63 protein-coding genes and 1 pseudogene (1 of these 64 running past the window's edge) are annotated in these 55,528 nt (G+C 69.5%); 50 read left to right on the top strand and 14 right to left on the bottom strand.

What is annotated here, in order from left to right:
• From M8C13_RS32700 to M8C13_RS32675, 6 genes are all read left to right on the top strand, one after another.
• Positions 1-53 carry the final stretch of a recombinase RecT gene (locus M8C13_RS32700; protein WP_252484627.1) on the top strand. It extends 802 nt beyond the left edge of the window, so the window shows 53 of its 855 coding nt (coding positions 803-855); the start codon falls outside the window, past its left edge; its stop codon occupies positions 51-53.
• 72 nt (positions 54-125) lie between these two features.
• Complete coding sequence (ssb, locus tag M8C13_RS32695) at positions 126-530, top strand: single-stranded DNA-binding protein (protein WP_252484626.1); 405 nt, start codon at positions 126-128, stop codon at positions 528-530.
• Positions 527-1,123: a hypothetical protein gene (locus M8C13_RS32690; RefSeq protein ID WP_252484625.1), complete on the top strand. Its 597-nt coding sequence runs from the start codon at positions 527-529 to the stop codon at positions 1,121-1,123. Before ssb ends, M8C13_RS32690 begins: the two co-directional genes overlap by 4 nt.
• Complete coding sequence (locus M8C13_RS32685; protein ID WP_252484624.1) at positions 1,120-1,404, top strand: hypothetical protein; 285 nt, start codon at positions 1,120-1,122, stop codon at positions 1,402-1,404. Before M8C13_RS32690 ends, M8C13_RS32685 begins: the two co-directional genes overlap by 4 nt.
• 95 nt (positions 1,405-1,499) lie before the next feature.
• On the top strand, positions 1,500-2,879 hold the full coding sequence (locus tag M8C13_RS32680; RefSeq protein WP_252484623.1) for a ParB N-terminal domain-containing protein: 1,380 nt from the start codon (positions 1,500-1,502) through the stop codon (positions 2,877-2,879).
• A 190-nt stretch (positions 2,880-3,069) separates the two neighbouring features.
• Positions 3,070-3,420 carry a hypothetical protein gene (locus M8C13_RS32675; RefSeq protein WP_252484622.1) on the top strand — a complete coding sequence of 117 codons (351 nt, stop codon included), beginning with the start codon at positions 3,070-3,072 and terminating at the stop codon, positions 3,418-3,420.
• Positions 3,421-4,103: 683 nt separating this feature from the next.
• Here M8C13_RS32675 and M8C13_RS32670 read toward each other — a convergent pair.
• Positions 4,104-4,877: an FAD-dependent monooxygenase gene (locus M8C13_RS32670; protein ID WP_252484621.1), complete on the bottom strand. Its 774-nt coding sequence runs from the start codon at positions 4,875-4,877 to the stop codon at positions 4,104-4,106.
• Positions 4,878-5,014: 137 nt separating this feature from the next.
• Positions 5,015-5,293, bottom strand: a pseudogene (locus M8C13_RS45870) (FAD-dependent oxidoreductase); the annotation flags it as partial.
• 240 nt (positions 5,294-5,533) lie between these two features.
• Between M8C13_RS45870 and M8C13_RS32665 the strand changes: the two are divergent.
• From M8C13_RS32665 to M8C13_RS32655, 3 genes are read left to right on the top strand one after another with little or no spacing between them, the layout of a single operon-like run.
• Entirely contained in the window at positions 5,534-6,067 is a 534-nt protein-coding gene (locus M8C13_RS32665; protein ID WP_252484620.1) for a TetR/AcrR family transcriptional regulator, read from the top strand.
• Between the two features lie 7 nt (positions 6,068-6,074).
• The gene (locus tag M8C13_RS32660; RefSeq protein WP_252484619.1) at positions 6,075-7,589 is read left to right on the top strand and encodes an MFS transporter; all 1,515 of its coding nucleotides are present in this window, start codon (positions 6,075-6,077) and stop codon (positions 7,587-7,589) included.
• A 50-nt stretch (positions 7,590-7,639) separates the two neighbouring features.
• A complete protein-coding gene (locus M8C13_RS32655; protein ID WP_252484618.1) occupies positions 7,640-8,824 on the top strand; it encodes an NAD(P)/FAD-dependent oxidoreductase in 1,185 nt (394 codons plus the stop codon).
• A gap of 29 nt (positions 8,825-8,853) precedes the next feature.
• On the opposite strand, the gene M8C13_RS45865 is transcribed toward M8C13_RS32655, so the two are convergent.
• On the bottom strand, positions 8,854-9,435 hold the full coding sequence (locus tag M8C13_RS45865) for a dienelactone hydrolase family protein (RefSeq protein WP_256510091.1): 582 nt from the start codon (positions 9,433-9,435) through the stop codon (positions 8,854-8,856).
• Here M8C13_RS45865 and M8C13_RS32645 point away from each other — a divergent pair.
• On the top strand, positions 9,409-9,654 hold the full coding sequence (locus tag M8C13_RS32645) for an MEDS domain-containing protein (protein WP_256510110.1): 246 nt from the start codon (positions 9,409-9,411) through the stop codon (positions 9,652-9,654). The genes M8C13_RS45865 and M8C13_RS32645 overlap by 27 nt on opposite strands.
• A gap of 7 nt (positions 9,655-9,661) precedes the next feature.
• Here the strand turns inward: M8C13_RS32645 and M8C13_RS32640 are convergent, their stop codons facing one another.
• Entirely contained in the window at positions 9,662-9,946 is a 285-nt protein-coding gene (locus M8C13_RS32640) for a hypothetical protein (RefSeq protein WP_252484615.1), read from the bottom strand.
• A 486-nt stretch (positions 9,947-10,432) separates the two neighbouring features.
• Between M8C13_RS32640 and M8C13_RS32635 the strand changes: the two genes are divergently transcribed.
• The 16 genes from M8C13_RS32635 (at position 10,433) to M8C13_RS32560 (ending at position 23,924) form a co-directional block, all read left to right on the top strand.
• The gene (locus M8C13_RS32635) at positions 10,433-11,143 is read left to right on the top strand and encodes a hypothetical protein (RefSeq protein ID WP_252484614.1); all 711 of its coding nucleotides are present in this window, start codon (positions 10,433-10,435) and stop codon (positions 11,141-11,143) included.
• 20 nt (positions 11,144-11,163) lie between these two features.
• Positions 11,164-11,535, top strand: coding sequence for a helix-turn-helix transcriptional regulator (locus M8C13_RS32630; protein WP_252484613.1), 372 nt, complete (start codon positions 11,164-11,166; stop codon positions 11,533-11,535).
• A complete protein-coding gene (locus M8C13_RS32625; protein WP_252484612.1) occupies positions 11,525-12,772 on the top strand; it encodes a pitrilysin family protein in 1,248 nt (415 codons plus the stop codon). The genes M8C13_RS32630 and M8C13_RS32625 overlap by 11 nt, the downstream gene beginning before the upstream one ends.
• 35 nt (positions 12,773-12,807) lie before the next feature.
• Entirely contained in the window at positions 12,808-14,004 is a 1,197-nt protein-coding gene (locus M8C13_RS32620) for an insulinase family protein (RefSeq protein WP_252484611.1), read from the top strand.
• A gap of 48 nt (positions 14,005-14,052) precedes the next feature.
• Entirely contained in the window at positions 14,053-15,177 is a 1,125-nt protein-coding gene (gene lxmK, locus M8C13_RS32615; RefSeq protein ID WP_252484610.1) for a class V lanthionine synthetase subunit LxmK, read from the top strand.
• Positions 15,174-16,115: a T3SS effector HopA1 family protein gene (locus M8C13_RS32610; RefSeq protein ID WP_252484609.1), complete on the top strand. Its 942-nt coding sequence runs from the start codon at positions 15,174-15,176 to the stop codon at positions 16,113-16,115. Before lxmK ends, M8C13_RS32610 begins: the two co-directional genes overlap by 4 nt.
• Positions 16,116-16,207: 92 nt before the next feature.
• Positions 16,208-16,432 carry an LxmA leader domain family RiPP gene (locus M8C13_RS32605; RefSeq protein WP_252484608.1) on the top strand — a complete coding sequence of 75 codons (225 nt, stop codon included), beginning with the start codon at positions 16,208-16,210 and terminating at the stop codon, positions 16,430-16,432.
• A 26-nt stretch (positions 16,433-16,458) separates the two neighbouring features.
• On the top strand, positions 16,459-16,614 hold the full coding sequence (locus tag M8C13_RS32600) for an LxmA leader domain family RiPP (protein WP_252484607.1): 156 nt from the start codon (positions 16,459-16,461) through the stop codon (positions 16,612-16,614).
• 56 nt (positions 16,615-16,670) lie between these two features.
• Positions 16,671-18,410 carry an ABC transporter ATP-binding protein gene (locus M8C13_RS32595; RefSeq protein WP_252484606.1) on the top strand — a complete coding sequence of 580 codons (1,740 nt, stop codon included), beginning with the start codon at positions 16,671-16,673 and terminating at the stop codon, positions 18,408-18,410.
• Complete coding sequence (locus tag M8C13_RS32590; RefSeq protein WP_252484605.1) at positions 18,407-19,369, top strand: LLM class flavin-dependent oxidoreductase; 963 nt, start codon at positions 18,407-18,409, stop codon at positions 19,367-19,369. The genes M8C13_RS32595 and M8C13_RS32590 overlap by 4 nt, the downstream gene beginning before the upstream one ends.
• On the top strand, positions 19,366-19,938 hold the full coding sequence (locus M8C13_RS32585; RefSeq protein ID WP_252484604.1) for a flavoprotein: 573 nt from the start codon (positions 19,366-19,368) through the stop codon (positions 19,936-19,938). The genes M8C13_RS32590 and M8C13_RS32585 overlap by 4 nt, the downstream gene beginning before the upstream one ends.
• Positions 19,935-20,813, top strand: a complete 879-nt coding sequence (locus tag M8C13_RS32580) for a hypothetical protein (RefSeq protein WP_252484603.1) — start codon at positions 19,935-19,937, stop codon at positions 20,811-20,813. Before M8C13_RS32585 ends, M8C13_RS32580 begins: the two co-directional genes overlap by 4 nt.
• The gene (locus tag M8C13_RS32575; RefSeq protein WP_252484602.1) at positions 20,800-21,651 is read left to right on the top strand and encodes an ABC transporter ATP-binding protein; all 852 of its coding nucleotides are present in this window, start codon (positions 20,800-20,802) and stop codon (positions 21,649-21,651) included. The genes M8C13_RS32580 and M8C13_RS32575 overlap by 14 nt, the downstream gene beginning before the upstream one ends.
• 5 nt (positions 21,652-21,656) lie before the next feature.
• The gene (locus M8C13_RS32570; RefSeq protein WP_252484601.1) at positions 21,657-22,484 is read left to right on the top strand and encodes an ABC transporter permease; all 828 of its coding nucleotides are present in this window, start codon (positions 21,657-21,659) and stop codon (positions 22,482-22,484) included.
• Positions 22,485-22,524: 40 nt separating this feature from the next.
• Positions 22,525-23,250 (top strand): ABC transporter ATP-binding protein, encoded by a 726-nt coding sequence (locus tag M8C13_RS32565; protein ID WP_252484600.1) that lies wholly within the window; start codon positions 22,525-22,527, stop codon positions 23,248-23,250.
• Entirely contained in the window at positions 23,247-23,924 is a 678-nt protein-coding gene (locus tag M8C13_RS32560; protein WP_252484599.1) for a hypothetical protein, read from the top strand. The genes M8C13_RS32565 and M8C13_RS32560 overlap by 4 nt, the downstream gene beginning before the upstream one ends.
• Positions 23,925-23,932: 8 nt before the next feature.
• On the opposite strand, the gene M8C13_RS32555 is transcribed toward M8C13_RS32560, so the two are convergent.
• Together M8C13_RS32555 and M8C13_RS32550 are read right to left on the bottom strand one after the other, a co-directional pair.
• Complete coding sequence (locus tag M8C13_RS32555; protein ID WP_252484598.1) at positions 23,933-24,124, bottom strand: hypothetical protein; 192 nt, start codon at positions 24,122-24,124, stop codon at positions 23,933-23,935.
• A gap of 331 nt (positions 24,125-24,455) precedes the next feature.
• Positions 24,456-25,649 carry a hypothetical protein gene (locus M8C13_RS32550; RefSeq protein ID WP_252484597.1) on the bottom strand — a complete coding sequence of 398 codons (1,194 nt, stop codon included), beginning with the start codon at positions 25,647-25,649 and terminating at the stop codon, positions 24,456-24,458.
• A 79-nt stretch (positions 25,650-25,728) separates the two neighbouring features.
• Here M8C13_RS32550 and M8C13_RS32545 point away from each other — a divergent pair, with 79 nt between their 5' ends.
• The 13 genes from M8C13_RS32545 to M8C13_RS32485 all read left to right on the top strand — a co-directional run bounded on the left by M8C13_RS32545 (position 25,729) and on the right by M8C13_RS32485 (position 37,159).
• Positions 25,729-26,490 carry a ParA family protein gene (locus tag M8C13_RS32545; protein ID WP_252484596.1) on the top strand — a complete coding sequence of 254 codons (762 nt, stop codon included), beginning with the start codon at positions 25,729-25,731 and terminating at the stop codon, positions 26,488-26,490.
• The gene (locus M8C13_RS32540; protein ID WP_252484595.1) at positions 26,487-27,482 is read left to right on the top strand and encodes a ParB N-terminal domain-containing protein; all 996 of its coding nucleotides are present in this window, start codon (positions 26,487-26,489) and stop codon (positions 27,480-27,482) included. Before M8C13_RS32545 ends, M8C13_RS32540 begins: the two co-directional genes overlap by 4 nt.
• Positions 27,479-27,715, top strand: a complete 237-nt coding sequence (locus M8C13_RS32535; RefSeq protein ID WP_252484594.1) for a hypothetical protein — start codon at positions 27,479-27,481, stop codon at positions 27,713-27,715. The genes M8C13_RS32540 and M8C13_RS32535 overlap by 4 nt, the downstream gene beginning before the upstream one ends.
• A 161-nt stretch (positions 27,716-27,876) precedes the next feature.
• On the top strand, positions 27,877-28,212 hold the full coding sequence (locus tag M8C13_RS32530; RefSeq protein WP_252484593.1) for a hypothetical protein: 336 nt from the start codon (positions 27,877-27,879) through the stop codon (positions 28,210-28,212).
• Positions 28,213-28,358: 146 nt separating this feature from the next.
• Positions 28,359-29,057, top strand: a complete 699-nt coding sequence (locus M8C13_RS32525; RefSeq protein ID WP_252484592.1) for a Crp/Fnr family transcriptional regulator — start codon at positions 28,359-28,361, stop codon at positions 29,055-29,057.
• Between the two features lie 100 nt (positions 29,058-29,157).
• Complete coding sequence (locus M8C13_RS32520; RefSeq protein ID WP_252484591.1) at positions 29,158-29,508, top strand: hypothetical protein; 351 nt, start codon at positions 29,158-29,160, stop codon at positions 29,506-29,508.
• Positions 29,509-29,646: 138 nt separating this feature from the next.
• Entirely contained in the window at positions 29,647-30,273 is a 627-nt protein-coding gene (locus M8C13_RS32515; protein ID WP_252484590.1) for a hypothetical protein, read from the top strand.
• Positions 30,274-30,392: 119 nt separating this feature from the next.
• Entirely contained in the window at positions 30,393-31,643 is a 1,251-nt protein-coding gene (locus M8C13_RS32510) for a hypothetical protein (RefSeq protein ID WP_252484589.1), read from the top strand.
• Positions 31,644-31,674: 31 nt separating this feature from the next.
• Positions 31,675-31,851 carry a hypothetical protein gene (locus M8C13_RS32505; protein WP_252484588.1) on the top strand — a complete coding sequence of 59 codons (177 nt, stop codon included), beginning with the start codon at positions 31,675-31,677 and terminating at the stop codon, positions 31,849-31,851.
• 3 nt (positions 31,852-31,854) lie between these two features.
• Positions 31,855-32,352, top strand: coding sequence for a hypothetical protein (locus M8C13_RS32500; protein ID WP_252484587.1), 498 nt, complete (start codon positions 31,855-31,857; stop codon positions 32,350-32,352).
• Positions 32,349-36,152, top strand: coding sequence for a serine-rich protein (locus M8C13_RS32495; RefSeq protein WP_252484586.1), 3,804 nt, complete (start codon positions 32,349-32,351; stop codon positions 36,150-36,152). Before M8C13_RS32500 ends, M8C13_RS32495 begins: the two co-directional genes overlap by 4 nt.
• 125 nt (positions 36,153-36,277) lie before the next feature.
• On the top strand, positions 36,278-36,631 hold the full coding sequence (locus M8C13_RS32490; RefSeq protein ID WP_252484585.1) for a hypothetical protein: 354 nt from the start codon (positions 36,278-36,280) through the stop codon (positions 36,629-36,631).
• A 9-nt stretch (positions 36,632-36,640) separates the two neighbouring features.
• Positions 36,641-37,159, top strand: a complete 519-nt coding sequence (locus tag M8C13_RS32485) for a hypothetical protein (RefSeq protein ID WP_252484584.1) — start codon at positions 36,641-36,643, stop codon at positions 37,157-37,159.
• 4 nt (positions 37,160-37,163) lie between these two features.
• Here the strand turns inward: M8C13_RS32485 and M8C13_RS32480 are convergent, their stop codons facing one another.
• Both M8C13_RS32480 and M8C13_RS32475 read right to left on the bottom strand, forming a co-directional pair.
• The gene (locus M8C13_RS32480) at positions 37,164-37,706 is read right to left on the bottom strand and encodes a flavoprotein (RefSeq protein WP_252484583.1); all 543 of its coding nucleotides are present in this window, start codon (positions 37,704-37,706) and stop codon (positions 37,164-37,166) included.
• Positions 37,703-38,920, bottom strand: a complete 1,218-nt coding sequence (locus M8C13_RS32475; protein ID WP_252484582.1) for a helix-turn-helix transcriptional regulator — start codon at positions 38,918-38,920, stop codon at positions 37,703-37,705. Before M8C13_RS32475 ends, M8C13_RS32480 begins: the two co-directional genes overlap by 4 nt.
• Before the next feature lie 183 nt (positions 38,921-39,103).
• On the opposite strand from M8C13_RS32475, the gene M8C13_RS32470 reads away from it, so the two are divergent.
• Positions 39,104-41,104 (top strand): NB-ARC domain-containing protein, encoded by a 2,001-nt coding sequence (locus M8C13_RS32470; protein ID WP_252484581.1) that lies wholly within the window; start codon positions 39,104-39,106, stop codon positions 41,102-41,104.
• Between the two features lie 7 nt (positions 41,105-41,111).
• Here M8C13_RS32470 and M8C13_RS32465 read toward each other — a convergent pair whose 3' ends face one another.
• Complete coding sequence (locus tag M8C13_RS32465) at positions 41,112-42,773, bottom strand: hypothetical protein (RefSeq protein WP_252484580.1); 1,662 nt, start codon at positions 42,771-42,773, stop codon at positions 41,112-41,114.
• A 1,066-nt stretch (positions 42,774-43,839) separates the two neighbouring features.
• Here M8C13_RS32465 and M8C13_RS45860 point away from each other — a divergent pair.
• The 6 genes from M8C13_RS45860 (at position 43,840) to M8C13_RS32440 (ending at position 49,109) form a co-directional block, all read left to right on the top strand.
• Positions 43,840-44,142 (top strand): winged helix-turn-helix transcriptional regulator, encoded by a 303-nt coding sequence (locus tag M8C13_RS45860; RefSeq protein ID WP_374213229.1) that lies wholly within the window; start codon positions 43,840-43,842, stop codon positions 44,140-44,142.
• A gap of 90 nt (positions 44,143-44,232) precedes the next feature.
• Complete coding sequence (locus M8C13_RS32460) at positions 44,233-44,976, top strand: GGDEF domain-containing protein (protein WP_252484579.1); 744 nt, start codon at positions 44,233-44,235, stop codon at positions 44,974-44,976.
• Positions 44,977-44,979: 3 nt separating this feature from the next.
• Positions 44,980-45,681, top strand: a complete 702-nt coding sequence (locus M8C13_RS32455; RefSeq protein ID WP_252484578.1) for a hypothetical protein — start codon at positions 44,980-44,982, stop codon at positions 45,679-45,681.
• A 5-nt stretch (positions 45,682-45,686) separates the two neighbouring features.
• Positions 45,687-47,135, top strand: coding sequence for a hypothetical protein (locus tag M8C13_RS32450; RefSeq protein WP_252484577.1), 1,449 nt, complete (start codon positions 45,687-45,689; stop codon positions 47,133-47,135).
• A 170-nt stretch (positions 47,136-47,305) separates the two neighbouring features.
• Complete coding sequence (locus tag M8C13_RS32445) at positions 47,306-48,535, top strand: helix-turn-helix domain-containing protein (RefSeq protein ID WP_252484576.1); 1,230 nt, start codon at positions 47,306-47,308, stop codon at positions 48,533-48,535.
• A gap of 94 nt (positions 48,536-48,629) precedes the next feature.
• A complete protein-coding gene (locus tag M8C13_RS32440) occupies positions 48,630-49,109 on the top strand; it encodes a hypothetical protein (RefSeq protein ID WP_252484575.1) in 480 nt (159 codons plus the stop codon).
• A 57-nt stretch (positions 49,110-49,166) separates the two neighbouring features.
• Here M8C13_RS32440 and M8C13_RS32435 read toward each other — a convergent pair whose 3' ends face one another.
• A complete protein-coding gene (locus tag M8C13_RS32435) occupies positions 49,167-50,111 on the bottom strand; it encodes a hypothetical protein (protein WP_252484574.1) in 945 nt (314 codons plus the stop codon).
• Between M8C13_RS32435 and M8C13_RS32430 the strand changes: the two genes are divergently transcribed.
• The 4 genes from M8C13_RS32430 (at position 50,082) to M8C13_RS32415 (ending at position 52,441) form a co-directional block, all read left to right on the top strand.
• Positions 50,082-50,579 (top strand): hypothetical protein, encoded by a 498-nt coding sequence (locus M8C13_RS32430; RefSeq protein ID WP_252484573.1) that lies wholly within the window; start codon positions 50,082-50,084, stop codon positions 50,577-50,579. The two genes, M8C13_RS32435 and M8C13_RS32430, sit on opposite strands and share 30 nt — an antisense overlap.
• Positions 50,580-50,799: 220 nt before the next feature.
• On the top strand, positions 50,800-51,153 hold the full coding sequence (locus M8C13_RS32425; protein ID WP_252484572.1) for a hypothetical protein: 354 nt from the start codon (positions 50,800-50,802) through the stop codon (positions 51,151-51,153).
• Between the two features lie 99 nt (positions 51,154-51,252).
• A complete protein-coding gene (locus M8C13_RS32420; RefSeq protein ID WP_252484571.1) occupies positions 51,253-51,657 on the top strand; it encodes a hypothetical protein in 405 nt (134 codons plus the stop codon).
• A 205-nt stretch (positions 51,658-51,862) separates the two neighbouring features.
• Positions 51,863-52,441, top strand: coding sequence for a Uma2 family endonuclease (locus M8C13_RS32415; RefSeq protein WP_252484570.1), 579 nt, complete (start codon positions 51,863-51,865; stop codon positions 52,439-52,441).
• Positions 52,442-52,658: 217 nt separating this feature from the next.
• On the opposite strand, the gene M8C13_RS32410 is transcribed toward M8C13_RS32415, so the two are convergent.
• From M8C13_RS32410 to M8C13_RS32395, 4 genes are read right to left on the bottom strand one after another with little or no spacing between them, the layout of a single operon-like run.
• Complete coding sequence (locus tag M8C13_RS32410) at positions 52,659-53,120, bottom strand: nitroreductase/quinone reductase family protein (RefSeq protein ID WP_252484569.1); 462 nt, start codon at positions 53,118-53,120, stop codon at positions 52,659-52,661.
• Positions 53,121-53,136: 16 nt separating this feature from the next.
• A complete protein-coding gene (locus M8C13_RS32405; protein WP_252484568.1) occupies positions 53,137-54,279 on the bottom strand; it encodes an MAB_1171c family putative transporter in 1,143 nt (380 codons plus the stop codon).
• Complete coding sequence (locus tag M8C13_RS32400) at positions 54,279-54,791, bottom strand: CUE domain-containing protein (protein ID WP_252484567.1); 513 nt, start codon at positions 54,789-54,791, stop codon at positions 54,279-54,281. Before M8C13_RS32400 ends, M8C13_RS32405 begins: the two co-directional genes overlap by 1 nt.
• The gene (locus M8C13_RS32395) at positions 54,788-55,255 is read right to left on the bottom strand and encodes a helix-turn-helix domain-containing protein (RefSeq protein WP_252484566.1); all 468 of its coding nucleotides are present in this window, start codon (positions 55,253-55,255) and stop codon (positions 54,788-54,790) included. The genes M8C13_RS32400 and M8C13_RS32395 overlap by 4 nt, the downstream gene beginning before the upstream one ends.
• Between the last annotated feature and the right edge of the window lie 273 nt (positions 55,256-55,528).

Raw genomic sequence — 55,528 nt, 5'->3', positions numbered from 1 at the left:
ACCAGGTCGACCGCGCCGTGACCGGGTCCACGCCGGAGGAGAAGGCCGTGTGACCGCGGTGCCAACCACGCAGAGCCCGTCGCGTTACCTACCGCTGCCCATCCCGGGACACGTGGAGGTCCAGCATGCTCGGCGACACCATGATCACCGTGACCGGCGAGCTCACCGCCGATCCGGAACTCCGGAGCACCCACGGCGGCACCACGGTCTGCAACTTCACCGTCACCTCGCCACGCCGCCGCTACGACCGCGAGAGCGGAGACTGGCAACCGGGCGTCCCACTCATCCTGCGCTGCACCGTCTGGCGCGCCCAGGCGGGCAACCTCGTCGCCTCCCTGCGTGCGGGCGACCGGCTGCTGGTGCACGGCCGCCTCCGCCCGCGGACCCTCACCACCAGCGACGGCAGCACCCGCACCGCACTGGAAGTCGAGGTCATCGAGTGCGGGCCCTCGCTGCTGCAGGCCACCGCCGTCCCGGCACCCAGCCAGGAGCCGGACGAACCGGACCTCGACGCGACCGAGGAGGCATGACCGCCGTGCGACACCGCGCCGACGACCCTCCATCGCTACGGCCTGGGGGCGGGACTTCACCGTCCACAGGGGACCAACTCGCCTTCTCCCGGCTACCGGCTGAGTGGCGGCGCGCGCTTGCCGAGTCCGAGCTCGACGAGGACCAGGCACGACACGTCATGCTCGCCCTCGCCGACCGGTTCGGGATCGCCCTGGTGCACTGGACTCGAGTCGACATCCAGGCCCGTCTCGTCACCGATCCCGGTGGTCCCGAACGCGAGCTGACCCCGCGCGAGTGGGAGCGGGTGACCCGCACCGAGGCCTGGGGCATGCTGCCGGTGCTGGCCGAGGACGCCGTCGCCGACAGCGGCCAACTGTTGCTGGCCATCCGGCAGGCCGGGCTGGAGTGCTACGGCTGCGGCCGCGCACTGCCCGCCGACCGGTCCCTGCCCCTCACCTGGGGCCTGTGCGACCACTGCCGGGCCCAGACCAGTGTGGGCGAGATCCTGCGCGCCGGCTGCGTTGCCCAGCTCGACGGCGACCACGAGCGCCTTGGCGACCACTGCCGCCGCTGCGGCGTTCCCATGCCCGCCAACGAGAAGAGGGCCCGATGAGCTTCCGGCCGCTGACGGTCTGGACGGTCCAGTGCGGCGGGCTTCAGCAGCACGGCCCGTGTGTTGAGCGGCTGTACTGGCTGGACACCGAGGACAAGCTGGTACGCGCCCAGTTGGACGAACCGAAGTTGTCCGCGTCCCAGGTCCGCTGGCTCAACACGGCCGGCTGGATGGTCCTGCCCGACGGCCGCCACCGGTGCCCGGGCCACGTGGCCATGGCCGAGCACTTGGTGCAGGCGGCATTCGAGGGGCCATCTTTCAACGAGCGGCGGTTGCGCTGACCGCCGGGTAGGGGAGCGGCCGCGAACCGAAAATCTCGCAAGGTCTTTGTCGGACAACGGATTCAGTCCGTCCGAAGTGGACCTCAGGAGTCGAGATGACCGAACAGACCCGTCCCATGACCATCATCGACCTGGACCCCGGTGCCCTGCTGCGGCATCCGGCCAACCGGGTCGTCACCGACGAACGACTCACCGAACTGCAGGCCAGCATGAGCACCGAGCTCAAGCTGCTCCAGCCACCCGTGGTCGTGCCCGCCGAGGACGGCGGACACCGCATCATCGTTGGGCAGAACCGGGTACAAGCCGCGGAAACCCTCGGCTGGCCCACCGTGCCGTGCATCCTCCGCGAAGACCTCACCGATGCCTTGGCCCTGCTCGCCGTGCGCGAGGACAACGAGACCCACGAGCACTTCAGCACCGCCGAGCGCGCCGCCATCGACGCCGAACTCGCTCTGTTCCCCGAGTTCGACACCCCGGCCAAGCTCGCCAATGCGACCCGGCGCAAGCCCAAGCAGGTCGAAGGATCCCTGGCGGTACACCAACTAGGCCCGAAGGCCGCCCGCGCGGTGGACGACCAGCAACTCAGCCTCGACGACGTCCTGGAACTCAGCGCGCTCAACGAGATCGAACCGGGCCTCGCGCAGAAGCTCCTCGACGCCTACCGCCAGAGCCATCAGATCCGCTTCGCGATGGCCGACGCCCGGCGGAAGCACCAGCGCGCCCGGTTGTACGCCGAAGCAGAACAGCGGCTCACCGCCGAAGGAGTAGCCGTTGTGCGAGAACCGCCGGGATTCCCGTACTCCAGCGCGGTCGCACCACTGAGAGACCTGCGGACCGCCGACGGCGCGGAGATCGACGCCGAAGCGGTCCGGACGAAGGACGGCTTCGCCGCCATCATCGACTTCGTGCACCCGGTCGACAGCGCCCGCATCACCTACGTCTGCCTGGATCCGGAAGCCAAGGGATATCAGCGGATCGCCGGCTCGTACCGCACCCGGGATCAACTGGAGGAGTTCGAACAGCGGCGCGCCCGTAGAGACGAGCGGCGCGAGCAACTGGCCACCGCCGCCGAGGTCCGCGCCAAGTGGCTGACCCGCAACCTGGCCACCCAGGCCAAGGCCGCGGCCTGGCTCGACGACATCCTGCGCGTCATCGCGCTGCACCAGGTCGACCTGCACGACTCCGAAATGGCCGACCGCCTCTGCAGCCCGCCGTCCGCGGGCGGTCCGGTCCCAGCCCGCAAAGCCGCGCACCGGGTGGTCGCCATGACCGTGGTCGACCTGCACGAGGTAGCCAGTTCGCCGGAGACCAGCAGCACGGCCGAGGTGGTCGAGGAGTTCTACCGGCTGCTGCTCGCCCACGGCTGCTCGCCCACCGACGTCGAAGCCGACCACTACCAGCGCTGCCAACAGCTGAACCATCCGGAAGCAGAGCAGGACGGCGCACACGAACTCGCGCCTCCAATGGCCAGCTGACCCAACTGCGCCAGGCCGCCTGAGGGGCATGCGCCAGCCCGCCCGCAGTCCAACCAGCTCGATTGTCCCGCGTTACCTCAGCGGTTGAGCCGAGCTCCAACTTCACCACGGCTACCAGAAAGCCCGTCCCACATCGGTGACATCGGGCCACACCTGCGGCGCACGCCGCCCAGACAACGAGGAAAACCAAGTGGCACAACACCTTTCCTATCGTCCACTTCGCAGGGCCTTCCTGATCGCCCTGGTCACGTCAACCAGCGTCGCCACCGCGGGCACGGTGCTCGCGGACGAACCGGACCAGGCCATCGCCTGCGAGTACAAGGTCACCGGGTCCGGCACCGGAGGCTGGAACAGCCCGCAGTTCCACGGCGGGGAGATGCCGACCACCTACTACTGGCCCCACGCCCGGGTCTGGGGCGCGCCCGGATCGAGCTGGAACCCGAGAGCCGGCGTGGCGGTCAAGCACCTCAACGCCAGTGGCGGGTACTGGGTCCGGGCCGAGCGACTTCAGCGGACCGCGGCGAAGTGCCTTCCCCTGTGATCACCGAGTGGTGATCGTCGGCTGAGAACCGTGCCGCCTGGCAGTGGACGTGCTGTCAGGCGGCATTGCCGATGCCGGGCCCTCTTCGTGCCCCGAGCAGTAACCGCTCAATGGAGTGAAGACCGCAGTGGTGTACGGAACGAGCGTTGCGATGCGGCCATTTGACTTGTCGTGGGTGACGTTGAGGATTGCCTCGCCCACATCGCACCACTGCCGGATAGTCCCGGCGGAACCTGTCGGCCGAGACAGTGCGCCGGGTTGCCTCCTTCCGGGCCGAACGGTGGCAGGGCTAGGCGCGATGGCAGCAAACGTGCCGACACGAGGCTTGCTCTGAGGACGCCGTACGATGCCGGGCCTGTGCTCGTGCGTGGTGCTGGGTGGCCAAGCACGGCTGAGGAGCCGCGGAGCACCGGATGGCCCATACCGCGCTGGTACGCCCGGCTGCTCAACTACACGGCCTTGGTGGCCTCTCTTCGGAGGGGCATCTCTTTCTGGACATCGTGTAGAAACCGCCCTGCGAGACCAAGACGTTGACCAGCATGGCGGTGGTCAATGTCCTGGCGCCCCATGCCGATCGGCTGTTCCCACCAGAGACCACGCCGAACGGGGACGCGACAAGTGGCTGCCGGCGCTCACGCTTGGAGCCTGTCGCGTCCCGGCATGGTTTCGGCTGGGTGGGGCCGTCAGAGATTCGGCGCGGGTACCAGCTCGGTCAGCGGTACGTCATCCGGCTTCTCCCAGTTGATATCGAAACTGTTGAGCCGCATGGATCCTAGCTCCATGTCCACACCGGGTGACTTGTTCCCGGCCCGGCTGATCATCTCTTCGATCCGGTGGTGGCGATCGGCGTGCAGGTAATAGAAGGCGTCCAGATAGTGGTGCTCACGAAGCATTCTCGCGAGGTACATCGCATCTTCGAGGGCGAAGGTGGTGCCCGTTCCCGTGACGGGCTGGACCGGATGCGCCGCGTCCCCGATCAGAGCCACTCTGCCGCAGGACCACGCGGGCAGAGGGGACAGCGTGAAGACCTGGGTGGGCGCGAGTTTGCTGGAGGCGGCGACGATGTCCGCAGCTACCGGTGAGCGCCTGCGCAGGAGATCATCGAGTTCCCGCAGCAGGATCCCGCGGTCGAGCAGCTCGAAGTTCTTGGCCGGTATCTTCCGGTCTGTCGGGCCTCCGAGCAGCCACGTGACATTGCGTGAAGCTTGTGGGTCGTCCCGGTAGGCCATGAACAGCGCGTCAGCGAGGTCCACCATCAATCCCGCCCCGCGAGCCAGTGCCGCGCCCGGCGCCGGGTCGAGCCTCTGGATGTCGGAATGGCCGTAAACGGCCCATTCCTGGGAGTGAAGCAGCCGTGCTTCGGGGAAAATGCAGGTGCGGGTGACCGAACCGCGACCGTCCGCGCCGACCAGCAGGCCGCCCTCTGCCTGAGTTCCGTCGGTGAACGAGGCCAGCACCGACTCCGGGCCCTGCCGCAGTGTGTGCAGGCGCTTGCCGTAGCGAAGCTCGATTCCCGGCGACGTGCCTCTCTCTCGAGGATGTCCGTCAGTGTCGGCCGGTCGATACACCGGTTGGCTACGCCGTACTCCTCCCAGTTGTCCGGTAGGTAGTGCACCTGCGCGCCGGGGTGACTTTCTATGGTGAAAAGCCGAGAGGGCATCGGGTGACTGTGTCGCATCACCTCTTCCCCGAGACCGATATCGGCCAAGACTTGGAGGCCGGAGTCCCTGATCACGAAGCTGATCCCCGCGTCCGCATGGTCTGGTTGCGCCTCGTAGACCGCGGCCCGCACGCCAGCCCTGTCCAAGCAGATAGCGGCGGTGAGGCCGGCGACCCCGGCGCCGATGACCACCACCTGGTCGGTCTTGCTCATGGTCCTCCTGTCCAGCGCGTTCTCGCGCCCGATCCGTATGACAACATGTCCCCCACGACCGCGCAAGACAAAATCCTCTCATGTAAGATAGATTTGTCTTACGCCGCGTTCCGGAGGGAGCGGGGCATCAGCGGCGCCGCGGCTCGGGCTGCGGTGTGGACGGATCGAAAGGGGATGGGGCAACGGGTCCTGCGGGACACCGCGCCCCGACTAGCGATGACCAGTGCGCCATCGGACAGCATGCTGCTCGCCGCAGCCGACTTCCTCGGCAGAAGGCCGAACGCTACCTACGACGAGATCGCCAAAGCGGCCGGCGTCAGCCGGGCCACCCTGCACCGGTACTTCCCCAGACGCGAGGACCTGCTGAAGGCACTGGTGCGTAACGCTGCCAAGAAGATGAAGGAGGCGCTGATCACCGCCGATCTGGACAAAGGAGACTGCACCTCCGCGGTCCGGCGCCTAGTCGCCGCATCCGTGGAGCACGCTCCCTACTTGGCGCTGTTGTACACCTTGAGCCAGGACGATCTCCCAGCCTCCGAATACCCGATCTGGGAGCAGATCGACCAGGCCGTCACCGAGCTCTTCGAACGCGGCCAGAGCTCAGGGGAGTTCACCACCCGGCTGACCGCGCCGTGGATGGCCGAGGCGTTGTTCAGCCTCGTGGCCGGCGCGGTCTGGGCGGTGCGCAGCGGCCGGTGCGCCCAGCGCGACTTCGCGCACATGGTCACCCAGATGGTGCTCTCCGGCGCCGGCAACCAGCGAGAAAGCACGTAGCCACGAAATGACTTCCACCTCCGCCCCCGCGGGCAAGGCCACCGGCCTGCGCTGGCTCGGTGTGAGCCTGTTGGTCCTGACCATCCTGCTGGTCATGATCGACAACACCGTGCTGGCCCTGGCCATGCCCTTCATCAGCAAGGACCTCGACGCGACCGCCGCACAGGTGCTGTGGATCGGCGACGTGTACTCCTTCGTGCTCGCCGGCCTACTGGTGAGCGCGGGCACCCTCGGCGATCGCATCGGCCGCAAGAAACTGTTGCTGATCGGCGCCTCCATCTTCGGACTGGCCTCCATAGTGGCCGCCTACGCGCCGACCGCGGAGGCACTCATCGGCGCCCGCGCCCTGCTGGGTGTGGGTGGGGCGACGCTGATGCCGTCCACCCTCGCCCTGATCCGCACCCTGTTCTCGAATCCGACTGAGCGTCGCACGGCAATCGGCATCTGGACCGCGGCCGCGCTCGGCGGCGGCGCGCTGGGCCCGCTCGTCGGCGGGGTCCTGCTGGAGCATTTCTGGTGGGGATCGGTGTTCCTCATCAACGTCCCGGTGGTGCTGTTGCTGATCCCGGCCGGGGCCGTGTTGCTGCCTGAGGCCAAGAATCCGGATCCAGGGCCGTGGGACCTGTGCAGCGTCGCCCTGTCGATGGTCGGCATGATCGGCGTGGTCTATGCGGTGAAGGATGCCGTCGCGCACGGCGTACGCCCCGCCGTGGCGGTGGCGGCCGCCGTGGGTGTGGCAGCTCTGTGGCTGTTCGTCAGGCGGCAGCGGAAACTTCCCCGGCCGCTGATCGACATTGACCTGTTCCGTAACCGCGCCTTCGTCGGCGTGATCGGCGCGAACATGCTTTCGGTGTTCGGGATGTCGGGTCTGATGTACTTCGTCTCCCAGTACTTCCAACTGGTCCTGGGATACAGCCCTCTCATGGCCGGCCTGGCGGGTCTGCCGGGTACGGCTGGGGCCATCGTGGTCAGTCTTCTTGCGGGCGTTCTCCTCGCGCGCATCTCACCGCGCGCCGTCCTGGCCGGCGGCCTGGTGCTCATGGGGGTGGGCACGATCCCGATGGCGTTGCTGACTCCGACCACCAGCTACCTGATCCTTGCGGTGTCCATGGTTGTGATCGGCGTCGGCATGGCCCTGGTATACACCACCGCCAACGACATCATCCTGTCCAGCGTGCCCAAAGAGAAAGCCGGGGCGGCCGCCGCGATCTCCGAAACCGGCTACGAACTCGGCATGGCATTGGGCATCGCCACACTCGGCTCCATCGTGACGGCCTTCTACCAAAGTGTCCGCCTGCCAGCGGGAACATCGGAAGACCTCGCGCGCGTCGCACGTGACTCTCTGGCCAACGCCGTGCAGGTCTCCCAAGGCATGCCCGCGGCGCAGGGACAGCAGCTGCTGGCATCGGCGCAGGAAACCTTCACCTCTGGGCTCGCCGTTGCCGCTGGCGTCGGAGCAGTCCTCCTTCTCGGAGCGTCGCTGCTTGCCTGGATCCTGCTCAAACACCTACCGACCAGCTAGAACGAAACTACGCCCGCTCAATGACGCGAGAGCGCAAGACTGGAGGACTAATGAGCAAGACCGACCACGTGGTGGTCATCGGTGCGGGGGTTGCCGGGCTCGCGGCGGCCGTGAGCCTCGACATGGCCGGCGTGCGGGCCACTGTCTACGATGCGCGGCCTGACCACACGGACGCGGGGGTCAGCTTCCTGATCCGGGACTCTGGCCTGCAGGTCCTGGACGAAATCGGCCTTCTGGACGAGGTGATCCGGCACAGCTACACGATGCCCTCACGGTTCTTCACCGCCGATCCCTCCGGGGCAGAGTTGGAGTACGGGCACGACAACTGGGAGGAGTTCGGCCCGGCCAGCAGGTCTCTCAGCCGGGCGACACTGCTGGACATTCTCGCAAAGGAGGCGCGACGCCGGGGAATCGAGATTCGCTTCGGTAAACGCTTGCATTCCCTGCGGCAGCATCCGCAGTTCGTGGTCGCCTCGTTCACTGACGGCTCGCAGGCTGAGAGCGATCTGCTGATCGGGGCAGACGGACGCGGCTCGGCAGTCCGCGCCTGCGTCTTCCCGCAGGTACCGCTACAGCACACGGGCGGATGGCACATCTACGGACACGCCAACACCGACGGTTCCGACACCGCAGCGTGTGCGGCACTGGAGCAGGGGGAAGGATGGCTGGAGTCCTTTGCTGGCGTGATTTTCATGGCCTACCGGGACGACCCGTTCGACTCGCGCAAAGTCACCTGGTCGCTCAGCGGCACAACGGACCGCAAGATCCCGGCCAAGAGCTTCGAGCTGCTCGAGAGCGGGGTACTGCTGAAGAACTTGGAAACCAGCGTGCGCAACCACTCGCTCGCTCTTGCGGATTTTGTGGCCGCCTCCACCCGGATCGCGCCCACCCAGGTCCTCACCCTTCCCTCGCTGCCCGCGTGGTCCAGTGGACGGGTGGCGCTGATCGGAGACGCGGTACACCCGATCCAGCCCATCACCGGTACCGGCGCCAGCTTCGCCCTCGAGGACGGGATCTACCTCGCGAAAATGCTTCGCGAGCACCAATACCTCGACGCCTTCTACTACCTGCACGCCGATCGCCACCACCGGATCCACGAGATGAACACCCGGGTCGACTTCACTCAGGCCACTACTTCCATGGAGCCGGACATCATGCGACTCGACCATTTCGACGTCCACTGGGATCAGGCAGACGAGGTCGGCCTGCCGGACTTGGTACCCACGAAATCCTGAACCGGATCCGGGCCTCATCGTGGGACTTCTTACGGGCTCAGGTGGCGATGCAAGAACTCCAGCAGCGTGTGCCGCAGGATCCTGGCGGGAAGACCGTGCCACACCCGGTCCACGCAGTGGTCGGCATCCGGCAGCAGCACGACGCGGTGTTCCGTCGATCGGCTGAGCAGTTCCTGGGCGTAGCAGTGAAAGTCCGGTAGCGGCACGAACTGGTCGCGTTCTCCGGCGGCCAGGAACACCGCGTGCGGCGGGTTGTCCGCCCAGTGGGGGTCCGGCGCGCGAGGCGCGGTTGTGCGGGTGTTCAGCAAAGTGCGGTGCGGCAGGGGCAGGTCCAGCACCGGGTGCAGGGCGAGTACCGCGCGCACGGCCGGCGCCGTGGGCAACCCGGCGGCCCGCAGCGCGAGCTCGGCGCCGCGGGAACAGCCCAGCAGCGCGATCCGGTCCGGATCCGCACCAAGCGCGCAGGCGTTGGGCCCGCGCCCAGTGCAGCCAGCAGAGCACCTCCCGCACTGCGCGCAACGGGCTGGTCCGGGAGAGGCGGGGCAGGCAGACGGTGACGTAGCCGTACTCGCTGAGCCAGGCCGCTGCTCAGCAAGTTCGCTGACAGCCATACGGGCAAGCACGTGCGGATCATCGGTGAGCCGATCTGGGCCGATCGCAGCGAGGCCGAGTACCCGGCCTGCGCCCAGCACGAGGCGCTGATCAACGCGGCTTCCACCGGCCGGGACCTGACCATCCGGTGCCCCTACGACACCTCCCGGCTGACCACCGAGGTGCTCGAGGACGCCAGGGCCACGCCCCGTGCGCGGACTACACCACCGAGGTCGTGATCAGCCGCTACAACCAGCCGCTGCCCGAACCCGACGGCGTCGTGGTGCTGACGGTGACCGCGGTCGCGCAGCTGCGGGTCGGCCGCTGGTGCTCAGCCGAGAGGCCCGCCCGCTGGGACTGGCCGCTCAGCGGGCGTCCGAGCTGGAACTCATCGTCACCGAGCTGCTCACCAACAGCCGGTGGCACGCCGACGGCACCTGCCGCCTGGCCAGCGACGGCGGCCACCTGCCCGACCCGCTGGCCGGGCAGCGGACCTGGCAAGGCACTCCGGCCGCGGCCTTGGCTGATCACCGACCTGGTCCATCTGGGCCGCCTGCACACCGGGCCGGGATTCGGGTTCGGGCTCGGCTCCACACCCCCGTTCATCTCAGCTCAGACGTGGGCCGTGGCTGCAGTTCCCGATCGTCGCCTGCTCGTGGGCTGCCCTGGGCACCGGGCTGTTGCGGCGGCTGGAGCGCGTGCGGCGGGAGTCGGCGCTGCTGATCACCTACCCCTTCGGCTGGGTCACCGGACGCGCGGTCGCCAACACGATCGCACTCTGGCCACCTGCTCCGGCTCGAACCGGCGAAGCGGATCACATTCGCCATCAGTGACTTACTCATGCCTGGTGGGTGTCAAACGCTACTTCTCGCGGCCGCTGAAGAGGGGAGATCCTGGAGGGGCCGGCACGGGAAGAGCGGAGAGTGACCTCATCAATGTGTTTCGCTGATAGCAGCCGGAGATCCGGGCCGCTGGCGCGCCCGCACAGCACGGCACAATTCCGGTTGGCGAGCGACCGTGCGTGAGGCCCTGCGGGCGGAACTGTTGCGGTTGCGCAGTGGCTGGTGGACCGCGGTCGCCTTCGGTTACGCGGTGCTGATGCCGTTCATCCTGTGGCGCTACGCTCCTGATGAAGCGGCCGGACGCGTCGGTGAGATCGCCGAATCGGGCCGGCGGATGTGGATTTTCCTGGCCGCCTGTCCGCTGACCGCAGGCTGGATCGGCTCCTGGCTGGTCAGCCGGGACTACTACTACCGCTCCAGCAGCCGCACCGCCTGGCTCAGCAGCCGACGAGCCTCGTTCCTGGCGAGTTGCCTGGCCGGCGCGATCGCCGGGCTCGTCGTCGCGATGGCCGGGGTGTTCGGCTGGGGCGCGGTCATCTGGCAGTCGCAGCTGGGCGATGACCCTTACCTCGGTGGGCTGAGCTGGCGGCTGGCGCTGAGTTGCGCGCTGGCCTGCGTGCTGGCCGGGATCTGGGGTGTGTTGCTGACCCGGCTGTGCACCAACTACTACGTCGCCACCGCCCTCACCTTCGGCCTGCCATTGGCCGTGGAACTTCCCCTGGTGCTCAGCTGGCCCGAGCTGGGCGGCTACCTGCCGGACGCGGTGCTCGCACTGACCGTGGCCGGGGGCCCAGGGGACTTTCCGGCCCCCGTCGCCTTCCTCCCATGGCTGGCCGGTGCTGGTGCGCTCGCCTGGTGGGCCCACCAGCGCCGGGAACACACCTGATCACGACTGGGGAGCTGATCGTGGCACGACCAGAGTTGCCGCTGGACCCGAGCGCGGGCCCGTTGTACCGCTTCGCCGCCGATCTGCGTTCGTTGCGCGCCAAGGCCGGCAGCCCGCCCTACCGAGAACTCGCCCGGCAGGCCCACTTCTCCATCACCGCGCTCTCGGATGCCGCCCGGGGCAACCGGCTGCCCACGTTGCCGGTCCTCCGGGGCTACGTGCGGGCCTGCGGCGGTGACGTCGAGGAGTGGGCCGGGCGCTGGCGGGAACTCGCCGCGGCCCAGCGCAGGGCGAAGCGGGCCGGCGCCGGGGGATCGGACCGGAAGTTGGCGCTGTGGCTCATCTCCGCGGGTGTCGGGCTGCTCGGGCTGGTCCAGCACGATGGCGACTGAGCCAGACCGGTTGCGGCGCGGCAAACTCGGCAACGGGCTGACCGTGCTGCTCGCGCCGGTGCCCGAGGCCGCACGGGTGGCGGTCAGCGTCCACTACCGCGTTGGCTTCCGCAACGAGCCGGAGCAGGCAGCCGGCTTCGCTCATCTCTTCGAGCACCTGATGTTCGAGGGCAGCGAAGGAGTCGGTCCCCGCGAGCACGGCGCGCGGGTGCACGCGGTGGGCGGGGCCGGCGATGCCCGCACCCATCAGGACTACACCCGCTACTTCCAGGTGCTGCCCAGCGAATCCCTGGACCTCGCGCTGTTCCTGGAGGCCGACCGGATGCGGGCGCCGCGGTTCGCCGAAGCCGGTATCCGGCGGCAGTTGGCCGGTGTGGCCGAGGAGATCCGGATCTCGGTGCGGGAACGCCCGTACGGCGGCTTCCCGTGGCCGCGCCTGCCACCGGCGCTCTACCGGGACTTCGCCAACGCGCACGACGGTTTCGGCGACACCGACCAGCTGGCCGAGGTCACCCCGGAGCAGTGCCGGGAGTTCTTCCGCCTGCACTACCCGCCGGGCAACGCGGTGCTGACCGTGTGCGGCGGGTTCGACCCCGGCCAGGCCAGGGAGCTCATCTCCCGGCACTTCGGCGCCATCCCCGCCAGGACTGTCCGGCCAGTGCCCCGGTTGAGCGAGTGGCTCCGGCGGGCGCGCACGATCGAGGTGAGCGACCCGCGGATCAGCCTGCCCGGCCTCGCGATCGGGTACCCGCTGCCCGATCCGGACACCGACCTGCCCGCCTACCTCGCCCACCAGGTGCTGGCACCCGCACTGCGCTGGCCGGCCGATCTCGCGATGACCTCGGACTCCAGTTGCGGCTTCTTCGAGTCCCTGGACGCCGCGGTTCCGGACACCCTGGTGCTCACCGCGCTGCACCAACCGGACACACCCGCGGACGCACTGCTGTCCGATCTGGACAGACGATTGGCCGGACTGGCAGAGCACGGCATGCGGCAGCACACGTTCGAGGAGCATCGGGACCGGCTCCGGCACGAGCACCACCGGCGGCACGCCGACCTGCTGACCCGTTGCTGTGCCCTGGGACGGCTGGAGATCCTGTTCGGCCGAGCGGAGCTGCTCGATGACTGGCCACGGCTGCTGGACGCGCTGCCGGTGGGCGCCGCCGCGACCGCGGCCCAGCGGTTGCGCGGACTGCCGCGCGGAGTGCTGCGCGTGGTGCCGGAGACCCCTCGATGACCCCGAGGTGGGCTGAATCCGCAGTGCACAACGGGATGCGGTTGATCGCCGTGCGGGACGCCAGGGCGCCGGTGGCCGAGTTGCGGCTGCTGATCCCGGCGGTCGCACCGGACTCCCGGCGGGCCGGTCTTGCCGAGCTGCTCGCCCGAGGTCTCCGGGCCGCCCTGGCTGCCACCGCGCACGCCAAGGTGAGCTGGGACGGCGAATGGCTTCGCGTGGAGGCCAGCCTGCCAGCTGGGACCTGGGCCACCGGGCTGGCACGCACACTGGAATGCCTGCGCGCCAGCGAGATCCTGGATGGTGACTTCGCCAGGTGGCGCGCCGGTCTGGTCAACCAGGCCCGGCTGCGGGCGCGGGATCACCGGCAACTCCTGGCCCGGTCGCTGCGGCAGCGGGCCTTCGCGCCACCAGGCCCCCCACTGGACCTGCCGCATCCCGCGCTGCTGGCCGCCACCGGACCGGCGGAGCTGCGGGAGTTCCGGGCTCGGACGCTGACCGCGGCCGGGGCCGCACTGGTGCTGGCCGGGGACATCGATCCCGAGGCGGCGGTGGTCACGATGACCCGAACGGCGCGGCGGTGCTGGCCCGACGGCGAGCCCCGGGCACGGGACCGGCCCTGGCCCACCCCCACCGGGAACCTGCTCGCCCTCCGCGGCGAGCGGGAGACGCTGCTGGAACTGTGCGCGCCCAGCGGAGCCGCGGCGGACTCACCCGCCGCGCACGACCTGCTCATCGTGGCGCTGGGCGCCTATGCCGGTTCCCGCTTGGCGCAACGGTTTCCGGACCCCGCCTGCTCGGCGGCGGCCGGTCTGGACGTCATCGGCGGGCAACGCCTGCTGCTGCTCTCCGCCCAGGCCCCCGCCGGTCATGGCCGCGAACTGCTGGCCGGTCTGCGCGCGGAACTGGCGGAACTGCGCGAGCGGCCACCGGCCGGCGCGGAGCTCGAAGCGGCCAGGACCTTCGCGCTGGGCCAGTTCCTCGGTGTGCTGGACTCGCCGGCGGCGTTGGCTGACAAGATCACCACCGATCTCGGTTACGGCCGCGCGGCGGACTGGGTTTTCCGCTTCCCACACCAGTTGCGGAAGGTCACCGCCGCCGAGCTGGGGCTAGCCTGCGCGCGCCTGCTGAGCCCGGCGGCGCTGACCGGCGTGGTGAGCAGCGACCAGAGCGCCGAGGAGCTGGCGGCGGCCGAGTTGTTGCCGTTTTCCGGGAATACCACCAGCTGGTGGTAAACAACCCGTTCGGCGGATTGACTCCTTGGTATGCAAGGACTTCAAGAAGTGGCCACCGGGTCACCGCGGATCGCGCCGCGGGAGCTGGCGGCCGTGCCCGAGGTCAACACGCTGCTGCGCGCTCTGGGCCTGGGCGTCCTGCGCACCGAGGACTGCGAAACCTTCCCCGGTCGCAACGACAACTGGGCGGGCACCACCAGCGCGGGACACCCGGTGTTCGTGAAGAAGCTGGCCGAGCACAACGGATCGCCCGCGGCCAGGCTCCGGCGGACCCTGGCCTTCCAGCGCCTCGTCGAGCAGCGGCCCCAGCCGCGCCTGGCCACGGTGCGCTGCCACGGCTGGGACGAGCAACACGGCCTGGTGGTCTTCGAACGCATCCCGGATGCCCGCTCCGGCGCCGAGTTGATGGTCGAGGAGAGCTTCGGCCCAGACCTGGGCCGGGCCGCCGGGCAAGCCATCGGCACAGTGCACGGCAACCACATTCCGGCCGGGCTGGAACTGGACACCAGCACTCCGCCGATGCCCTCCGCCGAGTTGCTGCACGGCCTGCCAGCCGAGGTCTTCGACCAGAGCAGCCACGCCGAGCTCGCCTGCTGGCGGCTGCTCCAGCGGGATCCGGACCTGGCCGCGGCGATCCGGCGGCTGCTGGAGGCCGAGGCCGCCGCACCGCGCGTGCCCGCCCACTGCGACCTGCGCCTGGACCAGTTCCTGTTGCGCGGCAACACTCTGCACCTCACCGACTGGGAGGAGTTCCGGCTGGCCGACCCGGCCAGGGACCTGGGCTCCTTCACCGGGGAATGGCTCTACCGCTCGATCCTGGACATCGTCACCACCCGCGGCGACACCGGCGTGCCGGGCGAGACCGCCTTCGCTGACCTCACCCTCACCCCGGCGGAGGTGATCAGCCGCGGGGTGCGCAAGTTCGAACGGCTGCGACCGGTGGTGGTGGCGTTCTGGACCGGATACCGGGAAAGCCGCCCGGTGTCCGACGCCGGGCTGGCCGCGCGGGCGGCGGGCTTCGCCGGGTGGCACCTGTGGGACCGGCTCATCGCCGGAGCCGCGCTCAGCCCCCAGCTTGGCGCGGTGGCCCGAGCCGCGGCCGGGGTGGGGCGAACGGTGCTGCTGAGCCCGGAGAGCTACGTCGACACCCTCGGCCTCGGAGAGCGGGCATGACAGTGGACAGCACCGCACTGGCCGACCGGCTGGCCGCGGCCATGGCCCGGATCCAGATCGACGCCGCCGGACACCTCGCCGTGCTCGGCCCGCGGGAACTGCGGGCCACCACCGCCAAGGACCTCTCCCGCGCCCTCGCGCTGGCCTGCTACGAGGTGCTGCACGTGGGCTGGGCGCAACCGAGGTCCGGATCTACCCGGTCGCGCCGGGACCACGCCTTCGAGCACCGGCTCGCCGCCGCCGTGCCGCACCGCGAGACACCGGTGACGGTCGAGTTCCTGGAGCGCGACCCAGTGGCCGGACGGGTGCTGGTGCGACGCGACGGGGTCCGGGTCTGGTTGCCGGCCAACACGATCAGCGGACACCTCGACCACGCCCCCGGCAGCCCGCTGACCCTGCGCCGCAACCCGGCTCGCCCCGCCCTGTCTCCCGGCTTCTTCCTCGTCGACAGCAGCCGCCCACCGGTCCACTCCCCGGCGCAGCTTCGGGTGTACCTGCACCTGCGCACCGCCGAGTCCGCACCCGCTGTCTGGGCGATCGTGCTCAACACCTTGCACACCAACGAGATCGCCTACCGGGCGAAAGTGATCTCCGAACCTGGCAGCTTCCCGCGCCGGGACGGTCTGGTGGTCTACCTCGGCGAGGGCAACTGGCACGCCGCGGACCTGATCGCCGCGGCGGTCGAGGGACATCCCGGTCTCGGTGCGGAGGTGTCCGTGTTCGCCGAAGCCCTCGGCTCCGGCGTGGCCACCGCCTGGGAACCGGTGGACCACCGCCCCGGTATGCGGGGACTGAGCTTCGGTCAGCACCGCGCGCACGTGCTGGCCACCGCGTTGCTGGCCGCCGCACACGACGGCGAATCCCCGGAAACGGCGGTGCGCCGGGCGTTCGGCCAAGCCCGGATCGACCCGGGCAACCCCGCCCGCAACCTGACCTGACCACGGGTCCGCCGGGGTCGTCGCTGGGCAGACAGCGCACTCGCTGTCTGCCCTGTCCTGATCCCGGCAACCCAAGACGAAGGAGACACACCTTGATCAACACCCAGCAGATGATGTCCGGCTTCGGCAGCTACGTCGACGTGGAGGAGCTGAACGTGGCCGCCGCCACCGACGCTCCGGCCACCACGCCGATCTGCTTCGCCGCGGCCACCAGCAGCATGGCCTGCCTGGCCGCCACCAGCAGCGGCTGGTGCCTGGCCGGCGCCGGCGCGGCCACCGGCGCCGGGGCCGCCGCCTCGGTCAAGGCCGGCTGCTGATCACCCAAGAAGAGAAGAGGAACACCATGGCGATCGAGGAAATGGTGGCGGGCTACTCCGCCTACGTCGATGTCGCGGAGCTGGATCTCGCGGCGATGACCGAGGCTCCGGCCACCACTCCGGCCTGTTTCATGGCCAGTTTCACCATCTCGTACCAGGTGTCCAAGGACATCTTCAGCTAGCCGAGCGGGGCGCTCGCACCGCGGGCGCCCCTGTCCTTGGCAGAGAGGAAAAGATCATGCCGGTGGCGGCAGCGCACCAGCCGTTGCGCATCCTGCACGAACTCACCCGTGGCCGCCGGGGCCAGCTCGCCCTGGTGGTGTTGCTCTCCCTGGTCGCCACCGCGGGCACCTTGGCGTTGCCGCTGCTGGTCTCCGGGCTGATCGCCGCGGTCCAGACCCGGCAGGACCTGCTCTGGCGCGCGGTGGCGATGTCGGTGGCGGCACTGGGCGGCGCGGCCGCGGCCGCCGGTTCCAGCTATCTGCTGGCCCGGCTGGGCGAGCGGATGGTGCACCGGTTGCGCAGCCGGATCATGGCGCACGTGCTGCGCTTGCCGCTGCGCACCGTGCGGGAGCACGGCTCGGGCGATCTGCTGGCCAGGGTCACCGCGGACAGCGCCCAGCTGCGCACCATCGCCGATCTCGGCGTGGTCCAGCTGCCCACCGCCGTGGTCACCGCGGTGGGCACCCTGGTGGTGATGGCCGTGCTGGACCCGGTGCTGCTGGTGGCCGCCCTCGGCGGTTTCCTGGTGGCAGGGCTGCTCATCGGTCTGGTGGTGACCGGGCTGCGCCGTGCGCACACCCGCTACCAGAGCGCGCTCGGCCGGCTCGCCCACCGGTTGACCACCGTGCTGGACGCCCTGCCCATGGTGAAGGCCTGCCGGGCCGAGCAACGGCTCTCCGTCCAGCTGGCACAGGCCTCGCACGAGACCTCGGCCGCCGCGCTGGGCGCTGTCCGGCTGGAAGCGCTGATGAGTCCGGTCCTGGGACTGGGGCAGCAGATCGGCTTGGTCGCGGTGGTGGTCACCGGAGGCGCGCGGTTCGTGGCCGGTTCGCTGGCCGTGGCCGACCTGGTGGCCTTCCTGCTGTGCCTGCTGCAACTGGTCGCGCCGATCATGATGATCTCGATGGGCGCGGGACAGGTCCAGGCCGGGCTGGCGGCCAGGGGCCGCTTCGACGAGATCCTCGCACTGTCCACTGAGGACGCAGGCGATCCGCCGCACAGCACTGTTCCGCTACCGTCGGACGCCCCGGCGGTGGCCTTCCGCGCGGTCGGGTTCGCGCACGATCAACGACCGGTGCTGCGCGGAGTCGACCTGGACATCCCGAGGCACGGGCTGACCGCGCTGCTGGGGGAGTCCGGGGCGGGCAAGACCACCACCCTCGCGCTCATCGAGCGCTTCCTGCAACCGGACACCGGCAGCGTGTGGATCCTCGGCCGGGACAGCCGGCAGTGGCCGCTGGCCGAACTCCGCGGCCGGATCGCCTACCTGGACCAGGAGTTCACGCTGCTGGCCGAGTCGGTGCGGGCCAACCTCACCGTCGGCCACCTCGACGACGTGCCAGAGCCGGAGCTGTGGCGCGCGCTGGAGCGGGTGGCGCTGGCCGATGCCGTGCGCGCGCTGCCCGAGGGTCTGGACACCGTGCTCGGCGGGGCCATCGACCTCTCCGGCGGGCAACGGCAGCGGCTCGCCCTGGCCAGGGTGAGCCTGAGCACCGCCGAGATCGTGCTGCTGGACGAACCCACCTCCCAGTTGGACAGCGGCAACGAGGAGCTGCTGCGCGCCACCATCGACACCTTGGCCGCCGACCGGGCCGTGCTGGTGGTCGCGCACCGGCTCTCCACGGTGCGGCACGCCGCCAAGGTGATCCTGCTCGCCGACGGGCAGGTCCAGGCCAGCGGCAGCCACGAGCAGGTGCTGCTGACCAGCCCGGCCTACCGCGAACTGCTCGCGGCCCAGTCGGTGGCGTCGCGATGACCCGGTTCTCGGCGCTCATCCCGTTCCTGCCCGCCCGCGCGGAACAACTCGTCCCGGTGGCGGCCCTGGTGCAGGGCAGCGCGCTGCACCGGTTGTGGAGCGGGCAGCTCCTCGGCCTGGAGGCGCACCAGTTGTTCGCGCACACGGCCGGACTCGGCCTGCGCGTCCCGGTCGGCACCTGCGTGTCGCTGATGCCGTTGCGCAACCCGATGGAAGCCGTGGTGCAGGCCCGCTCGCTGGCCCGGATCACCGGGCACTCCTTCGTCGCCGGGATCGGCCCCGGCGCGACCGGGTTCCAGCGGGCCGTGCTCGGCAGCGCCTACCGCAGCCCGCTCACCGCGGTCCGGGAGTACCTCACCGCCTGCCGGGCCCTGCTGGACGGCGCGGAAACCGAGGCGGACGCCGAGTACTTCCCGTTGGCGGCCAGGCTGACCGAGCTGCCACACCCGCCGGTCGAGCTCGGCGCGGGGGTGCTGCGGCCGCGGATGGCCAGGCTGGCCGGGCGCCTCGCCGATGTCGCGCTCACCTGGCTCACCCCGCCGGAGTACCTGCGGGACACCATCCTGCCGGCGCTCACCGAGGGAGCCGCCGCGGCCGGACGCCCGGTGCCCGAGCTGACCGCGGTGGTGCACGTCGCGCTGCGCAGGCCGGGCCGGGACCCGGTCGAGCTGGCGACCCGGGTCTCCAGCGGGCACCTGACCGCACCGCACTACACGGACATGTTGCGCCGCGCGGGAATCCCGGTGGATCCGGCTGATCCGGCGGCGGGCGCGCGGGCCCTGGTCGATGCCGGGGTCTTCCTCAGCGGCGACTTGGCGCAGGTGGTCACCGGTCTGGCCGCCTACCGGGCCGCCGGGGTGCGGGAGATCGTGCTCAACCTCAGCGGCGTCGGCCTGGCCGAGGGAGCCGCGGTCGCGGTGCGGGAGCTGGCCGAGATCACCGCGGCGGTGACCGCGTGAGCGCCCTCCGGTTCAGCCGGCTGCTGTTCGTGGGCACCGGCGCGGCGAGTGCGGCGTTCCTGCCGTTCTGGCTCAACTGGCTCCAGCTGACCCATCCCGGGCTGGACACCCAGGTGGTGCTCACCCGCAGCGCCCAGCGCTTCGTCACCAGGGACGCGCTGTCCGCCTGCACCCGGCAGCCGGTGCTGGAGGACAGCTGGCCGGATGGGCCGAGCCGCTCGGCCCGCCACGTGGAACTGGCTGAATGGGCCGAGGCCATCGCCGTGTACCCGGCGACGCTGCACTTCACCGCCCGCCTGGCCCTGGGACTGGCCGACTCACCCGCACTGCTGGCCGCCCAGTGCGGCGACGCGCCGATCGCGCTGGCCCCGGCGCTGCCACCGGGCGGCGCGGCCAGCGCCGCATACTCCAGCCACCGGGAGACCCTGCGGCAACGGGACAACCTCGTGCTGGTGCCCCCGCAACCCGGCCTCAGCCGCACCACCGGCCGCCAGGACGCCTGGGTGCCCGCAGACCTGCCGGTGGTGCTGGCGGCGCTGGCCGAGCTGCACGCGGGCGGGCTCCGGTGACCCGGCGGACGGTGGTCGTGCCCGAGTACGGCACCCGCTGGCAACGGCAGCTGGTGCGCACCGGTCCCGACGGCGGCTACGAACTGCTGCGCTGGCCCGGCCCGGACCGGCGCACCCCGTTCCGGGCGCCGGATGCCGCGCTGCGCGCCCGGCTCGCCAGGGTGGCAACCCCAGGTGGCGGTCTGGTCCCCGCCCGGCCTTCTCCGGCCGGCAGCGTCTACCCGGTCCAGCACTGGCGGTCCGCGGCGGACATCCTGCTCACCGGCGCGGCTCCCGCCCGCGTGGGGCTGGCCGGGGCGTTGCGCGAGGCCGCTCGCCTGTTGGCCGAGGTGCACCGGAACGCCCCGCCGCTCAGCGGTCCGCCACCGGCCCTCCGCAGGCTCACCGCCTTCCTGCACGACGGCGGTCGCACCGAGACCACCCGCCTGGCCGCGGCCACGCTCTGCCAGGGCGTGGGCATCGCGGTCTGGGCCCGGTTGCGGGACTGGTGCGCCGAGCTCGCCGACGACCCGGACCCGGTGCTCGCGCACGGCGCGCCTGGACTGGCCGCGATCGTGCCGGGACAGCGGGTCCAGCTGCTGCTCGGCGACGACCTGGGCGCGGCGCCCGCGGCCTTCGACCTCGGCTGGCTGCTCGGCGAAGTCGTCGAACTGAGCCGCGCCCGTCCCGGTCCTGGCCGGCCGGAACTGATCGAGGCGATCGCGGAGGGCTACGGAACCGCGCTCGATCACCGCGTGGGCCGGATGGCAGTGCTGCGCATCGTGCTGCACCTGCACGACTTCGTGGCCTACATCGGCTGGCACGCCGACGAGGTGGGCAACTACGTCGACCTGGTCACCGACACCATCGAAGGAGTCCACAGTGGACAGTTGTGAGCCCGGTGCGGTGTCCGTGCGGGGGCTGCGGATGCGCTACGGCCGCGCTGAGGTGCTGCGCGGGGTCAAGCTGACCATCCCGCGCGGTGAGGTCTTCTGCCTGCTCGGCCCGAACGGCGCGGGCAAGACCACGATGATCGAGATCCTGGAAGGCCACCGGATGCGCTCCGGCGGCGAGGTGCGCGTGCTCGGCTCGGACCCGCAACGGCCCGGACCCGGCTGGCGGGCCCGGATCGGCATCGTGTTGCAGTCCTGGCGCGACCACGGCCAGTGGCGGGTCGGCGAGCTGCTGTCCTACGTGGCCTGTCATTACCCGGCCCCGCACGATCCAGCCGGGCTGCTGGAACTGGTCGGCCTCACCGCGCAACGAGACCACGAGGTGGCCGACCTCTCCGGCGGACAGCGCCGTCGCCTGGACGTCGCCCTCGGCGTCATCGGACGGCCCGAGCTGCTGTTCCTGGACGAGCCGACCGCCGGATTCGACCCGGTGGCCCGGCGGCAGTTCCACAACCTGCTGACCCAGCTGTCCGTCACCGAGGGCATCACCATCCTGCTGACCACGCACGACCTCGCCGAGGCGGAACGCCTGGCCCACCGGATCGGCATCCTGGTCCAGGGCAGGCTGATCACCACCGGCACCCCGGCCGAACTGGCCGCCCTGACCGGTGCGGGCACCGAAGTGCGCTGGGTCGAGGCGGGCAGACAACGCCGGGAGCTGGTGGAGGACCCCTCGGTCCTGCTGCGCGAGCTACAGGATCGTTTCGCCGGCGCCGTGCCGGAACTGCAAGTGCGCCGAGCCTCCCTCGAGGACACCTATCTCGACCTGATTGGCCGGTGAACCCGTTGTCCCAGCACGGAACCATCCTGCGCGCGGCCCGGCGGCGGGCCGTGGTCGAACTCAAGCTGCAACTGCGCAGCCGCCGGGAACGAGCCGGGCACGCCTTCGTGCCCGCGATGATGGCCGTGGTGCTGGTGCTGCTCGGCCAGGACGTCATCCCCGGCACGAACTCCCGCTACGCCGAACTGCTGCTGGCCGGTGGGCTGGCGCTGAGCGTGGTCACCACGAGTCTGCTGGGCCTGATGCAGTGGCTGGCCACCGATCGCGAGGAGGGTGCGCTGCTGCGCCTGCGCGGGGTGCCCGGCGGGGTGCAGAGCTACCTGCTCGGCAAGCTCGCCGTCCTCGGCGTGCTCACCCTCGGCTACGTCGTCGCGCTGCTCGCGATCGGAGTGGTCGTCTCGGGCACCGGCCTGCCGCCAGGGTTGCCCGGCTGGGTCAACCTGACCTGGGTGCTGCTGCTGGGCGTGCTGGCGATGTCCGGCCTGGGCGCGATCGGCGGCGCCCTGGCCCCCAATCCGCGGCTGGTCGCGGTGCTGGGGTTGTTCCTGATGGGCCTGATCCCGTTGTCCGGCATCTTCTTCCCCGCCGACTCCCTGCCTGGGCCACTGCGCATCGTCGGCGAGGTGTTTCCGCTGTCCTGGCTGGCCGAGGGGATCCGGATCGCGTTCACACCCGGACCGGCGCCGGCCCGCCTGCTCGCGGTGGGACTGGTGCTGGGCGCCTGGACCGTGCTGGGCGCGGTCTGCGCGCCACCGCTGCTGCGGCGGATGACCCGGTTGCAGTCCGGTTCGGCGCTGGCCAAGGCCCGCGCACAGGCGCCATCGTGCCAGTGAGCCGATGCGTGATCAGTTCGAGTGGAAGAGAGGTGTGGACATGACGCCAGTCGTGCGATTCAGCAAGTTCAGCAAGGTTTACCGTCAGGTGGAAGCCGTGCGGGAGTTGAGCTTCACCGTTGGCCAGGGCCGGATCCTCGGTCTGCTCGGCCCGAACGGCGCCGGCAAGAGCACGGCGTTGCGCGGGTTGCTCGGGCTGCTGCGGCCGACTGCCGGATCGGCAACCGTCTTCGGCCGGCCGTACGGTGAACTGTCCGCCCCCGGCAGGCGAGTCGGGGTGCAGCTGGACGGGGTGGGGTTCGAGCCGGGGATCAGCGGCCGAGGGCACCTGCGGATCTGCGCGGCGGCCGCGGGCGCGTCCCGGCGGCGGGTCGAGCGGCTGCTGGAGGACGTCGGTCTGCGCGCGGCCGCCCGCCGCCGGGTCGGCAGGTACTCCACCGGGATGAAGCAGCGGCTCGGCCTGGCCACCGCTTTGGTCGGCGATCCGGACCTGCTGGTGCTCGACGAACCCGCCAACGGTCTCGACCCGGACGGCATCCGCTGGCTGCGCTGGTTCCTGCGCGAGTTCGCCGACGGCGGCGGCACCGTGCTGCTCTCCAGCCACCAGTTGGCCGAGGTGGCCCAGACCATCGACGATGTGGTGATCATCAAGCGGGACCTGCTCTTCGCGGGCAGCCTGGCCGAACTCACCGAGGGCGGCAGGCTCGATCTGGAACAACGCTACTTCGACCTGATCGACAGCGCGCCCACGGGCGAGTCCGCATGACCGCCGCGCTGCGGATGGAACTGCTGCGCCTGCGCCGGGACCTGACGCTACTGGGTTTCCTGGTCTACGCGGCGCTCACCACCGCGATCTCGGTACTCACCGGAAAGGCCGCACCCGGTGTCACCTTCCCCGTGGTGTGCCTGCAGACAGCGTTGCTGACCGCGTTCTACGGCGCGGTGCGTTTCACCATCGCCTACCGGCACGGCGTGGTGGCCCGCGCGCTGCTGCTCGCCCGCCGCGGCCCGGTGCTGTGCGCCACCACCTGCACCACGGCCATCGGCGGTGCGGTGATCATGTTCGTCGCGTTCGGCGCGGGCGCGCTCGCCCTGCTGGCCCGGACCGGCGCGCTGACCGGCGTGGCCACCGGCCTGCTCGCGGTGCTGCCCGCCGGCCTGCTGTTGTCGGCGGTGCTGGCGTCCTGGGGCTTGCTGGTCGGCACCATCGTGCGCCACCACGTGCTCGCGCCGCTGGCTACCGCGGTGTCGCTGTTCGCCCCGCTGCTGATCCCCTGGCCCGAGATCCGGCGCGTGTTCCCGGCGGGCTCCACGATGTCCCTGCTCGGGCTGAGCGAGCATCCATGGCTGGTTCCCGCGGCGGTGACCGTCCTGCTCGGCTGGCTGCTCGCCCTGGCGCTACTGGCCTCCGGTCTTTTCCAGGTCGGCGACCTCAAGTGACTCGCGGGCTAGTTCGGGGTGTTCCCGATGGTGGTGCCCGCGATGAGCGCGGCTGCCGCGGCGGTGTCGTCACCGGTCTCGGCGACCGGCGTCACCGTCCAGGTCTTGGACGCGGCCACGCTCGCCCGCGACCGCTGCTGACGACAGGCCCGGCACCAGCGCCGCGACGTGTCATGCCGCTCGCAGTGGGTGGACGTCATTGAACTCTCCTCGATATTCGGCAGCCCTTTTTATTTTACGCTACGAATTATGCTCTTGTTCATTCCAGTGTAGAAGAGTGCAATTCCACCTGCGTGGCCCGTGAGAAACTCACGGGCCGGCGCACCTGGTCAAGCCGCAGGCGAGCTGCCACCGGTGGACCGCTGTTCGCCCGGCCATGATCGGCCTAAGTTGGTGCCAGAACTTCCAGTGGGATGCGGCAAGAGGCCGCATCCCAGAGAAGAGCGGCCCGACGGGCCGCCCAAGATATGAGCCTTACCGGCCCATATCGGCATGACTGCGCGGAAGCGGCGCAGTCGTTGTCCTCGCAGGTCAAGCATGGGGATAGCGGGACATGGACCGGTGATTTCCGAACACGTGGCAGCGACCGTCTTTCGCTTCCGCGCGGTGCAACTGTACGGACATCTCCGAGCACGAGAACACACGTGACTCCGGCTCAACGCCCTGGGTACGGAGCCATGAGGGCAACGCGGCCACCGTCAGATTCACCGCGGCCAGCCTGCTTTCGGGGTGAGCGGTGGTCGCGGCTTCCAGAGCGGCGGCCAGGACCGCCCTCCTGCCCGCCATCACCCGGTTCGTCACCACGCCGACGCTTATCCGGCACCAAGGCCACTGCCGGGTCAGCAGCCCGTAGTTGCCGATGTGGGCGGCCAGGTTCGGGTACCGGCCGTGGCGTTCGATCTCCAATGCCACCATGAGCGGAACCTCGTCCGTGGCGAAGCCCACCAAGGCGTCCGGGAGGATCCAGCGGGTCGTCGAACCGGTCAGGCGGGTGCGCCGGGCCAGCCGGATCACGCCCACGATGTCCGGGGCGACCGTGGCCATCCGCAGCACCGCACGGAGCACGAGCTGGTCGTGCTGCTGGTCCTGCAGCTTCGGGCGGCGGGGGAGCGGCTCGTGAACGGTGCGGGCCACGGCGCGCAGAGCGCGCTGGCCGTGCTCGGTGCAAGTCCAGCGTTTCGGCGCCGGGCGGCCGGGGCGGAGCAACTGGTGGCGTTGCCAGTCCGCCAGCACCATGCGCACATCGGCCTCGTGCACCAGACGACCCCAGGCCTTCGCGGTCGCGAGGACCTGGCTGACCGCGTCGGCGGCGGTCACCGGGCTGGTCGCCGCGCCCAGGATCAAGGCCAGTGCCCTGCGCGTGACCTCGCGTGTTGACGCGGACCAGTCCGGTGCGTGCCCGGCGAAGCGCCCGAACGCGTCCCGGCCCTGCGCCGTGACCAGAAGGGGCCGTGGTGGACGTCCCCGGCCGTGCTCGGCAGCGAGCCAGCCAGCCGCGCGGAGTCGGCGGAGCTGACGCTTCACCTCGTCCAAGCTGGAAACCGGCGGTGTGCGCCCGAGTAGGTCGAGGAGATCGTCTTCGAGCCAGCCGACTTCGCAGATCGCCCACCACAACGGCCGCCAGGCAGCAGCGATTGTCGGTGGCGAACGCGGCGCGAGCAGACCGATACGGCGGGCTGTTCGCGCGGCTTGGCCAGGACATAGAGCAGGTTCCACGAACTGCACTGTCGGATGCGGCCACACCGGGCGCGGCCGTGCCGACTGTTCCGCTTGACGGACTTCTCCTCAACCGAAGCGGGTGTCCATGGCCTCCAGGCTCATCCTGGTCACCAAGTTCAAGGGGGGCGTCGGCGCCACGCACATCTCGGCGCTGCTCGCCCACGGGCTGGCCCAGCACGCGCCGACCGTCCTCGCCGACTACGAACCCCAGGGTGACGGCGCCCAGATCCTTGCTGTGCCAGTGCACACCGGCCATGGCACCGTGCGGGACTTCCTGGACGGCACCCGGCCGGTGCGCCAGGTACTGCACGAGATCACCACGGCGCCGCACGGCTACTACCTCGCGCCGGACCGCAGCCTCACCCGCCCGTTCGGCCAGCCGCTGTGCGATCCGGACCGGCTTCGCCGAGCCGCCGGTGCCGCCGAGCTGGACTGGGTCGTGGTCGACACGGTGAAGCTGCCCGCGCCGTGCGCGCTGGCCTTCGTCGAAGGCGCCGACCTCGTGCTGCACGTGGTGGCCAACGCCTTCGGCCTGCGCACCCTGGGCCACACCCACCAGCAGCTGCGCCAGCACGCCCGGGGAGAACTGCACACGGTGCTGAACCAGCTCCGCAAGGACCCGAGCGAGGCCGCGTTGCTGGCGGACCTGTCCGCCGCCGCGGAACTGCGCGCACTGCGGCTGTGCCCCGTCCGGATCGGCCACGACGGCTGGGTCACCAACGCGCTGCGCCACGGACGGTCCCCCTTCAGCCTGGGCAACGCCCGTCGCACCCACGAGACTTCCGTGGCGCTGGCCACCTGGGTCCGGGAACGGCTCCACCAGCCACCACTGCCGGAGAACCAGTGACCGGGCCCGCCGACGCCGACCACACCTCGGTGCTGGGCGACCTGGCCGACGGCGCGGAGGACCGGACGGCGGTCCCCATTCCGGTCGCCGCGATCACCAGCACCATCCAGGTCTGCGGCGTGGACGCCGCCGAGGAGGTCGTCGCCGGGCTGGCCGGCAACATCAGCGAGTTCGGCCTCTTGCACCCCGTCGAGGTCATGCCCAACGGCGACGGCACCTGGACCCTGGTGAAGGGCAACGGCCGCCTGCTCGCCCACCGCCGCCTCGGGCTGTCCACCATCCAGGCCTTCGTGGACCACCGGAGTCTGACCGAGGACACCCTCGCCGAGATCATCCAGGCCCAGGCCTCAGAGAACGCGCACCGCAAGAACCTGAGCATCCTGGAAACCCTCAACACCATCGACCGGCTCGCCACCCCGCCGTGCAACCGCGGACGCAACGCGGTCGGCCGGATCATGCACCTGCCCGAGACCACGCTCAAGCGGTACTGGCGGATCTACCGCGAGATCCGGGACCGCCGTCCGCACTGGCACCCCGCGGTGGCCGACTGGCTCAACACCACTGAAGCGACTTGGGCACAGGCCGCAGTCTTCGCCGCCGACCCCAGCAGCCAGCACGTCTTCGCCGTCACCGGCACGCTGCCCTCCTCTGCGGCCGCTGGCGACGCCCACTCGAGCCCGGCCCCGCCACGATGGTCCGACAGTCCGACCGCCTACGCCCTGACAGCGCCAGACCGCTTGCCGCCGAACACCATCCCGGTTCAAGCGAACGGGCAAAGCGAACGAGAAGTACGAGGGGGGCCAACTGGCCCCCCTTCTCCGCCGCCAACCGAGGAGGAGTTCAACCGGCTGTGTGCTGAGCTCGGTCGCGTTCTTCTTGCCTTGGAACAGCTCCCCGCGCCGTTGCCCCCGTCCTGCCGAAGCCGGTTGCACGCCCTTCTGGTCAGCGCGGAGCACGACTGGCGGCCCAGCGCAGAAGGGTCGGATTCGTGACCAGCCGGCGCACCGTCCTCTTCGGACTTCTCCTCGGCCTGCTCGTACCCGGCGGCGCCCAGTGGCACACCCAGCGGTTCCTCGCCGGAGCCCACTTCCTCGCCTGCGCGCTGTGCCTGGGCATCTTCGCCTATCCGCGCTTCGGCTGGATCTCGCTGACCATCGTCCCGGCCCTCGCGCTGCTGGAACAACTGCTGTGGTGGCACAACCGACGGAACCAGCCACCGTCCTGACGCGTTACCTACCACCGTGTTCGCCCCGCGAACACGCACGTTGATCCGTTCACAGCGCACAACCGTCCACAACAGACGCTCCACGCCAGGGAGTCACGACCCACAACGAAGGTGGTGGCATCCCTGGCAGCCCCTCGGGGTTCTGGCGAGCCAGGAACACCATGAGTCCAATCGTCTGCGACTACTGCCGGTCCATCTGGGACCCGATCTATCTGCGAAACCGTTCCATCCAAGACATCCAGCAGCACGAGGTAGTCAGCCTCCAGCAACTGGACGCCATCGACGACGGAAGCATGGCCAACTGGCTATCGGGATCGAACTATCCGTGGTCCGCGAGTGACACTCCGATCACCGCGGCCTACAAGTACTGGAAGTCAAAGGACTTCACCGACAAGAGCCCCCTTGGCGCCTCCGCCGCGGTCGTGGTGCAGCACGCCATCTACCAAGCGACCAAGGACGGCAAGGGCTGCCTGGCATGCGGCTTCCACACTAGATAGCTCGCCCGAGTCCGGCCACGCTCCTCACGCCAGGGGAACCACCTCGACACCTGGAAAGGCGGTGCGACCCCTGGCGGCTTCCGCCTGGTGTCGGGGCCGCCGAGGCCGTCGCACCCAGCGGAAGCCCTGGTGTGCCAGGGCATGCCATGAATTCAACCGAGTTCCACCGAATGCTCGACAAGTGCCCGATCTTCGCCGCGGCGCCGGCCAAGGCGGCGGTGTCCCTCGCGGTCAACCTGGAACGCCGGGTGTACCAGCCCAAGACGCCGGTCTACGCCGAGGGAGATCCCGGCGACCGGATGTTCATCATCGCCTCGGGCCAGGTGATGCTCACCAGGACCGCATGCGACCGAGAAGGACGCCTCGTGCTGGGCCTGCGCGGCCCGGCCGAGATCTTCGGCGAGGTCGACTTCCTGGACGACTCACCCCGGGTCACCTCGGCGGTGGCCAGGAGCGAGCTCACCGTGCTGGCCATGAACCGCCGGCGACTGCGGAGCTGGATACGGAACCACCCGGATGTCGGCCACGCGTTGCTACGCCTGCTGGCCCGGGATCAGCGCCACAGCTACGAGAAGTTGACGCACCTACGGTGTGCCGACCTGCCCAGCCGCCTGGCCCTGTCGCTCCTGCAACGCTGGAAGCTCCAGGGCACAACGGAACAAGGCGTGTGCACAGTCGATCTGGGACTGAACCAGAAGGAGCTCGCGCAGATGATCGGCGCGAGCAGGGACCAGACGAACAAGATGCTGTCCCACTTCCGGCACCGCGGCTGGATCCGTATCGAAGGCCGCACCCTGTTCATCCTCGCGCCGGAACAGCTCACCAAGTTCGCCACGCAACGCTAGAACGCCGAACAGGCGCTCCACGCCAGGGAGTCGAAACCAGCACCGAAGGTGGTGGTCAACCCTGGCGGCCCCACCGGGGTGCTGGTGCGCCAGGAACACCATGAACGACATCCAATGTGCCCGCTGCGGCGAATCGTGGAACAGCTACTTCCTGCGCTCGCAGACCATCACGCTGTTCCCGCTCGGTCAGATCGCCAAGATCCGTGCGATCAACGACCTGGGCGCCGATCTGATGCGCAGGACCGGCCGCATCGACTCCACCGGTGCCGCCTACCCGTGGGCCGTGCACCGGGAACCGGTGACGGCCGCGCTCCAGTACTGGTGGCAGAGCAAGGCACTGGCCGGGGACGAGAAGTCCGCGGCTGCCGCCACCCTTGTCCACAACGCGATCCACTTGGCGGTGCGCCGCGGACGCGGCTGTCCCAAGTGCCGGTTCATACCCAACGTGTGACCGCAATACCCGAAGAACTGGTGCACGAGCGATCTCCCGGACGACGGTGTGCGCCGAACTCATCAGCTGCCGGGTGTTGCCGGGCCACGTCTGGTCCGGCAACACCCAACCCCCACTGGCCGCGTTACCTCCCGCGTGGTGAGCAGCCACGAACTCCCACTCCCCGCGGCCGCCGGCCCGACTTCCGCGGAAGCTGCCGGGCCCTCTGCCGTCCGACGCCACACCTTTCCGCGCGCCTGCCTGTTCGCAGCTGCGCTGGCCGCGGCGATCGGCGCGCTGGTCACCCGCGACCTGCACGGCGTCCCGCTCCGGCTCGACGCGCCCCAGGCCCAGTCTCTGGAGTACGTCACCAGGACCGACACGCTGACCGGACAGATCATGGACAACGACGTCGCGATGCGCGCGGTGCTCACGCACAACTCGCGCAACCTCAACAGTGAACCGGTGCACCGTTCCCTCGCCACCCTCCGCCATCTGCTCCAGGCGGGGATCACCGAGCTGCGCACCATGGGGGAGAGCAAGAAGATCCCGGACCAGTTCGGTGACAGCCACACCCGGCTGCTCGCCCTGGCGACTCTGCTCAGCCAGCACTACGAGGCGTTGCAGAAGGCGATCACCGCCAAGAACCAGCAGGACCAGCACCAGGCGATGCTGGCCGCGCAGACCCTGGACACCCAGTACGCCCAGGCACTCATGGCCTACCTACAGTCCTATCAGGACGGTCTGCGCCGCGCGGGGTTCACCCTGGCCGAGGTGCCCCGGTGACGCCCGAACCCGGTCCGTACCAGTGGCGCCTGGACCCCGCCTTCGGGCGGCCAGCGTCACCGGTGGAACCCGCCACTCGCAAGCACAACCCGGACTGCCTTGGCTGCCGCGACTACGCCTTGGCGCTGACCCGGGAGACCGCCGCGCGCCGCGACTACTACCAGGTGGGCCTGACCCAGTTCGACGAGTTGCACGACCTGCGCCGCCGCCTCCTCGACCACATCAGGTCCCGTCATCCGTTGCGCACCGAACAGCTGAAGCAGCAAGGGCATCCGCTCGGCGCGTACAGCGACAACACCACTCTGCTGGCCGCGCTCACCCAGTGGGACGCCATGAAGGACGCCGAAACCCGCACCACCGCCGCACGTTCGCTCGAGACCGAACTCCGCGATCTACGCCGCCGCAATGCTGAGCTGGAGAAGGCGGCCGCGCAGCACACCGAACAACGCCACCGCGACGGCCAAGGCGCCCTCGACCGCACTCGCGGCCTGCGCGAGCAACTGGACAAGCAGACCGCCGCGCTCACCGAGGCCGAGAACAACCGGCGGGAACTGTCGTGCGCGGTGGTGCGCTTGTGCGACCACATCACGACTCGAGGCCACCAGCTACCCAACCTTCCTCACCCTGACAGCTGGTACCGGCAATGGGCCGAGTCCAATCAACCGGCGCTCCGCGTCGGAAAGCCGCCCGCTGTCCGCAGCCGTTGGACCGCTGCGGCCAAGTGCTACCAAGCCCAATGGGGGCAACAGCTTCTGCAACGACTGTGGTCCGGATCAGCTTGGACCCGGCCGCAACTCCTCGGCGCCGCACCCGCCCCTCGCACCGAGTCCCTCTTGCAGGCCCTGATCGAGCACAACCTCGTCCGGCTGCACGACCCCGAGTTCGCCGCCCTGCTGAGCACTGAGGACAACCTGCGCAACTTCGCCGACGACGTCGGCGCCGTGCTCGGCCCACGCAAGGCCTCCCCGGCCACTCTGGCGCTAACCGCCGCTGCCGACCTGCCCGAGCCCACCGGCCGCCTCCTGTTGCGCATCGTGGCCACCGCGGCTCGCGACCACAACGTCATGGCGGCGCAACGCAAACCCACCGGACTCCCGTTGCTGCGGCTGCGCAACCGGCAGGGCCCGGCCATGCCCGCCCGCTGGTTGTTGCCGTGGCTCCCCGGCCAGGAACCGTCGTTGCGCGAGCTGCTCGCCCGTGCCCGCGGCCGGGACCCCGAATCCGGTCTCGCCGTGGCGGGCACCAGGCCCCCGGAAGGCGCCGACGACCACGGCTGGGGACCGCTCGTGCAGGCTGCGGGCTACGACCCCCAACTGGTCAAGCGCCTCTGGCTCGACGGGCAGCCACCCGACCGGACTCGTGTTACCTGACCCGCTCCGCCCCACCGAGACGGAGACGGCCATGCGCTTGCTCGAACTGCTGCTCGTGCTGCTGTCCAACGGCCTGCACACCACGGCCAGCGCCCTGTTGAACAGACTGCACCTGCTCGCCCTGATCGTGGCCAGTGCCATCCTGGCCAACCAGGAGCTGCGCGCGGCCCGCCGGTCCGCGGCCAAGATCCGCACCCTTCGGATGTAGCCGATGTCCCGCGAGCCCCAGCGGCGCGAACCCACCGTGGACACCGCGGCCGTGCTCGGCAAACACGCCGTGCTGGCCGTCGCGGTGTGGGCGATCTCCGCCTACACTCACTCCCCGGCCATCCTCTACGTCGCCCTCTACCTGCTGATCACCGGCATCGCCGCCGGAGCCCTGCTGCCCAACGTCGCCACCGAGATCCGGCACGAGACCCGCTGCTGGATCGCGGTGCTCTGCGCCGGCACCCTCGCCGTCCGGCTCACCCTGACCCTGTTCGCCGGAGCGGGGGAGCGCGGCGTCAGCGACGCCTTCGGCGCCGAGTTCTCCGCCACCGCGCAGAGCCTGCTCGGCGGGCACCTGCCGAGCCTGTTCGTCTACGCCATCATCTCCGTGCCGTTCGCCTGGACGCTGTGGCTGACCCAGCGGTGGCGGCTGCACGGCCGGACCCAGCGCTACGACCACATCGTCCGCCACGCCCGCCGACAGGACCGGTTCCAGCCATGAACATGCTCACCCGCCTGCTCGGCCCCGGCACCAGCCGCGGCCTGCGCTCCGTCACCCACACCCCGCTGGCCGAGTACGAGGACCTCCATGTCGACTCCGCCACCATTACCCCGCACCCGGCCAACCGCGACGAGATCCACCACCTGGCCTACCGGCTCCGCGTCCGCGACCACGGCGAGACCACCTGGACCACGCGCGTCAAAGTCGTCCGATTCCTGCGCATCGTGCGCATGCCGGTGGACACCAGCATCCGCCGCCGCTCCAGCGAGTACGACGACCAGCGCGACCTGGTGCGCGCCCTGTGGATGCAGAAGATCCACTACGTGTGCGTGCTCGGCGACACCGGCCCGGCCGGGCACGGTGTGCTGCACCTGATGGGCGTGCAGGGCGTGGGGGAGACCCTGCAAGAAGCCCAGGTGCAGGCGGACCGGCACTACGCGGCGCTGTCCAGCCAGCTCACCGGCACCTACCCGCAGATCCGCTTCCGCCCGCTGCGCCCGCCGGAGGCCGACTGGCTGCTGCACACCCAGCAGCAGTGGTCCCACGTGCTGCCCATCCGCGGCATCCCCATGCCCCGCCGCGACGCCGGGCAAGACCTGCGCACCGCGGTCACCAGCACCACCCCGGCCACACCGGAGATCGAGGAGGGCGTGGAGGAGCTGATCCGGGGCATGCTCGGCGGCCCCGGCTACCTCCTGGTGCTCATGGCCAGCCCGGTCACCCTCGGCCAGATCACCGACCGCCTCTCCGCCGCCGCCGAGCAACTGTCCACAGTGGCCTCACAGGTACACGGCCAGCGCTCGATCTCCGCCGGCGTCGGGCTGCCGATGATGTTCTCCACCGCCACTGGCGATGCCCACGGGACTGGGCACTCCTTCGGCGTCAACGACGGCGCCAGCGACAGCCAGTCCTCCACGCAGGGGACTTCTCGCACCGCCACCGACGGCGTCTCCGAGAGCACCGGCCACACCACCGGAACCACCCGCACCGACGGCGTCGGCACCACCGACACCCAAGGCGCGCAACGAGGCTGGAACCACACCGAAGGCCTCTCCGGCGGCCTCAACACCACCCAGGGCACCTCCAGCCAGGACACCCAGGGCATCAGCCAGGGCACCAGCGTGGGCCTCAACGACGGGGCCAACTACGGCATCAACCAGAGCAGCGGCGAGAACCGGCAGATCTCGGTCGGCAAGTCAGGGGGGATCTCCGGCGGCACCAGCGACACCATCTCCCTGGGCACCAACGACAGCCGGGGCGAGAACTTCTCCCGCGGCATCAGCGGCAGCGAGACCCGAGGCGAGAACTGGTCGGAGGGCACCGGCCGCTCGGCCGGTTCGAGCATGTCGGCCACCCACGGCGAGAACTCCGGCCGCAACCTCGGCGGCTCCCTCGGCGTCACGGTCAACACCAGCTCCGGCACCAGCGACCAGATCGGCTACACCGCCCAGCACGGCGCCAGCTCCAGCACCAACCTGGGCGGTAACCACGGGATCACCGCCTCCCAGTCCCAAGCCGAGGGCACCACCAATGCCCACGGCGTCAACTCCGGCTACGCCGGCGGCATCTCCCGCTCAGCCAACCTCGGCTGGAACACCACTGGCACGGAAGGCACCAGCCACCAGATCGGCACCACCGTCGGCCGCACCCAGGGCGTGAGCACCGGCGCCAGCCTCACCGGCACCGACTCCACCAGCCTCGGCAGCACCAACTCCGTCGGCGGCAACCGCGGCTGGAGCGAAGGCGTCGGGGAAAACAGCGGGATCCAGCAGTCCACCGCGAACTCCCGCACCCACAGCCTCGCCCAGCAGGAGTCGGTGTCCCAACAGAACGGCCGCACCCGCAGCATGGCCGACGGGGTCACCGACAGCCTCGGCCACAGCCTCGGCGAGACCTACGGCCGCTCCGACGGCCTGTCGCAGTCCTTCGCCCGCAACTCCCAGGTGGCCGGTTCCCTGTCCTTCGTGCCCACTCTCGGCATGGGTGCCTCCCGGCAGACCGTGGATGCGATGGCCGACCAGGTTGCCAAGATCCTCACCGCCCAGGTCAACCGCCTCGCCCTCGGCCACGAGGAGGGAATGTGGCTCTCGCAGGGCTACATGCTCGTCCCCGACGCCGACACCGCCGCCTCCGCCGCGGGCCTGCTCACCTCCAGCTTCTGGGCACCGGGGCAGAAAACCCCGGTCCCGCAACCCTTCTGCGTCGCCGGAAACCTCACCCCGCCCCAGTCTGAGCACTTGATCGAACACGCCAGGGTCTTCAGCCCCTGCGCCCACGCCGACCTGCGCGCCGAGGTCATGGAGCCCTACTACTACGCCACCGCGCTGCTGTCCCACGAGGTCGCGGTGCTGACTACCCCGCCGCGCATCGACGTCCCCGGCATCGCCGCCGCGGCCGCCATGCGCGTCCCCAACCTGGTCTACCCGCAGACCGGCGACACCGAGATCCACCTCGGCCACGTGGTGGACACCCAGCGCGCCGTGGTCTCCACCGAACGCTTCGGCCTGACCGTCACCGACGAGCACAACGGCCTGCTGCACCCCTTGATCACCGGCTCCACCGGCCGCGGCAAGACCGAAACCGGCATCCGCCTCGCGCACGAGTGGCTGCACACCACCCAGACCCTGCGCGGTATCGACCGCGACACCGGCCTTCCCGCACCACAACAGGTCCCGCGCGGCGTGCTGGCCCTGGACCGCAAGTCCGACTGGCGCCGCCTCTACCACTCACTCCCCGCCGAGGCACGCCACCGCTTCCGCTTCTACGACCTCTCCCGGGAACGCCCCGCCGACTACCGGCCGACCACCGGCATCCCCAACCCCTACCTGCGCTACAACCTGCTCCGCATCCCACCGGGCGTCGCGCCCAACACCTACCGGGACGCCATCTGCGACACCATGGCCAAGGTCGGCCAGCTCGGCCACCGCGGCCGCGGCATCCTCTGGCAAGCCCTCAACGCCCTCTGGTCCGCGCCTCGCCCGGATCCGGCGCGCGGCGACACCGCCACGGTCTACGAACGCCCCGAGCTGTCCCGGTTCGTCGGCATGGCCGACATGGCCGACTGGATCGACAAGCACCTGGAGTCGATCAGCCGCCGCGCCACCACCAGCAAGGACCTGATCACCGGCTACAACGTCATCCAGAACCGCCTGCAGTTCTTCCACCGTGGCGTCTTCGGCGCCGGCATCTTCCTGCCCGACCCACCAGGCGCACCCACCAGCGAAACCCTGGAAATCGCCGAGCTCGTCGGCCACGGCGACTGCGTGATCTTCGAAGCCGCGCACCTGGATGCCCAGATGGGCGCCTTCGTCCTGGCCGCGGTCTTCACCGCCGTGTTCGCCTACGCCCGCGACAACCCCGGCCGCCTTAGCGAAACCCTGGTGGTGCTGGAGGAGGCGAATGACTACCTGCCCAACGAACGCGACTCCGACGTCAGCGGCGTCCAGCAGACGGTGTTCGATCAGTGCCTGTCCATGGGCCGCTCCCTCAGCCTGGCGCTGATGCTGGTGGTGCAGAGCCCGGAGAACCTGTCCCAGCAAGCAATCAACTGCGCCGGATTGGTCGCGGTCCATTCGGCGGACAGCTACGAGTCCAAGCAGCGGGTCATGGCCAAGCTCGGCAAGGACGGCCGCTACGACCACCGCGACCTCCAGCAGTTCCTCTCCGAGATCCCCACCGGCTGGGCGGTGATCAAACGCCGGCCCACCCGCGACTGGATCGACGGCGCCCCGGTGCTCGTCGCAATCGACGCGGTCGACTTCCCCCGGCCCACCGACGCCGACCTCGGCCTGCTCGGCTGATCCGCCAGTTCAAGATCCATCACTCGATCGAGCGTCGGACAAAATGTGCGGCCTCCGAGCGAAAATAGCGCATAGGTTCCGGTCTGATGCTGATGGTCAACGACGCGGAGGGGTCGAGGTCCACGATGATCGGGAACGCGGAGGGTCAGGCGCGACGGCGCCCGCTGAAGGAGTCGTGGTACCGGATCGAGTACCACCGGATTGTGCGTGGTGTGGTGCAGCCGGTCGCGTGGGCCGAGCAGGCGAACAACCACGGATTCTGTGTGGACGACGGCAAAACTTCCAGGGAGCGCGCGGAGAACTGGCTCCGGTACTGCGCGCAGGACTGGTTGGACACCGGCACCGGCCAGCCCGGGCGCTGGGTCGGCGTGTTGTGGCGCCTTGACGATGACCAGCAGCCGTTGCACGAGATGGCCCGGCTGGAGTTCCGGCTCCAGTCCAATGTGGACGGGACCGAGCGCGGCTCGGCCACGGCTTAGGCAAGGCTCATGATCATGGCGATCCCCTTGGTGGTCCCTGCCCTGCCGGATCCCGCACTGCACGCGGTCGTCGGGGCGCTGCCTGAGCTGTTCGTCTTGGAGACGGTGTCCGCGTGGCGGTTGACGATGACGCTGCAGGAGCACGACGAAATCACCAGAGCCCTGTTGCGCCATCCGCTTTCCGCGCTGTACCTGGCTCGGGCGCAGGCCAACGTGGGGAGCAAGGTTCACATCCGTGAGCCGTTGCGGATTCCAGTCCGGACAGCCATGGCCCTGCGCTGGACCGTGTTGTACGCGTGCGGGGCACCGGTGTCGGTCATCGCCGACCTGGACCACTACGCGACCAGGGGAGTCTACCGCGGGCTCGCTGACTATGACGCGCATGTCCTTGCCTCACAAGGGATTCCGCGCAGCCACCGGAAAGCCACCAACCGGTGCGAACACTGCCCTCCGCGTGCGGAGCTGGCCCGGTTGCTGGAGGAGTTCGTCGGCACAGCGGTGTACAGCGCTTGTTCCGCCGCCAGCTGAGCGCTCAGCGCTTGGGACTGCTTGCCACGCTCTCCAGCGCGCGGTGCCAGGGATAGGACGCCGATGCCTTACCTCCGGTGCGCGGCGGGTGCGGCACGAACCCGCCCTCGCCGAAGAGCACGGTCACCCCGGCAAACCGGAGCTCGTCGACGCTGCGCTGGAACACGCGGTTGGCGGCCAGCGCCGTGTTGACGAAGGGCAGCACCGCGATCGGCACACCGAGTCCGGTGAGCTCGGCGAGCTGGATGAGTACGTAGTTGTCGGCGATCCCGGCGGCCCACTTGTTGATCGTGTTGTAGGTGGCGGGGGCGACCACCACCGCGTCGGGTTTCGGCAGTCCGCGCTGTCCGGCCCGTTGGTAACTGGTGCGCACCGCGTGACCAGTCAAGGCCGCCAAGTCGTCCAGGTCGAGGAAGCGCGTGGTCGCGGCCTCGGTGGCCAGGCAGTGCACATCCCAGCCCTCGGCCTGCGCCAGGCGGACCATGACGTCGACTTGGCCGGCGGGACCGGCGCCGCACACCACCAGGAACAGGACCCGGCCGGTCACGGGGTCACTCCGGCCCGGCTGGCCATCTGGTTGACCAGGCGGGCGGACTCGCCGGTGGAGTTGCGCAGCAGTGCCTCCAGCAGCCCGCGCCCCAACGGCCGCCCGCGAACCTCCTGCGGCGCGATGCGCTCCGCCTGTTCCAGGAGCTGAGTGGCCTTCCGGAAGTCACCTGTTCGGGTGTGGGCGTCGGTGAGGTCCAGCAGGAAGTTCGCTCGCCGTTCAGGGGACAACCTGGCGACCGCCGCGGGGTTGATGGTGGCGGCGAACTCGATGGCCCGGCCGGATTCATGCAGGCGTCTCAAGGCGGCGACTCGATGAATTTGCACGTTGGCTGGACCGAAATAGGTCTGGTGTGCGCAGAAGCCCGGCTGCATTCGCTCGGCAACGACGGTGGCCTCGTCGTGCATTTCTCGCGCCAAGGCCGCGTTCTCCTGTTCGGCGGCCGTCATCGAGGCAGCCAGGTAGAGCATTCCGTACAACGACAGGAGAGTTTCCTCGTGCCCTGGGAGCTCCGGACGAACGCGATCGGTCGTCTCCAGGAGACAGTCGACCGCTTCGGTCTGCTGGCCGCTGCTGGTCATGGCCCGGGCGGCGCTTCTGGCCGCTCTGGCCAGCGACCAGGCGTCGTCAGTAGCCAGCGCGGAGTGCATGGCGCGGTCGGCGGCCAGCCAGGCGACTTCGTTGGCGTCGAACTTCAGCAGCAGGGAGGAAGCGAGCCGGTATGCGGTGATCAGTGCCCGGCGGGCCGCGAGTTGATCGGCGCCCACAGCGTTCCGGTCTACCTCCTGGGCGTCGCGGAGCAGGGCAGGAAGCCGTTGCGCGACGCTGGTGAAATGGGCGGAGACCCAGGCCTGCTCGAGGTACTCCGCCTGCCGGTGGACCTTCCGGAGGTCGACCGGAGGACCGTCAGCCTGCGGCAGCACCGGGTATCGACCGAGTGCGGCCCGGACGGCCAACACTTCCTGGCCGTCAACCGACTGCTCGGTTCTGGTGGCGACGACGCGATTAGTCAGCACATCGGGATGGATGCCGAGAATTTCGGCCGCGCGTTCGATCGTCGGCAGACGTACCAGATTCCGTCTTCCAGTTTCGACCATGTCCACCCAGGACACCGAACGGTCCATCAAGGCCGCGAACTGCTTCCGGTTGAGGTTTCGCCGCAACCGCCAGTACCGCAGTCGCCGGCCATTCTCCCGGGCGTCGTTCTCGTCCATCCGGCGGCTCCTCTCCTGCACTACACGGTCGGCCATCTGTGATGGCTATAGCGTAACCAGCCCAGGTCGCACATTTTGTGCAACCAGAAGTCGCGACCGGTTGGCCTCATGCCGGTCACCACGGCGCGGTGGCATGGCGTAGATTTTTGATCACGGGGTGTGCGCGAGGCGGGGAGAGTCGACATGAGCGAGTCATGGCCGGTTCCGGCCGAGGTGCCGAGTGCTCAGGAGCCATTCGTCGGCCGGGAACCCGAGCTGGTGGACCTGACCACCTTGTCCGGCCAGGTCCGGATCGTGCTGATCTGGGGAATCGGCGGGATCGGCAAGAGCGCCTTGAGCCAGTGGTGGAGCGCGCAGATGAGCGACCGGTTCACCGGCGGTCAGCTGTACGTGGACCTCGCGGAGTTCCGTTCGCAGGAGGGCACCGCGGTCGGCGACGCGATCGCGGAGATCCTTCGGCGGAATGGGGTCGCCATCGACCACATCCCGGCCTCGCTGTCCGGCCGCACCGCGCTGTACCGGACCTGGCTGGCCAACCGGTCCGTCCTGGTGGTCCTGGACGGCGTTGCCGACGCCGCGGAGGTTACGCCGCTGGTGCCGACCTCCCCGGACAGCCTGGTGCTGGTGACCAGCGAGAAGCTGCTGCACGAGCTGACCAGGGCGGGAGCGCGACCGCTGCTGATCGAACCGCTGGATGAGGATGACAGCGTCCAGCTGCTGCGTGAACAGTGCGGCGCCGACCGGATCGACGCTGAACCGGAGGACGCCCGCAGGCTTGCCCGGCTGTGCGCTGGGCTACCCGTGGCGCTCCGGGTGGTGGGCGCCCAACTCCTCGGCAGACCTCGACTGAAGCTGGCCGCGCTGGCCGACAAGCTGGCCGATGAGAGCAGCCGTTTGAGCCGCCTGTCCGTGGCGGCCGTCTTCAACAGCGCCTACGACGACCTGTCCGAGTCCGCGCGCGTGCTGCACCGGCGGCTCGGACTGCTCCCGCTGCGCGAGATCACCATCGAGCTCGCGGTAGTTGCCGCGGATGTGGATCCGGAGGAGGCAGCCGACCTGCTGGAAGAGCTGGTCACCGCGAACCTGCTCAATGAGGTCGGCGACGACCGCTTTCGCCAGCACGACCTGATCCTGCTGCACGCCAGGGACCGCGGCGAGACGCAGGAGTTCCCGGACGCGCGCAAGGCGTTGTTCCGGCGGCTGTGGGGCTACTACCTCGCACACTCCGCGTTCGCGGATCGAGCGATCATGGGCGCGGACCGGCTGCGGATCGTCGACCTCGATCAGGCGATGGCGGACTACCGCGATCCCTTCGCCGGCGACGACGCCAAAGGGCAGGCCATCGAGTGGATGGCCGCGCACCGGGCGAACCTTCTCGGCGTGCTCCGCGCCGTGGCCGAGCTCGGCTGGGACGACGAGGCCTGGCAACTCGCCGAACTCCTCGTGCCGCTGTACTTCAACCGCCGCCACCTCGCCGACTGGATCGAGTCGGCGGACCTGGGGGCGCCGGCAGCCAGGCGCGCGGGGCGGCCGGACGCGGAAGCTCGCTTGCGCAGCGTGGTCTCGCGCGCCCACACCGGACTAGGTGACCTGAACCGTGCCCGCGAGGAATTGGCCATCGCACGAGAACTGGCCGAGGGCCTGGACGGCGCCAACCGCAAGAACCGCATCCTGCTGGCCTCGGTGTGGGAGTTCACCGGCCGATACCTGGACCTGGTCGATCGCGCAGGCGCCGAAGAGGCGTACCAGCGGTCGATTCAGCTGAACGCGGAGGCCGGCGAGCACCGCGGGGTCGGCCTCGGCAAGCTGTACCTCGGCGGCACCCTGCACGCCCTCGGCCGGACCGATGAGGCGCTGGACTCGCTTGGTGAGGCGCTCAATGCGCTACGTGATGATCAGCGTCTGGCCGGTCGGGCATTGCTGGCACTGGCCGAGATCCACGCCGAACAGGGCTTGGACGACCAGGCGCGGGTTGAACTCGAGCAGGCGCTGTCGGTGTTCATCGACCGGAAGGCCGCGCACCTGCGCGCACAGGCGGATCGGGCGCTGGCCGATATCGCGGTGCGACAAGGAGACGCCGCCACGGCGCGGGAGCATCTGCAGGCGGCGTTGCGCTACCACGAGGAGACCGGCGGCCCGGATGTCGCCGAACTCGGACAGTTGCTGGACCGGCTGGAAGATTAGCCGCTACTCACCCTGGGGTGAGGATCAGGCGGTGTTCGCGGACGCCGTCGCGCACCACGAAGCGGCCTGGCTGGAGCTGGTCCGCGCACCACAGGACGTGCAGGGCTGAGGCGGCCACCATCGGATCCGGCGCGCCTTCCTCCGTAGTCACCAACATGGTGCCCCAGTCCCGGATCCTGGTCAGGCAACCGTCCACAGTGGCCACCGCGGTCACCGCGCAGCCCGGGAAACGCAGCTGGAGGTCGTCGACCCGGTCGTTGCCCGCCGCCCGGGTGGAGGTGTCGGCGCACACGATGACCGAGGCGTTCCAGTACAGGCGCAGGCTTCGTTCTTCGGTGTCCACAGCCAGGTGCCGCAGCACCTCCGGCGGAGCCGGTGGGCGGTGGTGGCGAACCGAGGCGGGAAACCGATGCAACATCACCGTGTCCTGTCCCAGCAACTCGCCCAGGACCTCGAATGAGTGCACCGGCCGTTGTTCGGCGACCGGGGCGGGCACTGCGTCGAGCACAAGGTCGATGTCCGGCTCCGATAGGTCCATCAGGTCGTAACAGATGCCGCGGAGCGTGCGCGCCGCCTCGCCGGGCAAGCTGAACAGCCGCTCGGCCAGACTTCGGAACTGACCCGCCTGCTGGGTGGCGATGGCCTTGTCCACCTGCTCCTGGAGTCCTGCTCCGTGGTCGAGACGCTGGGCGAAGCGGCCGAAATCCGCCAGGGGTGTGCCTGGCACGACCTCGGAGCCAAAGGCGGCCAGCAGGAACGGGCGATCGGTTATCGCGCTGTACAGGCCGACTGAGCCGTGGTCGCCGATCACCGCGTCAGCCGCGATGACCGTGGCGTGCCAGCCCTCGTTGGGTGGGATCAGCGCGAGACCGCCGCGCACCGCGTTGTCGAGCCACTGCCGCACCTGCCAGCGACCGTGCCAGGTCCAGGCGTTGGGGTGCAGGATCATGGCCACTCGGTACTGGTCGGCGGGCAGTTCCGCGAGCAGCCGGTCTGGCAGCGTCGGGAACCCGCCAAGCACCGACTCCTCGCCCCAGGTGGAACTGATCACGACCAGGCGTTGACCGGTACGGACACCGATGCGCCGCCGGTAGTCGTCCCGGAACGGTTCTCCGGCCAGCAGGCCGTCCAGACTCAGATCCCCGCCCACCACGACCCGGCCCGCCGTCGCCGGAGAGGCCGCGCGGAGCTGCGCCTCCTGGTCGGGATGGGTGACCAGGTGGATGATCTGTTTGGCACGCACCAGTTCCGGGTTGACCAATCCGGACAGCCGGGTGCCGTCGCGATCGCTGGCGGGGACGAACTTGTGGAAGCCGATGCCGTGCGGCAGCACCAGGATCGGCGCCTGGCCGAGGCGGTCGAACCCGGCGTTCTCGCTGGCGGTGATCACCAGATCACAGTCGAGCCCGGATACCTCGGCCCACAGCACGACCTGGGCCTGTAGTCGGTGGAGCAGGTCGTGCACGCCGGTGGAGAAGCGAGAACCGGGATCGACGGTGAAGACGAGCTGTACCCGGGGATCGTGCTGGAAGACCGGGGTTGCTTCCAGCAGCCGAATGGCCGAGGTCAGCGTGCGCGCGATTGCCAGGACGGTGCGCAGGGGGCGTACGGTCCGCCAGCGGATGGCGTCGGTGGCTGCCGGGCCGTGCGGGAGAACTTCAGACGCCACCGGCGCTCCTGGCGGCCAGATTCGCACTAGGGTAGCGGCCTCCGGGCCTCCGGGCCTCCGGGCCTCCGGGCCTCCGGGCCTCCGGGCCTCCGGGCCTCCGGGCCTCCGGTGTGACTCTCTTGATCTTACCGGATGAGCGTAGCTGACCGAACTTGGACTCCCTCACGATCGCCATCCGCCCCCGTTCGCAACCAGCTCATCCGACCTATCTACGGTCAGCACTCTAGATGAGCGGCTTCGGCTGGCAGCCGATTGACGGAGGTCGGACACTTGTCGGCACCACATCATCCAGCCAGTACGGGCGGATCGCGTTAGCTACCGCGGACCGACCTGGCCTCCTGTTCGGCCCGCCGCGATCGGGAATGGATTCAGCTCCGCCACACCATCGTCACCGCTATCGATCCCCGCTGTCGGGTGGCCTCCCGGTGCAACCGCACTCCGATCCACCTCACCTCCAGCCGGTGCCGAGGCCGCGCGCGCTGACCTGGCCAGCGCGAATCGGACGCGCGTACCGATGAACCGATCCCTGCCCGGTGCAGTCGGCAAGATCACCGCGAGGCGAAACAGTCGCCCCGGGGGGCACCCGTAGCCGCCCGAGGGGCTGACTCGGTCCAACTCCGGCTGGCGCCGGTTCGACTCCACCATGGATGAAGACATGTCCTGGCTGCCGCCGCTCGGGCCGGTTCGAGCGCCTTGGAACACCTGTGCCTGGTCGCTTTCGAGTAGGTCCACCGACATGTCCTACCCGATCGTGTGGTTGCGTTTTCCCTGGTTGAAGGGCCACGAATTTTGCCATACCCTGCTGATCTAGGCGTTAACTGGTGTCAAAGGTTGATTAGTGAAAAAGTTGGACACCAGTGTGAGGGCGGGGATGGAGGTGCCGGGGGCGGCGACCGCGGGGTCGCGTTGCATGCTTGGCCGTGCCGGGGGCGTGGCCAACGCTGATGCGCCTATGGATTGAGCTTGCGCAGTTCGGAGATTTCCCTCTGACTGCGATTCTCTCCATGGTGTGGCGCCGTTTCGATGGGGAGGGGTCGTGGCGGGTGATAACCAAGGCTGGCCGGGTATGGCAGAAACCGGTCGGCTTCTCGCTGGGCAATGGGTTGTGCCGGTGCTGGCCGCACTATCTCATGGACCATTGCGCTACAACGTCTTGGCGGATCGAATTCGGGCAGCGGGTCCAGAGTATGGGTTGCCGGCCGGAAACCCTGTTCTGCACAACCGGACCCTGACCGGCACGCTCCGCACCATGGAAGCTCGTGGCCTGGTCAGCAGGCATGTTCGCGCAGGTTCGGTGCCGCCGGAGGTCAGTTACGCGCTAACCGAGGACGCACAGCGACTGATCGCTGCGATGAGGACAGCCAGATAGTCCACCTGGGTATTCAGTGAATTGATCTGCATGGCTGGGTGTAAGCCTGTAGTGGTCATTTTTCTCGTAGGAACCTTGAGGTTCTCTGGGGTGCCGGGTGTACAACCGGAGATCTCGGATCTGTTCGACCACGCCTCAAGGAATATTGACATGATTTCACAAAACAGCTCTTCAACGCTCACTGACGACCGCCTCGAAACCCCGTCGAACGGCTGTGACGAGTCGCTTCGGACGTCACCTCGCGGCGGCGGTCGCTGCCTGACCTGCGGCCAGTTGCCGGAGCGACTCCGTACCGACCGGCTCACCGGCCTCCTGGACCGGGACGGGTGGGAAAACGCGGTAGCACGTGCCCACAAGCAGGTTCGCCGACGGGCGGCCACCATGGCGCTGCTGATCATCGACCTCGACTGGTTCAAACAGATCAACGACCGCTTCGGGCATCCTGCCGGCGACACCGTGCTGCAGTCCGTGGCCGCGGTGTTGCAGCGGTGCACGCGCGCGATCGACGTGGTCGGCCGCTACGGCGGACACGGTGGTGACGAGTTCCTCATCCTGACGCCGGACACCGACCTGGCCGGCGCGCTGACCCTGGCTCGCCGGATCTGCGTCGAGATCAACACGTTGGTGACCCGGGCCCGCAATGCCTACGGCCAGCCGGTCGCGATCAGCAAGCTGACCGCCTCGGTGGGGGTGGCGGTGCAATGCCCGCAGGATCACCTCGTCCCGGCGGAGTTGATCCGCTGCGCTGACGCTGCGCTCCTGCGAGCGAAGCATTCTGGCCGCGGCATGGTCTGCGTCTCCAGCCTGCCCAAGACCTCCTCGCTGGAGTCCTGAGCCATGGCGCGCGAGGACAGTGGGGTGCACTTCATCGTGTGCGGACTCCCCAGCGAGCTGGTCGTCACCGCCGTCCTTCGACGGTATCCGCTGGCACGGAGCTCGGTGGCGGTGGCCAGCTATGTCTCGGCGCAGCACGAAGGCAACCCGATACGAGCGTGCGTGGCCGACCTGGATCGGCACGCGCCTGCCTCGATCGTGCGGGCCGAAGCTTCGTCCACAGTGGACGAATTAGCCCGGTCGATTCCTGTGCGCCGCCTCACCGGATCTCTCCTCGACGTGCTCGCCGCACCGCCGAGCACTACCGCCATCAGCTCGACCTTGCGCGAGTTTCGGCGGAACCACGACCTTTTCGATCTGGACACGCACGCGCTCGACGGTGATCACCGCGGGCCGCAGCGGTGGCTGATCGGAGAACGCCAGCCAGGTCCTCCGGCCCAACACCGGGCCGGACCACACCGTCGCCGGAAACCGCGGCCGGTTCCCCGGATCCTTTGGGACCGGCCGGACTGGGTTGCCCGAATTCACCTGCTGAGCGAGGCGCTGCTCGGCCCGGTCCGAGTCGCCCGTTATCCGACGACATCGCCCGCCCGCTGCCACGACTGTACGGCGACGGCCGTCACCGGGTCGGCTATCGCTTGCGCCGCAACCTGTTCGGCCGGTACTGAGTCCGCCGCGGCGCCTGACTCGCCACAAGGACGGTGAGACCCTTGCGGGTTCAGGAACTGCTGACCACGACACCGCTGACGGTGGCCCAGGTCGAGGAGATTTGTCAGCGACACACCGGCCTGGACGCGTTAGCGCTAGCCGAGCTCGCCCCGATCGCGGCCAACGGCCACGCAGCTCACCTGGTGCTGTTCATCGCCGCGAAAGCGAAGAAGTGGGCTGCCGGGGACCAGACGCCGCCAGCCTTCGTGACCCGAGCCCGGCTGGCCGCCTCGATGACCTGGGAACAGGCTGAGGAGTGCGCCGAGGACACCATCGTGCGCGTGCGACTGGAGGAACACCGCCTGTCCGGTGAGATCGCAACAGCTCACTTGGTGCGCCTGGCGGAAGGCATGATCCGACGCATCGTCAAGCAGTTGCGGTTGCGGCAATCGGCCCGGACCACGGTGGTCGACCTAGCCGACATGATCAACACTGGCAGGGCGGCGGTCGCGCAAGGTGTCTGGGCGTATGACCCGGCCAGGCCCAGCGGTCCGCATTACCTGCGGGCGTGGATCGAAGAACACGTCAAACGCGATCTGGCCGGACTCACCTACCAGGTGTCGATCCCGGCCAAGACCCAGGCGAGGTTCCTGCGCATGGTCGCGATCCGCGCGTCTCTGTGCGAACAGCTCGGCCGCAACCCCTCGGACGCGGAGATGTTGGCGCGGCCCGATGCCGCGTTCACCCAGGCCGATCTGGATGACGAACGGCGGACCCGGATGCGACGCAGGCACGCCGGCTTGGGCATGCGATCGCTGATGCCGGGCAGAGGAACCCGGACGGTAGAAGCTGACAGCGGGGAAACCCTGTTGCTCCGGCCGGCAACCCATGACCGCTCGGACACCACGGCCGATGACTGGGAGGAGGACATCCTCCAGCAAGTCGACGACCACTCGGCGCCGGAAACCAGCGGTTGGCGTGCTGCCCTGGACGTGCTTCAACTCGGGCCCGTCCAACGGGAGATCATCGCGCGAGCCATGGGACTACCACCGCACGAACGACTACCCGGATCGGACCGGAGTGAACGGGCCATCGCGGCTCGCCTAGGGCTCAAGCGTTGCACCGTCCGCAAGGTGATCACGACTCTGCGCACCGAGATGAGCAAGCCGGGCGGCCGCCTGCACCACCTGCTGGCGCGGCTGAGCGACGAGGACCGTGAAGGACTGGGACTCCAGCGTTTCGCCGGCATGTTCGGACCACTCGCCGAGGGCGCACCACTGCCCGAGCCGGTGCCCCAGGTGCTCACCCAGCCGCTGTCCCGCCACGGGGCCGGAGATGACTTTCACGGGCTGGCACAACGGCGCAGGGTCGTGGTGCGCTACGAGTGCCGAGGGGACTGCGGTTGGACGGGCCACGAGACCGCGCCCTCACCTCGCCTCATCCTCGCCGCGATCCGCTGCCCGGACTGCGGTGAGGCCGCCACGGCCTCCTGGCATCGTGCTGTCGGGTGAGCAACGAGACTGGATCCTTACGGCGCAACGTGTTCGGCAGGTCTGAGGACGGGAGTCAGGTAACGCGCGATGCCTGGTAGTGATCACGATCGGCGAATCAGTGGGCTCGTCGTGCGCCGGGCTGAGCGCTACGCTGGAGGCATCCACGGTGACGATCGGTGGGCAGGATGATGGCCGCAGATCCGCTCGATCCCGACCTGCCGGTCGGCAGGCGCATCCAGTTCTTCCGCGTCCACATGGGCTTGAGCCGCCCGGTTGTCGCCGAGCGACTCGGCAAGTCGGTCAGCTGGCTCAAGGCGGTCGAAACCGGCCGGCTCCTGCCACCTCGCCTTCCGGTCCTGGTTCAGCTGAGCGGGATCCTGGGCGTGCGCGACCTCGCGGACCTGACCGGTGTGCTCGAGCCGCGAACGGTGGACGTGCTCTCTACTTCGGCTCATCCGGCACTGCCCGCGGTGTGGTCGGCGCTCAACTCCTACGGGCTCACCGGAGCGGACTGCCCGCCGCCGTCCCTGGCGCATCTTCGGGAGCGACTCGTCTTCGCCTGGCAGGCCAGGCACGCCGCGGCGAACCACCGCACCGTTCTTGGCGACCTACTGCCGGGGCTCCTGCGCGATGCCCAGACCGCGGTGCGCGGCTACCACGGGCCGGACCGGGCCCGTGCTCAGGCGTTGCTGGCCGAAGCGCTGAACCTGGCCACGTTCTACCTGGCCTACCAGCCCTCGGCGTCTTTGCTGTGGCGGGCCAAGGAACGGGCCATGGCTGCCGCGCAGGACTCGGGACACCCCGACGCGATCGCGATGGCGGCCTGGTCGCTTGCCTACGCCCACCGCGACTCCGGCGACTGGGATGAGGCGCAGGCGGTCACCTTGGACGCGCTGACGATGCTGGAACCGCTGCTGCCCGACGGTTCGACGCGACTGCTGGCGCTCTACGGCGCCCTGCAGTTCGAGGCGGCCTTCACCGCCGCCCGCGCCGGAAGAGCGGGAACGGCGATGCACCACCTGGACGAAGCCGATCGTGCCGCACAACGGCTACCCGAGGGGCTCTACCAGCCGATGACCTCGTTCTCCACGCCAATCATGACCGCGCACGCAGTGACCGTCAGCGTCGAGCTCTGCCGCGGCGGCGAGGCGCTCAGGCACGCCGGACAACTGGACGCCGCGGCCATCCCGTCGCTACCCCGGCGAAGCAGGCACCAGATCGAGATCGCCAGGGCGCACCTGCTCCACAAGGACCTGGAGACCGCGCTGGAGCTGGTTGGTGCGGCGGCGGACACCGCGATCGAGACGGTCCGGTACAACGGCCACGCCCGCCAGATCGTGCTGGAGGCGCGCAACGGCCCAGTTCGTCTCCGGCCCCGGGCCGAGCAACTGGCCTACCGGCTCGGCCTGGTCGCTTGATCGAGTGAGGGCACAGACTGTGCCTCGCGGCGATGCCGAACACGCGTAGGTTCCGCTACCAGAACAACGGTGGGTGGAAGGGACTGCGGACCAGATGATCGCCAACGTGACCCAGCGGCCGAGCCTGTTCGCCGTCCCCGTGCTCCCGGACCGCGGACTCGGGCCGGTGATCACCGTGTTGCCGGCGCTGTTCGAGCGCAAGCCGTTGTGCCAGTGGCGACTGGTGGCCGAGCTCTACTTGCGCCCAGTGGTCACCGGAGTTCTGCTGGCCCACCCCATCGTGCCGCGCCTGTCGACCCGCGGGCAGTCCTTCGAACTCGCGCTGCGGGTCGCCCTCACCCTGCGCTGGACGGTGTTCTACACCTGCGGGATGGCCACCGAGGACATCGCCGCCTTGGACAGCGAACCTCGCCGGACGATCTACCGGCGGCTGGCGGAGTACGACCAGTTCGTGCTGAAGGGCGCCGGGCTTCCGCAGATCCACCGCAGCCCGTTCCACCGCAAGACCGGCCGCACCACGCCGCCAAACATCGATCAGCTGCTTCAGGAGTTCCTCCGCGCCGCGACACGGTGATCAGGTCGGCCGCACGCCGACGCCGACGAGCGGCTGTGCGGCCGTCTCCTTGGGCCGTCAACCGCGTGTAGACGTCCCTGCCCGGAGCTTGCTGATCCGGCTGCGGAGCTCGCGGACGCCCGGTTGCTGGAGGTGCCGCAGGGCAGCCCGGCGCAGCTGGCCGAGTGCCTGCACCACGCGGTCGGAGCGAACCTGGCCGGTGGCGCCGACCGTGTCCAGCACCTCGTTGCCGAGCGCGGTGGCCCGGTCCGGATCGCCGTGCGCCATGGTGAGGGCGGCCAGGTTGGCCACGGCCAGGGCCTTGCCCCGCGGTTGCCCCGTGGGGAACGCGGAGATGGACGAGCTGAGGTAGTGGTGCGCCCTGGTCGGGTCGCCACCGCCCATGGCCAGGCCGAGCAGGGCCCGCCCGCAGTCGCGCTCGAGTCTGGAGGCGTTGTAGTAGGAGATCCAGCCGGGTTCGTCGCCGTGGCGGGCCGCGAAGGCGTCCTCGGCCCGGCCGATCGCGGCGAGGCAGTCGGCCTGGCGCTCCTTGCCCAGCGAGCCGAGGGCTCGGGCGTGCCGGGTGTGAACCACCGCCTGCACCACCGGGTCCAGCCGGTCCGCGCGCACCAGTGCGTGCTCGGCGAAACTCAGCGCGTCGTCGTAGGCACGTCGGACCTCGGTCTCCGCGCCGCCCTGGTCCTCCTTCACCGCGGCTTGGTGCAGCGTCAGGTTCGCCAGTCCCGACAGACCCTTGGCGCGAAGTGCCCAGTCCTGTGCGTCGGTGGCGCGGGCCACGGCGAGGTGGAAGCATCGCGCTGCGTGGGAACGGGATCCGGCGTCGAAGCAGATGCCGGCCGCGGTGTCGGCGAGCTCGCCGAGCGCGGAGAACAACTGGATCCTGGTCGTCTCCGTCATGTTCCCGGTGCGCAGGAGATCGGACGCCTGGAGTTGGGCGAGCACGGTCTGGACCGACGGAGTACCGCCGAAGACGTGGTCCTGCTGGGCGAACATCGCGGCCATGTGGCGGACGTGTTCGACTTCGGCCCTGCCGACCTGGCGGCCGGCGGAGGAAGCGGCGGCGTGTTCGTTGAACGCCTGTACCGGGTTGTCGAAGGCGAGACCGGCGAGGCCGCCGGCCAGGACTCGCAGGAAGGTCTGCCGCTCCACGTCATCACCAACATTCGTCGTTCGGGGGTCTGCTCCCACGGCCGGTTCGGACCGCCGTGGTCGCTGGAAACCGAGCTCGGCACTGGTCGCGGCACCGAGCACGATCCGCAGCGCCCGCTGGTAGTGCCGGTGGGGCCGCTTGATGACGCCGCGCTCGAGCTTGCCGACGTGGTCCGCGCCCATCGCACCGCGCTGACCGGTGTCGTGTTCCACCTGGTCGTTGACCCGCTCGGCGAGTTCCGCCTGCGTCAGCCCGGCCTTTTCGCGTGCCGCCACCAGAAGTTCGTTCACATCCCGGGAACCGTTTCCGTGCGCAGTTGACCGAATCCTCAGTGTAACCAGGCGGGCTGACCGGTGATGGGCGAGCGCGTGATCCTCCGGGCAATCCTCCGGGTCTGATCCGTGCTGTTTCCGGGCCGTGGTGCGGGCTGGGCCTCCGGGTGGAGCTCTGTTCCGGTCTTGGTCTCCCCGATCGAGGATTGGCCAGGTGCCAAAGAGATCGGCGCAGATCCAATTGCGGAGCGGCGTGGAGGCGAGCGACATGGACGAAGGCGGGAGGCCACTGCCGGTAAGGGGCCAGTGTCTCCGGGAGTCCTGGCACCGGATCGAGTACCACCGGATCGAACGCGGCGTGGTCGGGCCGGCCGTCGATGCCGAGGAGGTCAACAACCACGGCTTCGCGGTCAGCTGGGGCGGCACCACCCGTGAACGCGCCGAGGACTGGCTTCGGTACTGCGCACAGGACTGGTTCGAGCGCGCGCACGCTGAGCCAGGACGCTGGATCGCGGTGATGTGGCGCCTGACCGACGACCGCGCGCCGCTGCACGAGATGGCCAGGCTGGAGTTCCGGTGGCGCTCCAACGCCGACCAGTCGGTCCGGGCAAGGAGCGCCTGACCGATGACGACAACAGCTCCGCCGCGGAGACGCGCAGGCCGGACTCGGCCGCCGGTATCCCTTGCCGCACCACGGCTTCCGGACCCAGTGCTTCCCCCGGTGACCGCGGCGTTCCCCGAACTGTTCCGGGTGCGGTCGCTGTGCCAGTGGAAGCTGGTGGCCACCCTGTACCTGCGGCCGGATGTCACCGAGGTCTTGTCGCGCCACCCGCTCTCGCCTGCGCTCGCGAGTCGTATCCAGCGCCCGCGGCCGTTCACCCTGCCGGTGCGAGTGGCCCTGACCCTGCGGTGGACCGCGTTCTACGCCTGCGGGATGGCGGTGCCGGACATCGCGGTCCTGGACAACGAGCTCTCAAGGATCGTGTACCGGCGGCTCGAGGACTACAACAAGTTGGTGCTCAACGGCGCTGGAGTGTCGACGAACCGCGCCGACCGCTTCGAGCGTAGACCCACACCAGCCGAACTGGACCGGATGCTCCAGGAGTTCGTCCAGCGGATGACCTGACCTCGCACCTGCTGGCCACGACCGGGTGAAGATCGCATTTCTCGCGCTCGCGAATATCGTTCCCGCAATTACTTCAGTGTTAACTAAAACTAATTTCCGCAGATCAAACCACCAAGACGGCCTGGACAGACGTGAAAGCGGGCGGCGCGAGGAGGAAGCCCACGAGCCACGTAGCGGTAGAGTGGCCTGGCGAGGAGGGGTTCCCATGACCGCGCTGCCGACCGACTACCTGTATCCGCCGCCCGGCGGCTGGACGCTGGCGGATGTGCGGGCCCTTCCGGAGAAGTGTCGTGTGGAAGTGCTTGACGGAGCCCTCATCGTGAACCCCAGCCCGCTGCCGATCCACCAGCGCATCATGCGCAGGCTCGCCGCGGCCCTCGAACCCGCGCTGACGCCGGAGTGGCAGCTGGAGGTCGACGTCGACGTGCTCCTGGCAGAGGAGCCGCTGGACTACGTGGCGCCCGACGTCGTCGTGTTCGCGGCCGAGGTGCCGTTGACCACCCGGCCGATCCCCGCGGCGGCCGTGCTGCTCGCCGTCGAGGTGGTCTCCAAGGGCTCCCGGCGCGAGGACCGAGGCTCCAAGCCGCTGGCCTACGCCGAGGCCGGGGTGCGGCACTACTGGCGCCTGGAGAGCCAGGCCAGTGGCGCACTGGCCCCGGTCATGCACACTTACGTGCTGGACACATCGACCGGCGCGTACGCCGAAACCGGCGCGCACCACGGCCGGTTCAGCAGCACGGTGATCGGCCCGGTGGACATCGACCTCACCGCGCTCACCCGCTGACCGATCCGCCGCCGCGCCTAGCCCTGGATCTGCCGACAACACCAGGTATGACCGCAACGCACGTCCACGAGCTGGTTGTCCTCGGACTGCTTTTGCTCGCCGATCAAGCCTTCACGGCTGAACCCGGTCTCCTGGCAGCGGCAGCTGTACCGATGGCAGCTCCCTGGGTAGTCGAGTCGCTTGAGTGGCTAAAACGGTCAACTGGCCAAATCCAGGCTCATGTTGCGGGCACCGGGTCAAGTCGGATGACCGCGATCTCATTGAGGTGCTCGCGGATTACCGAGGGCGGCGCGTCCTTGGGGAAGGGCCACATATTGACGCCGCCAGGGCGGACGTTGCCGAGGTAGGTAGCCAGGACGGTGGCCGCGTGGTCGTTCTCCAGCAGTTCGGCCTGGTAGGTCAGGTCAGGGTCCTGTTCGATGCGGCACTGCCCGGCGGCCAGCAGGTTGGCCGTCCAGTCCCGTTTCCGGCTGGGGGAGCAGACGTAGCGCTGGCCGTCCAGCTGGGTCACGGCCATGGGCGTGGAGCGGGGTTCGCCGGTGTGGCGGCCGGGCATGTGCAGGATGCGCAGCACGTGGCGGCCCTCGATGTAGGGCTGGACTTCGCCGCCGCGGATTTTTTCGATCATCATCGCGTTGCGTTCGCGGGGGGTCATCTCGGTGGTGGAGTGGTCGGTCACCACGGCTCCGTTCTGGTCAGCGCGCCGGCAGTGCCTGGGCCAGCGCGAGCAATTGGCGGGCGTCGTCGTCAAGATCATTGCGGGCGGGCAGGGCCACCGCGACCGCCGACGCGGTGACCGGGATTCCTTGCGCCTGGGCGGTCAGAGCGGCGCGCAGCTGCGTGGCCAGGGTGGTGGGAGTGGGCGTTGATACCGCAGGTTCCTGGGTTTGGAGCTGGGCCAAGTACGGGCTGATGCGCACCACGCCGTCGCGGATCTCAATCACCCGGCGGTAGTAGCGGCGGTGCACCCCGCGCAGGCTCAACAGGTCGCGCCACCGGGCCGGGGTCGATCGGTTCAGAGCATCCTGCGGGTAGGCCTCGTGGAACAAGGTCCACAGTGGACGGAGCTGATGGTAGATCCGCCAGTGGCTGAGCCAGTTCCGGAGCGCGGCCAGGCGGGTAGCCATACCGGAGTAGCTCACGCCGATCAGCAGCACCGCGATGCCGGCCACGACCATGTTCACCCCGAGCGAGGTGACCGGCGGCGGAACGAGGCCACCGCTGAACTGGATGGCCACCAGCGCGGCCCGCAGGGTGCAGGCGGTGATCAGCGCCACCAGTCCGGCCGCGACGATCTGGAGACCTCGGCACAGGCGGCGGTTGGTGTCCTGGTGAGCGATTCGGTAGTAGCGCACCGTCCAGTACAACGCCGCCACGTAGGCGACGATCACGTAGGTCAGCTGGGCGAGGAAGAACGTCGCGGCCCAGGGATGCCGGGCATTGGAGGCGAGCAGCACCTCGACCCGCACCTCCGCCGGAATGGAGAAGGCGGCCACCGTCAGCAGAGTGGCGGTCAGCACGAACGGCACGCACAGCCACAGCAGACGGCGGCGGGCCTCCGCCTTGGTGGCGCTGGCGGAGATGAGGAAGAAGCTGACCAGGAAGGACGCCAGGCCGAGCACGAACAGGTTCTGCACCAGCTTGCCGACACCGGGTGCGGACCAGCTGTCCACCCAGTCGCGCAGCGAAGGCCAGGTCAGGTGGGACTGGAGCACGAAGCACGCCAGACAGCCCACGACCGCCCACAAGGTCCACCGGTGCGGCGCCCGGATCAGCTGGTACAGCTTCCAGATCAGGGCGCCGTAGAGCACTGCCGCGGTGATCGGGTGCGACAGCATCACAACCAGCCTTGCTGGTCGCCAAGGCCCTCGTCGAGCCGCCGCAGTCGCCCGTCACTGGCAGGCGCCGGCGAGACTTTGGCCGTCGCCGCCCACTCCAGGACGATCGTGGCGACCAGTTCGGCCTGCTGCTCCTGCTCGGAGTCGTAGCTGGTGCGCCGGAGCGCCCGCTGGACCACGTCCGGGTCCAGATCGGGCATCACCGAGCGGAGGTAGTCCGGGTCCTCGTCATCGGAGCGGTGGTCGTGCAGGATGTGGCCGATCTCGTGCAGGATGATGTGGTCCTGGTGGGGCTTGCTGGTCTCGGCCTGGAACACGATGTAATCAGCCTCGCCGGTGGCGATCCACAGCCCGTACGGACCCGGCACCCGCAGTGGATACGGCAACAGCCGGATCTCGCGGCCGCGGCGGTCTCCGAGCGCCCGGCACAACTTCTCGATGTCCAGTGGCGGGCGGACTTCGAGCTCCCTGAGCTCGCGTCGCAGCCAGCGCCGCATCTTGGCTTCGCTCACCGTCCGGCCTCCCCACCGTCTCTGCGGTTGCTGAGCTCCATCTGGTGGATGAACTTGAGCAGCTCGGAGACCTGTTTCCGGCCCTCCGGCGACAGCTCGGCGGCCCTGGCCGCCATCACCTGCGCCTCGGGGTCGGCCGAGAGGCGGTCCAGCTTGGCCTGCTGTTCCCCGCGCAGCACGTCGAGCTGACTGTTGATCTTCGCGGAGACCTCGTCGTTGGTGAAGTAGTCCACCGTCACGCCGAAGAAGCGACTGAGCGCCTGGATGTGTTCCAGGCTGGGGTTGGCCTTCTTGCCCTTGCGGAGCTGCCAGATGTACGAGGCGGAGATCGACACCCCGGCCTGGGTCAGCTGCTGGGCCACGAAGTCGTTGCTGTACTCCCGGCCCTTGCCGTCAAGCGGCTTGACCGTGCTGAACAAGTGGTTCAGCTTGTCCGCCAGTGGTCCTGGCCGACCAGCAGGCATTGGCCCCCACCTCCGCGTCGCTTGGCCATCTCAGGCTCACGCACGCGTCCACTGCTGTATATGACCAGATCGGGTGGTCATTGACGACAGTTGGTCTACTGAGGGTGACGTTGTTGTCCAGGCGGGGTGCGGCAACGGTCGTACCGCGAGACCAAAAGGCCGCCCAAGACATGGGACTTACCGCCCATGTCGGCATGATCGCGCAGTCGGTGCAGAGCGCCTGTCTGCGCAGGTCATGGCATGAGATCAGGCGTCAGAGCGTGGCGATTTCTC

The sequence above is a fragment of the Crossiella sp. SN42 genome, assembly GCF_023897065.1.
Taxonomy (GTDB): Bacteria; Actinomycetota; Actinomycetes; order Mycobacteriales; family Pseudonocardiaceae; genus Crossiella.
This window is presented reverse-complemented; position numbering and strand designations above follow the sequence as displayed.

What these genes read in the sequence shown, in the direction of transcription:
- M8C13_RS32610 (WP_252484609.1), top strand. Translation starts at nt 15,174, where the DNA reads ATGACAGTGGACAGCACCGCACTGGCCGACCGGCTGGCCGCGGCCATG.
- M8C13_RS32560 (WP_252484599.1), top strand. Translation starts at nt 23,247, where the DNA reads ATGACCGCCGCGCTGCGGATGGAACTGCTGCGCCTGCGCCGGGACCTG.
- M8C13_RS32415 (WP_252484570.1), top strand. Translation starts at nt 51,863, where the DNA reads ATGACCGCGCTGCCGACCGACTACCTGTATCCGCCGCCCGGCGGCTGG.
- M8C13_RS32600 (WP_252484607.1), top strand. Translation starts at nt 16,459, where the DNA reads ATGGCGATCGAGGAAATGGTGGCGGGCTACTCCGCCTACGTCGATGTC.
- M8C13_RS32690 (WP_252484625.1), top strand. Translation starts at nt 527, where the DNA reads ATGACCGCCGTGCGACACCGCGCCGACGACCCTCCATCGCTACGGCCT.
- M8C13_RS32620 (WP_252484611.1), top strand. Translation starts at nt 12,808, where the DNA reads ATGCGGTTGATCGCCGTGCGGGACGCCAGGGCGCCGGTGGCCGAGTTG.
- M8C13_RS32470 (WP_252484581.1), top strand. Translation starts at nt 39,104, where the DNA reads ATGAGCGAGTCATGGCCGGTTCCGGCCGAGGTGCCGAGTGCTCAGGAG.
- M8C13_RS32625 (WP_252484612.1), top strand. Translation starts at nt 11,525, where the DNA reads ATGGCGACTGAGCCAGACCGGTTGCGGCGCGGCAAACTCGGCAACGGG.
- M8C13_RS32475 (WP_252484582.1), bottom strand. Translation starts at nt 38,920, where the DNA reads ATGGACGAGAACGACGCCCGGGAGAATGGCCGGCGACTGCGGTACTGG.
- ssb (WP_252484626.1), top strand. Translation starts at nt 126, where the DNA reads ATGCTCGGCGACACCATGATCACCGTGACCGGCGAGCTCACCGCCGAT.
- M8C13_RS32680 (WP_252484623.1), top strand. Translation starts at nt 1,500, where the DNA reads ATGACCGAACAGACCCGTCCCATGACCATCATCGACCTGGACCCCGGT.
- M8C13_RS32425 (WP_252484572.1), top strand. Translation starts at nt 50,800, where the DNA reads ATGGACGAAGGCGGGAGGCCACTGCCGGTAAGGGGCCAGTGTCTCCGG.
- M8C13_RS32555 (WP_252484598.1), bottom strand. Translation starts at nt 24,124, where the DNA reads ATGACGTCCACCCACTGCGAGCGGCATGACACGTCGCGGCGCTGGTGC.
- M8C13_RS32440 (WP_252484575.1), top strand. Translation starts at nt 48,630, where the DNA reads ATGATCGCCAACGTGACCCAGCGGCCGAGCCTGTTCGCCGTCCCCGTG.
- M8C13_RS32485 (WP_252484584.1), top strand. Translation starts at nt 36,641, where the DNA reads ATGATCATGGCGATCCCCTTGGTGGTCCCTGCCCTGCCGGATCCCGCA.
- M8C13_RS32435 (WP_252484574.1), bottom strand. Translation starts at nt 50,111, where the DNA reads ATGGCCGCGATGTTCGCCCAGCAGGACCACGTCTTCGGCGGTACTCCG.
- M8C13_RS32595 (WP_252484606.1), top strand. Translation starts at nt 16,671, where the DNA reads ATGCCGGTGGCGGCAGCGCACCAGCCGTTGCGCATCCTGCACGAACTC.
- M8C13_RS32500 (WP_252484587.1), top strand. Translation starts at nt 31,855, where the DNA reads ATGTCCCGCGAGCCCCAGCGGCGCGAACCCACCGTGGACACCGCGGCC.
- M8C13_RS32520 (WP_252484591.1), top strand. Translation starts at nt 29,158, where the DNA reads ATGAACGACATCCAATGTGCCCGCTGCGGCGAATCGTGGAACAGCTAC.
- M8C13_RS32590 (WP_252484605.1), top strand. Translation starts at nt 18,407, where the DNA reads ATGACCCGGTTCTCGGCGCTCATCCCGTTCCTGCCCGCCCGCGCGGAA.
- M8C13_RS32660 (WP_252484619.1), top strand. Translation starts at nt 6,075, where the DNA reads ATGACTTCCACCTCCGCCCCCGCGGGCAAGGCCACCGGCCTGCGCTGG.
- M8C13_RS32490 (WP_252484585.1), top strand. Translation starts at nt 36,278, where the DNA reads ATGATCGGGAACGCGGAGGGTCAGGCGCGACGGCGCCCGCTGAAGGAG.
- M8C13_RS32395 (WP_252484566.1), bottom strand. Translation starts at nt 55,255, where the DNA reads ATGCCTGCTGGTCGGCCAGGACCACTGGCGGACAAGCTGAACCACTTG.
- M8C13_RS32665 (WP_252484620.1), top strand. Translation starts at nt 5,534, where the DNA reads ATGCTGCTCGCCGCAGCCGACTTCCTCGGCAGAAGGCCGAACGCTACC.
- M8C13_RS32405 (WP_252484568.1), bottom strand. Translation starts at nt 54,279, where the DNA reads ATGCTGTCGCACCCGATCACCGCGGCAGTGCTCTACGGCGCCCTGATC.
- M8C13_RS32455 (WP_252484578.1), top strand. Translation starts at nt 44,980, where the DNA reads ATGGCGCGCGAGGACAGTGGGGTGCACTTCATCGTGTGCGGACTCCCC.
- M8C13_RS32495 (WP_252484586.1), top strand. Translation starts at nt 32,349, where the DNA reads ATGAACATGCTCACCCGCCTGCTCGGCCCCGGCACCAGCCGCGGCCTG.
- M8C13_RS32530 (WP_252484593.1), top strand. Translation starts at nt 27,877, where the DNA reads ATGAGTCCAATCGTCTGCGACTACTGCCGGTCCATCTGGGACCCGATC.
- M8C13_RS32565 (WP_252484600.1), top strand. Translation starts at nt 22,525, where the DNA reads ATGACGCCAGTCGTGCGATTCAGCAAGTTCAGCAAGGTTTACCGTCAG.
- M8C13_RS32545 (WP_252484596.1), top strand. Translation starts at nt 25,729, where the DNA reads ATGGCCTCCAGGCTCATCCTGGTCACCAAGTTCAAGGGGGGCGTCGGC.
- M8C13_RS32445 (WP_252484576.1), top strand. Translation starts at nt 47,306, where the DNA reads ATGGCCGCAGATCCGCTCGATCCCGACCTGCCGGTCGGCAGGCGCATC.
- M8C13_RS32685 (WP_252484624.1), top strand. Translation starts at nt 1,120, where the DNA reads ATGAGCTTCCGGCCGCTGACGGTCTGGACGGTCCAGTGCGGCGGGCTT.
- M8C13_RS45865 (WP_256510091.1), bottom strand. Translation starts at nt 9,435, where the DNA reads ATGGCTGTCAGCGAACTTGCTGAGCAGCGGCCTGGCTCAGCGAGTACG.
- M8C13_RS32525 (WP_252484592.1), top strand. Translation starts at nt 28,359, where the DNA reads ATGAATTCAACCGAGTTCCACCGAATGCTCGACAAGTGCCCGATCTTC.
- M8C13_RS45860 (WP_374213229.1), top strand. Translation starts at nt 43,840, where the DNA reads ATGGCAGAAACCGGTCGGCTTCTCGCTGGGCAATGGGTTGTGCCGGTG.
- M8C13_RS32505 (WP_252484588.1), top strand. Translation starts at nt 31,675, where the DNA reads ATGCGCTTGCTCGAACTGCTGCTCGTGCTGCTGTCCAACGGCCTGCAC.
- M8C13_RS32655 (WP_252484618.1), top strand. Translation starts at nt 7,640, where the DNA reads ATGAGCAAGACCGACCACGTGGTGGTCATCGGTGCGGGGGTTGCCGGG.